The sequence below is a fragment of the Streptomyces sp. NPDC007905 genome, from assembly GCF_042959345.1.
Classification (GTDB): domain Bacteria; phylum Actinomycetota; class Actinomycetes; order Streptomycetales; family Streptomycetaceae; genus Streptomyces.
Genome location: NZ_JBIBKS010000007.1, coordinates 115,344 through 170,804 on the forward strand (window position 1 = coordinate 115,344; position 55,461 = coordinate 170,804).

Genomic DNA, 55,461 nt, shown 5'->3' on the forward strand with positions numbered 1-55,461 from the left:
ACACGCTAACAGCAGACGATTAATCTCATCCGCACCTAATCAATTAATTGACTATGCGAGGTGATCGGATGCGCGCGTTCCGCGAGGCGGTCGAGGCGGGCGACCTGGACGCCGTCGAGGCGCTGCTGGCCGAGGACGTCGTCTTCACCAGCCCGGTCGTCTTCAAGCCCTACCGCGGCAAGGCGATCACCGCGGCGATCCTGCGTGCGGTCTCCCAGGTGTTCCAGGACTTCCGCTACGTCCGTGAGATCGGCGACCCGGACGGACCCGGACACGCACTGGTCTTCACGGCCCGGGTGGGCGACCGGGAGCTGACCGGCTGCGACTTCCTGCGGGTGAACGAGGACGGTCTGATCGACGACTTCATGGTCATGGTCCGTCCGCTGTCGGGCGCCCACGCCCTCGCCGAGGCCATGGGCGCGCGGTTCGAACAGATCTCCAAGGAGGCGGAGGCGCGGTCCGCGTGAGGGCGTGCAGGCGATCACGAACGCGCCGGACAGGGGCTGACCGTCAGCCCTTGAGCTGCTCCAGCGTGGCCCTGGTGTCCGTCTTCAGCCAGTCGGACACGTCGGTGAGACCGGGCGGGTTCTTGTCCTGGTCGTACGAGCTGAGGTAGGCGCTGTAGCTCATCGTGTACGTCACCCAGCCGTCGCGCACGGCGAGCGTGGCGTAGCGGGAGCCGCTGGAGGAGCCGCTCGTGGTGTCCTGGCTGACGAGGTAGGCCTCGTCGCCGATGCCCTTGACCGGGTTCACGTCGTAACCCGTGTGGCTGTCGTCGTAGTTCTTCCAGGTGGCCGTGAACTCCGGGGCCGGGTCGGTCTTCCGGTGCAGGTCCACCTGGATGGACAGATAGGCGTCCGCGTACGAGGAGCCGGTCTTCTTCAGGTTCAGGCTGCAGTAACTCTCGTCGAGCGCCCTGTCCTTGAGGGAGCTGTGCGTCGGCGAGGAGTCGCTCTCGGGGTACTCGTCCTTGAAGGACGAGTAGTCCGCGTCCGAGCACATGTTGGAGGGCGCCGAGTAGCCGCGCAGGTCCGCGCTGTCCCCCATGCCCCCGATCAGGAACACTCCGGCCGCCCACGCGGCGGAGGCGACGACCGCGCCGACGGCGACCCACAGCACCGCCCGGCCGGCGCCACCGCCGCCACCGGACGGCGCAGCGGGGACCGGGCCGTACCGGGGCGGCTGCGCGTACGGGTTCCCCGGCACGCCCGCCTGCGGCTGGGCGGGCTGTCCGACCAGCGTCGGCTGCGCATAGAAGCTCCCCGGCGGGGGCGACTGCGGGTTCGGGTAGGGATAGGCCGTCGGCTGCGGCGGGATCGCCGACTGCGGCGCGGGCTGCCCGGGCTGCGGAGCCGGCTGGTCGGCCGGCTGCGAGGGCTGCGGTGGCGTGGACATGTCGTGACGATAGTGCACGGTTGCCGGTCAAGTGCCCTCACGTCCGGGATCGTTATGGTGTGGGGACACTTGGTGCGGGGCGGTGACATACGGGTCCGGACCAGGCTCCCGCGTCGCAGCGGGCGGAGTTCGGCCCGGGGCCGGCTCAGCCACCCAGGTGCACGGGAAGCGCGCGCACACTGTTGCCGACGAAGCCGGCGTGCCGGGACAGTTCGCGCTCGGGCACGGCGAGGTCCAGGTCCGGGAAGCGGGTGAACAGCCGCTCCAGGGCGACGGTGGCCTCCAGCCGGGCCAGCGGGGCGCCCAGGCAGTAGTGGGGGCCGTGGCCCAGGGAGAGGTGGCGTACGGCGTCGGCGCGGGCGGCCCTGGTGACGTCGAAGCGGTCGGCGTCCGGGCCATGGGCGGCCGGGTCGCGTCCGGCGGCGGAGTACCCGGCGAGGACCGGCGTGCCGGCGGGTATGAGCGTGCCGTCCACGGTCAGGTCCCGCACGGGATAGCGGAACGGGAAGTAGCTCACCGGCGCGTCCCAGCGCAGGGTCTCCTCGACCACGTCGGCCCAGCTCGCCCGCCCCGCGCGCACCAGGTCCAGTTGGCCACGGTGGCCGCACAGGGCGCGTACGGCGTTGGTGATCAGGTTGAGCGTGGTCTCGTGGCCGGCGATGATCATCAGGACCAGGGTGCCGATCAGCTCCTGCGGGCCGAGCCGGTCGCCGTCCTCGTCGCGGGCGGCGATCAGGTCGCTGGTGAGGTCGTCGCCGGGGCGTTCGGCCTTCGCGGCGGCTGTCTCGGCCAGAACGGCGACGAGTTCGCGGTTGGCGGTGACCGCCTCGCCCGGTTCGATGTCGGTGGCGACGACCCGGCTGGACAGGTGGTGCAGCCGGTCGCGGAACTCGGGACCGACGCCGAGGAGTTCACTGATGACACTCATGGGCAGGGGCAACGCGAAATGCTTCCGCAGATCGGCGACTCCGCCGCCCGCCGCGGCGACCCGCGCCAGGTCGTCGAGCAGCGAGGCCGTCAACTCCTCGACCCGGGGCCGCAGTTCCTCGACCTGCCGGGGCGTGAACGCCCGGCTGACCAGCGCTCGCAGCCGACGGTGGTCGTCCCCGTCGGCGGTGGTCATGCCCCGCACGGTGGCGAAGGTCAGCAAAGGCCAGCCCGCGCCGATCCGGCCCTCCCGCAGCGCCGTGAAGTGCCGTGCGTCCTTGGCCACGTCGGGGTGCTGCAGGAATTCCCTGAGCGTCTCGTGCCCGAGTACGGCGGCACCCTCGATCCCACCCGGCAGCACGACCGGGGCCACGGCACCGCGGGCCAGCAGCCGGGCATTGTCGGCGTGCGGGCACCCACCCGAAGGATCCATGCGGTGCGGTGCACTGGCGGGATTGGTCTCCACCGGGCTCTCCTCACATCGATTGGGGGGAATGAGCCCGATCGTAGGCGCCGCCGGGCGTTTTCCGGAGGGGCGTGGCACGCCGGCTCAGGCCCGGGACGGGCGCGCATCGGCCTGCCCGCCTCTCCTCCCGGCTCGGGAATAGCTCACGCGAGAGACGTGTTGACACCGCTACAGCCGTACCGTGCCGTCGAGTGGTACGGTGCTGACAGCACTCGTGCACGCCCCCTTGTGGGCGCCGGTGCCGGTTTCCCCTCTCCGCGCTGATCCGTCCGTCGTTTCCACTCGGCGCGTCAGTTTCTCAGGACCGCCTCGCTCCGAGGCGCCGTTTCCGCCGCCCGGAGGCACGTACGCCCTCCCGTCTCGCGGCTCCCCTCCCCCTTCCCCCCTTCCTCCTGCTCTTTCGTCCGTGAAAGGACCACCATGACCACCACACTCGAACCCCCTCACGTCCAGCAGGCCCCGGCCGCCCTGCTCGTCACCGGTGTCCTTGACATCGACGCGCACGGGAAGGGGCATCTGCGGGCCGTGAACTGCCTGTCCTCCCCCGCCGACCCGCAGGTACCGCCCGCGCTGATCCGCCGTCACGGCCTGCGCAGGGGCGACCTCGTCGAGGGGGTGCGCGGGGCACAGCGCGCCCTGACCGAGGTCGCGCACGTCAACGGGCACGCTCCGGGCGACCTCCGGGGCCGCCGCCACTTCCGGGACCTGACCCCCCTCCACCCGTACGAACGGCTCCGTCTGGAACACCCGGCGTCCGGCCTGGCCGGACGGGTCACCGACCTGTTCGCGCCGGTCGGCAAGGGCCAGCGGGGACTGATCGTGGCCCCGCCGAAGAGCGGCAAGACCGTGCTGCTCCAGCAGCTGGCCGCCGCCGTGGCCGGCAACCATCCCGAAAGCCGTCTGATGGTCGTCCTGCTGGACGAGCGCCCCGAAGAGGTCACCGAGATGCGCCGCTCGGTGCGCGGCGAGGTGTACGCCTCCACCTTCGACCGGGCGCCCAAGGAGCACATCGCCCTCGCGGAACTGGTCGTCGAACGGGCCAAGCGGCTCGTCGAGGCCGGCGAGGACGTCGTCATCCTGCTGGACTCCCTGACCCGGCTGTGCCGGGCCCACAACAACGCCTCCGCCGCCGGCGGACGCACCCTGAGCGGTGGTGTCGACGCGGGCGCGCTGGTCGGCCCCAAGCGGTTCTTCGGCGCCGCCCGAAAGGCCGAGGAGGGCGGCTCGCTCACCATCCTCGCCACCGTCCTGGTGGACACCGGCTCCCGTGCCGACGGCTACTTCTTCGAGGAGCTGAAGAGCACGGGGAACATGGAGCTGCGCCTGGACCGGGAGCTCGCCGCCCGCCGGGTCTTCCCCGCCGTGGACATCGACCCAACGGGCACCCGCCGCGAGGAGTTCCTCCTCACCGCGGCCGAGTTGACGGCCACCCGGGGCCTGCGCCGGGCCCTGCGCTCCCGGGAGGGCGGACCGGCCGCCCTGGAGACCCTGCTGGAGCGGATGCGGGACACCCCTGACAACGCCACCTTCCTGCGCCGCATCCAGCCGACCCTGCCCGCGGGCTGAACGTCGCCGGGGCGTGCCGGCGTGCGGCATCCGGGTTGCTCCGCTGGGCCGTCCGGCCCGGCCAGCGCGCCACTCCACCCCATCCTTCTTAGGTTGATCGTATGATCACCGGATTCTCTCGTCGGGCGGCCGTGACAGCCTGTTCCCTGTGCGTGGCGGGCGTGCTGGCACTCTCGCCGGCCGCTGCCGCCAGCGCACACCGTGCGGGGGATCCCGCACCGCCGGGGCCGCGGGCCGCGGTTCCGCAACCCTCCCTGCTCTATCGCTCCGGCACGCAGGTCCGGCCACGCCGCGGCGCGCCCGAGGTGCCGGACGTCTCCGCGCTCTCCTGGCTGGTGGCCGACGCCGGCAGCGGCGAGGTGCTGGCCGCGAGCGAGGCGCACCGCAGGCTGCCGCCCGCCAGCACCCTGAAGACCCTGTTCGCCCTCACCGTGCTGCCGACCCTGCCCGCAGAGCGGCACCACACCGTCCGGTACGAGGAGTTGGAGGACGTGGGCGAGGGCAGCAGCCTGGTCGGCGTCGAGGAGGGCCACACCTACAAGGTGGCCGACCTGTGGCGCGGCGTCTTCCTCAGCTCCGGCAACGACGCCGTGCACGTGCTCGCGTCCCTGGGCGGCGGCTGGCACGAAACAGCCGTCCGTATGCAGGCCAAGGCCCACGCGCTGGGCGCCCTGGACACCCACGTGGTCTCCCCCGACGGTTACGACACCCCCGGCCAGGTCTCCTCGGCGTACGACCTGGCGGTCTTCGGCCGTGAGGGGCTGCGCAACCCCGAGTTCGCCCGGTACTGCTCCACCGCCGAGGCCCAGTTCCCCGGCGACGGCTGGCCGTACGCGATCGAGAACACCAACCGCCTGCTGACCGGCGAGGACGGTGTGGCGCCCTACCCGGGACTGATCGGCATCAAGAACGGCTACACCAGCAACGCGGGCAACACCCTCGTCGCCGCGGCGCGCCGGGGCGGGCGCACCCTCGTCGTCACCGTGATGAACCCTCAGGCGGGCGGCGGGTTCACCGTGTACGAGGAGGCACGCGAGCTGCTCGACTGGGGCTTCGCGGCAGCCGGGCGGGTGGATCCGGTCGGCTCCCTGGACGGGCTGCGCACCGCTTCCCGCACCCCCGCGTCACCCGCGTCCGCCGCGCCCGTGGCGGCCGCCTCCTCCGGGGCACCGGACGACGACTCGGACTGGTCGCAGACCGCGGCCGTCGCGGGTCTCGCCGGGCTCGGCGCGTGGGCCGTGACGCGGGTGCTGCGGGCCAAGGGCGGCGGGGCCGCCGGCGGCTGACCGGCCGGCAGGCCCAGCAGCAGGCCGAGCGTGATCCACGTGTAGGTGTTGCCGCCGACGAAGCCGTCGACACCCGAGGAGTCCTCGAACCACAGCCACACCACGCTGGTGCACAGCACCGCGTACAGGGCGCCCGCCGGCCGCGGGTGCCCGGCGCGTGCCAGCACCACGAAGGACGGCAGCAGCCACACCAGGTGGTGCACCCAGGTGATCGGGCTGACCAGGCAGGCCGCCGCGCCGGTGAGGGCGAAGGCCGCCGTCCAGTCGCCGGCCGTCACCGCCCGGCCGGCCCGCCACGCCCACACGCACAGCACCAGCAGGACCGCCGCTGCCCACGGTGCGCGGCCCGGTTCGCCGAGCCGGGCCAGGACGCCCTGCAGCGACTGGTTCGACACGTAGTCGAGGCGGCCGACGCGGCCGGTGTCCCACAGTGCCTCGGTCCAGTAGAAGCGCGAAGCGCCCGGGTCCGCCCAGGCGGCGAGCCCGGTCGCCGCGAGGGCCACGCCTGTCGCCACTGCGGCCGCCCGCCACCGCCGGGCGAGCAGCAGCAGGCCGATGAACAGGGCGGGCGTGAGCTTGACGGCGGCGGCCAGTCCGATCCCGGCGCCCGCCCAGCGACCCCGCCCGGTCGCCAGCAGCCAGGAGTCGCCGAGCACCAGGGCGAGCAGTACCAGGTTCACCTGGCCGAAGCTGAACGTGTCGCGCAGCGGCTCGAACAGGGCCAGGCCGCACAGGGCCAGCGACCAGCGGTACCAGCCGTGCCGCCGCCAGCCGGCTCCGGCCAGGATCCGCAGCACCACCGCCAGCGCGGCCAGGTTCACCAGCAGGGAGGCCACGATCGCGCCGGGCCGGCTCATCGGGGCCAGGGGCAGCATGGCGAGCGCGGCGAACGGCGGATACGTGAAGCCGTACGACGTCCCCGGCACCCGGTAGTCGTAGATCCGGCCGCCGTGGTGCAGCCAGGTGTGCACGGTCCCGTAGTAGACGCGCAGGTCGAAGAAGTCCCGCAGCAGCGGCACGGTCGCCGTGAACACGGTCACCGCGGCGGCCAGGCCGAGCACGAGCAGCGCGCGGCCCCGGTCCGTGCGCGGCGGCATCGGCCCCGTCATGCCGTATGTCCCGTCGCCGGGGCCTGCGCCGCCTGGTGGGCCTGCCACAGGACGACCACACCGAGCAGCCCGCCGGAAACCGCGAGGACCAGTTGGCCGAGGTCGGCCGGGCCGCCACTGGGCAGCACGGCGAGGGCCAGGACGCCTGCCAGGGCGGCCACCCGGTGCCGTACCGGGGTGCTGGGTGCGGCGGCCGCGATGAGGAACAGGCCCCACAGCAGGTACCAGGGGCGGATCGCCGGGCCGAAGACGGCGACCGCGAGCAGGCTCAGGCCGAGGGCGTACACCGGTCGCGGGCGCAGCCGGAGCCATATCAGCACTATGGCTCCGGCGGTGGCCGCGAGGCCCAGCAGATGCCAGGCCGGTACAGCCAGCGGGGCCAGGTCGCTGCCGAGGCGGTCGAGCAGGGCGCCGGTGGCGCGGCCCAGCAGGCTGGTGAGCGCCCAGTTGTGCGGGGAAACGGGCGTGTCCAGGGCGCGTATCCAGCCGTATCCCGTTCCGGCCACGGCGGTCGCGGCGACCGTGGTCGCCGCTGCGGCGGCCGCCGTCGTCACGGTGGCCCACAGCGGGGTGCGGCGGGTGCGGATCTGCAGGGCCACCACCGCGAGCAGGCCCAGCGCGGCGGGCGCCTTGACCAGGGCGGCCAGAGTGACGAGCACCGCCCCGAGGACGGGCCACCGGCCGCGCGCGGCGACCAGGCCGAGACCCAGCAGGCCGAGCATGATCGCGTCGTTGTGGGCGCCCGCGACCAGGTGCAGCAGGACCAGCGGGTTCAGGGCGCCGAGCCAGAGCGCGGCGGCCGGGTCGGCGCCGCTGTGCCGGGCCAGGCGGGGCAGCGCCACCGCCATCAGGGCCACGCCCAGCAGGGCGACCAGGCGCATGCCGAGCAGGCCTGCGTGCAGTTCGCCCCGGGTCAGGCCCGACAGCGCGGAGGCCAGCCACAGGAAGGCGGGGCCGTACGGGGCGGCCGTGTGCTGCCACACCGGGGCGACCTCGTCGGCCAGCGGGCCGCCGAGCTGCGCGGGGCCCTGGGCGTACACGTCCATGTGGGCGTCGACCATGGCGCCCTGGGCGAGGTAGCTGTAGACGTCCCGGCTGAACAGCGGGGGCGCGAGCAGCAGCGGCGCCGCCCAGAGGGCCAGGACCAGCAACAGGGACCGCTGGGTGGGCGGTTGCGGTCCGCGCACCAGACGGCCGAGGAGCACCCAGGCGGCCGTCAGCAGCACGACACCGAAGTAGACGCCGACCAGCCCGAGCGCGGCCTGCGCGGAGGCGGGGGCGAGGAGGTCCGGTACGGGCAGGGCACCGGCGCTCTCACCGCCCAGCGCGAGGAAGGCGGTACCGGCCAGGCCCAGCACCTGGCACCGGCGGAGATCGACGGGGAAAGCCATGGCCAACACTGGATCAGCGTGTCAACGCGGGATGGCCGGAAGAAGACGCTCCACTCACCGGCGGACGGCCTGCGTGTGACCAGCGTGTGAGCGGTGCGGCGCGACGTGGCCGGCCGGACGCTCAGAACACGGACAGCCCGGTGAGCGTGGTGAACCTGTCCAGGGCCGCCACCCCCGCCACGGAGTTCCCGCGTTCGTCCAGCCCCGGGCTCCACACGCACAGCGTGCAGCGGCCCGGGACGACCGCGATGATGCCGCCGCCGACACCGCTCTTGCCGGGCAGGCCGACGCGGTAGGCGAAGTCGCCGGCCGCATCGTAGGTACCGCAGGTCAGCATCACCGCGTTGACCTGCTTGGCCTGGCTGCGGGTGAGCAGCCGGGTGCCGTCGGCGCGGATGCCGTGCCGGGCGAGGAACGTGGTGGCGAGGGCGAGGTCGGCGCAGGAGGCGGCGATGGAGCACTGCCGGAAGTACTGGTCGAGCAGGATCGGCACGTCGTTGTCGATGTTGCGGTAGGAGGCCATGAAGTGGGCGAGGGCCGCGTTGCGGTCGCCGTGCGCGGTCTCGGAGGCGGCGACCTCCTTGTCGAAGTCCAGCGAGGTGTTGCCGCTCTCCGTGCGGAGGAAGGCCAGCAGTTCCCCGGCCGCGTCCCCGGTACGGGTCTGGAGGCGGTCGGTCACGACGAGCGCGCCCGCGTTGATGAAAGGATTCCTCGGAATGCCGTTCTCGTACTCCAGTTGCACCAGGGAGTTGAACGGGTTGCCGGAGGGCTCGCGGCCCACGTGCTCCCAGAGCTGGTCGCCCTCGCGGGCCAGGTCGAGGGCGAGGGTGAAGACCTTGGTGATGGACTGCGTGGAGAAGGGCTGCCGCCAGTCCCCCACCCCGTACACCGTGCCGTCCAGCTCGGCGACGGCCATGCCGAAGCTGCGCGGATCGCGGGCCGCGAGGGCCGGGATGTAGTCGGCGGGACACCCGCGGCCGGGTGTGCGCCCTATCTCCTCGGCGATGCGCTCCAGGACCGGAAGGAAGGTGAGGGACGACGTCGTTGTCATGATCACCATTGTGCCTCCCGGCCGGTCCAGGCGCGCCATCACAGGGGCGTAAGCGCAGGTCAGGTGGCGGGTGCCCCGCTGCCGGCGACGATCTCGGGGCGCAGCAGGTCGGCCAGCCTCTCGGCGGGCAACAGGCCCTTCTCCAGGACGAGTTCCGCCACGCCCCGGCCGGTGGCGAGGGCCTCCTTGGCGATGTCGGTGGCGGCCGTGTACCCGATGTGCGGGTTGAGCGCGGTGACCAGGCCGATGGAATTCTCGACGGTCGCGCGCAGCACCTCGGTGTTGGCGGTGATGCCGTTCACGCAGCGCTCGGCGAGGGTGAGGCAGGCGTTTCGCAGATGGGTGACCGACTCGGACAGCGAGTGCAGGATGATCGGCTCGAAGGCGTTGAGCTGGAGCTGTCCCGCCTCCGCCGCCATGGTGATGGCGACGTCGTTGCCGATCACCTCGAAGGCGACCTGGTTGACGACCTCGGGGATCACCGGGTTGACCTTGCCCGGCATGATCGAGGAACCGGCCTGTACCGGCGGCAGGTTGATCTCGCCCAGGCCCGCGCGCGGGCCCGAGGACAGCAGGCGCAGGTCGTTGCAGCTCTTGGAGAGCTTGACCGCGATCCGCTTGAGAACGCCGGACATCTGGACGAAGGCGCCGCAGTCCTGAGTGGCCTCGACCAGGTTGGCCGCGGTGACCAGGGGCAGCCCGGTGATGGCGGCGAGCTGCCGGCGGGCTGCCTCGGCGTATCCGGCCGGGGCGTTCAGGCCCGTGCCGATGGCCGTGGCACCCAGGTTGATCTCGTGGATCAGCTCGGCGGCCTCGGCGAGCCGGCTGCGGTCCTCCTCCAGCATCACGGCGAACGCCGAGAACTCCTGGCCGAGGGTCATCGGCACCGCGTCCTGCAGCTGGGTACGGCCCATCTTGAGCACGTCGCGGAACTCGACGGCCTTGCGGCCGAAGGCGTCCTGCAGGACGGCCATCGCCTTGAGCAGGCCGCGCACCGCGAACACCGTCGCGATCTTGACGGCGGTCGGGTAGACGTCGTTGGTCGACTGGCCGAGGTTGACGTCCTCGTTGGGGTGCAGGTGCGCGTACTGCCCCTTCGCGTGCCCGAGCAGTTCCAGCGCACGGTTCGCCACGACTTCGTTGGCGTTCATGTTGGTGGAGGTGCCGGCACCGCCCTGGATGACGTCCACGACGAACTGGTCGTGCAGCCGGCCGTCCCGGATCTCCCGGCAGGCGGCGACGATCGCGGCCGCCTTCCGGGGCTCCAGCAGGCCGAGTTCCTCGTTGGCGAGGGCGGCGGCCTCCTTGACGGCGGCCAGGGCGTCGATCAGGTGCGGGTAGGCGGAGATCGGGGTGCCGGTGATGGGGAAGTTCTCCGTCGCGCGCAGGGTGTGGACACCCCAGTACACGTCGGCGGGGACGTCGCGGTCGCCGAGCAGATCGTGTTCGCTTCGGGTGGCGGCGGTCATGAGGGCTGGAGTCGCCTTTCTGAGGTACGGAGGTGACAGCGCCCCGAAAGGGGCCCGGGGAACCGCGCGATCGACCACGAACGGCCCGCAGACCGGCGACGGCCGGCAGTCCCCCAACGGCATCGGGCGAAGCGCTACGCGCAAGCGGTGAGCGGCACCGGATCCAGCGCACGTACCGGCCGCACGCAGCCCACCGGCTCCCCGCCACCCAGCAGCGCCTCTCCGGCGAACTCGGTCAGCAGTTCGGGGTCCACGCCCGCGCGAGCGAGCGCGGCCGCCGCCACCGGGACACGCGCCCGGTTCGCCCCGTCGGCGATCTTGACGGCGATCGCACGGCCGTCGGGCAGCGCGGCCACCTGGACGCCCTCGAAGCCGTCCTTGGCAAGCAGGCCGGGGACGGCCGCCATCAGCGCGGACACGTCACGCCCCGCGCCGGAGGCCATCTCGGCGTGCTCGCGCATCGCGTCGGCCACCCGGGTCTCCGGCGTGCCCGGCGCGGCCGAGGCGATGCGGGAGAGGGCACGGGCGAGGCCATGCAGGGAGATGGAGAACAGCGGCGCGCCGCAGCCGTCCACGGTGACCCGGGCGACGTGCTGGCCGGTCAGGTCCTCGACGATCTCGGCGATGGCCTGCTGGAGCGGGTGCGCGGGGTCCAGGTAGTCCTCCAGGGACCAGCCGTTGAGCTTGGCGGTCCACAGCATCGCCGCGTGCTTTCCGGAGCAGTTCTGCGCGAGGCGGGAGGGCAGCCGGCCCTCGCGGACCCAGGCGTCCCGCACGGCCGGGCCGAACGGCATGTCGGGCACGTTGCGCAGGTCCTCCTCGGTGAGCCCGGCGAGTGCGAGGATCCGCCGGGTGCCGGCGAGGTGGCGTTCCTCGCCGGAGTGGCTCGCGGCGGCGAGCGAGAGCAGCTCGCCGTCGAGCGGCAGCCCGGCGCGCAGCATGGCGACGGCCTGGACGGGCTTGAGGGCCGAGCGCGGGTAGAACGCGGCCTCGATGTCGCCGAGCTGGAAGTGGACCTGGCCGTCGGCGTCGAGAACGACGACGGAGCCGTAGTGGATGCCCTCGACGACCCCGCCCCGGACGAGGTGGGCGACGGGGGCGTGGAGGGGTTCGCGGATCAGGGGTGCGTCCGCGGGCGAACTGCTGTACCCGCTCATGCCTCGGGTCCGCCTTCCGTGGGGTCGTCCGTGTGCCCGGGGCGCACGATGTCGGTGAGGGTCTTCTCGACGCGGTCGAGGTGGTGGCTCATCGCCTCGACGGCGTCGTGCTCGGAACCGTCGATCAATGCCTCGACGATCGCCCGGTGCTCGCGGTTGGACTGCTCGCGGCGCCCGCCCAGTTCGTTGAGGAAGGCCGACTGACGCGCCAGTGCGTCGCGGATCTCCTCGATGACCCGGCGGAAGACCGGGTTCTGGGCGGCTTCGGCCACGGCGAGGTGGAAGAGGCTGTCCATGGCGACCCACGCGGTGGTGTCCGTCTCCTGCTCCATGCGGTCCAGGAGGTGGGCCATGTGGTCCAGGTTCTCCGGGGTGCGGCGCACAGCGGCGTATCCGGCGACCGGGATCTCGATGTGCCGGCGCACCTCGAGCAGGTCGCTGGCCGCGTAGTCGCCGAAGGTGGGGTCCTCGACGGCGCTCGCGACGACGAAGGTGCCCTTGCCGGTCCGGGAGACCGTCAGGCCCATCGTCTGCAGCGCGCGCAGTGCCTCGCGCAGGACGGGCCGGGACACCTCGAGGGTGCGGCACAGCTCGGCCTCGGAGGGGAGCTTGTCGCCGATCGCGTAGTCGCCGCGTTCGATGGCGCTGCGGAGGTGGCCGAGGACCGCTTCCATGGCGCTGACGCGCCGCGGGGCCGAGCCACCTGTCTGGCTGTCTGACAGGTTCACGGGAGCGATCCTGCGGCTTGCGGCGGCGGACTGTCAAGGCGTCCCGCAAGGAAACATTCACGGGGTGCGGCGCCTGAATGCAGGCATCCGTACCCCGTGGGTGATCAGCGGGCTTCGCTCAGCTGTTGAGCGTGCCGGAGGCGAGCAGTCCGAGGAGCACCCCGCCGATGACGATCCGGTAGATCACGAAGGCGTTGAAGGAGTGCTTGGCGACGAACTTCAGCAGCCAGGCGATGGAGGCGTAGGCGACCACGAAGGAGACGATCGTGCCGACGGCCAGCGGAGCGGCGCCGACGCCCGCGCCGAGGGCGTCCTTCAGCTCGTAGATGCCCGCGCCGGTCAGCGCCGGGATGCCGAGGAAGAACGACAGGCGGGTGGCCGCGACGCGGTCCAGGTCCAGGATGAGCGCGGTGGACATGGTGGCGCCGGAGCGGGAGAAGCCGGGGAAGAGCAGGGCGAGGATCTGGGAGCAGCCGACCAGCATCGCGTCCTTGAAGGAGGTGTCGTCCTCACCGCGCTTGTGCCGGCCCATCTGGTCCGCGGCCCACATCACACCGGATCCGACGATCAGCGAGCCGGCGACCACCCAGAGCGAGGCGAGCGTACCTTCGATCAGCGGCTTGGCGGCCAGGCCCACCACGACGATCGGGATGGTCGCGGCGATCACCCACCAGGCGAACTTGTAGTCGTGGTGGTAGCGCTCCTCGCGGTTGGTCAGACCGCGGAACCAGGCGGAGACGATCCGCTTGATGTCCTTGAAGAAGTACACGAGCACGGCGGCGATGGCACCGACCTGGATGACGGCGGAGAACCCGACGACGGACTTGTCGTCGACAGGAATGTCCATGAGCCCCTCGGCGATCTTGAGGTGGCCGGTGGAGGACACCGGGAGGAACTCGGTCACCCCCTCGACTACTCCGAGGACGACGGCCTGACCGACGGAGATGGCGCTCATGGGATCCAGTTCTGAGGAGAGTTGGTCGACAGTGCTGTAGACAGTACTTACTATGCCCGGCCGTACGCCAAGCGCCTAGGGCCGGTCCGGCGGACAGACCCTCAGGCCCACAGGGCATCGGCGAGGGCCACCCCCGCGAAGGCGGCCGCCAGCCCCGCCGCCACGCTCGCGACGGCGTTGACCGCAGCGTAGAGGCCCGCACCGGCCTCGGTCAGCCGCAGGGTCTCGTAGGAGAAGGTCGAGTACGTCGTCAGGGCTCCGCACAGCCCGGTGCCGAGCAGCAGCTGCAGGTGCGGACCTGCGGCTCCGGCGGAAGCGGCACCGGTGAGCAGGCCGAGGATCAGGCATCCGGTGACGTTCACCACGAAGGTGCCCCAGGGGAAGAGCGAGTCGTGGCGGCCCTGGACGGCCCGGTCGGTGAGATAGCGCAGCGGCGCGCCGACCATGGCTCCCAGGACGACCAGCAGCCAGTTCACAACGACTTCTTACCCTTCGGATGCGCCGCGTCCGGGCCCGCCGTCCGGCCCACGTACCGGATGACCTCGCACTCCTCCAGCGTCACGAGGCCTTCGCCGACCAGCTCGTCCAGCTGCGGCAGGAACGCCCGGACCCGCTCCTCGGTGTCCACCACGACGATCGCCACCGGCAGGTCCTCGCTCAGGGACAGCAGCCGGGAGGTGTGGATGCGGGAGGAGGCGCCGAACCCCTCGATGCCGCGGAAGACGCTGGCCCCGGCGAGTCCGGCGGCGTGCGCGCGGTGCACGATCTCGGAGTAGAGGGGCTTGTGGTGCCAGGTGTCGTCCTCGCCGATGTAGACGGTCAGCCTGACGGCCCGGCCGCTGAGTGACGTCATCGCTGCCTCCGGGTGAGCACCAGACGGGCGGCGGCCGAGGCCAGCCACACCGCCGCGAGGGCCGCGAACAGGGTCGCGGCGAGGTAGGCCAGCCCGGTGCGGGGATGGCCGGCGTCCACCAGCTTGCGGATGTCGACGGCGTAGGTGGAAAAGGTGGTGAAGCCGCCGAGCACGCCGGTGCCGAAGAAGGGGCGTACGAGACGGTGGGCGGCCCAGACGTCGCTGATCAGCACCATGAACACGCCGATGACGGCACAGCCGATGACATTGATGCCGAACGTCGCCCAGGGGAAGCCGCCGGGTGGCGTGGGCCAGGCCAGGCCGAGCCCGTAGCGGGTCGTGGCACCGAGGGCACCGCCCACGGCGACCACCGCGACGACGGGGGCCTGGGTGCGCCACTCGGGCCGCCGCGGGGGTGCCGGGCGGGCACGGAGGCTCTCGGCTTCCGGGGCTGTCATGCTCGTACGTCTCCTGTCAGGCCTGCCCCGACGGGTGATCACGGCCGGGCACCAGGGTACCGCCGTGTCAGGGGGCGGCGGGCAGCACGCAGACCGCGATGCCGGGCTCCCAGAGACTGCCGAGGACCAGGTGCCTGCCGGCCCGGCACACGCTGGTGACCATGCGGAAGGCGGAGCGGCGGCGGGTGAGGTGGTGGACGGTCCCGCCCTGGTCGTCGAGGGCCATCACACCGATCGTGCCGCCCGGGCGGAACGGCGCGTGCACGGCGACCCGGGCGGCGGTGCGGCGCACGGCGGGCCGGGCACGGTGCAGGAGGTCGAGGGGCGGGACGCGCGGTCCCGCGAGGGCTACCCAGATCGGCCCGTCGGGGCCCTCCCGCCACAGATTGTCGGGCATGCCGGGGAGATCCGCGAAGGGCTCGGCCTGTCCGGCGCGCGGGCCGGTGAGGTGGTAACGGGTGAGACGGCAGGCGCCGGTCTCGGCGATCACCAGGAAGGAGCCGTCGGCGCTCGGAGCGAGGCCGTTGGCGAACTGCAGCCCCTCCAGGAGGACTTCGGGAGTGCCGCTCCCGGGCGCGAGGCGGAGCAGGCGTCCGGTGCCGGTGTGCTCCACGATGTCGCCGATCCACTGGTGCAGGGGATGGCGGCGGCTGGAGACGGTGAAGTACACGGTGCCGTCGTCCAGGGAGACGACGTTGCTGCAGAACCGCAGCCGCTCCCCCGCCACCGCGTCGGCGAGGACCGTGACGCCGCCGCCCGGCTCCACGCGCAGCAGGCCGCGTTCCGCGTCGCACACCAGCAGACCGCCGTCCGGGAGGAGCTCCAGGCCGAGGGGACGGCCGCCGGTCTCGGCGAGCGTCTCGACGCGGACCGTGTCCGGGTCCGCGAGGTGGCGGATGCGCAGGATGCGGCCGTCCTCCGTCCCGGTGAGGACCCGGCCCTCGGGGTCGGCCACCACGTCTTCGGGGCCGCGCCCGCCGAGGGCGACACAGTGGAGGGGGACGAGTGCGGTCGTCATGGGTATCTGCCCTTCGCCGTCCGAGCGGTCCATCCTCGCAGGCGGCCGGATCCTCACGAGGCTGTTTCGAGGCAGGCGGTGGATTCCTTCACCAGCCCTTCTCGAACATCCTGGCCACCTCGGCGATGCGGATCTCGTCGCGCCGGTAGTAGGTGCGGCAGCGGATCCGGCGGGTGCGCAGCAGGCCGAGACCGGCGAGGAGGTCCAGGTGGGCGAGTGCGGCCCGGCGTGACACACCGAGCTTGGCGGCCACGGCCCGCGCGGTGACACCGATGTCGGCCGGGTCGCCGGGACCGGCTCCCGGGAAGTGGGCCGCCGGGTCCTTCAACCAGTCCAGAATGTCCTGCCGCATGTGTCCCGAGGGAATCCTCAGCATCGCTCACGCCTCCGTCCCGGCCTCCTCACCTGTGGTGTGCCCACTGTGTCGCGGACGAGACCGTCCCGTCCGGGACTCGGCGCCCCTTGTCCGGTACCGAACGGGAGTACGGCCGGGAGGGGTTGGCCCGTCCGGCCCGGAAAAGGGGGGAGGGCCCGGCCGTCCCCCTACGGCCGGGCCCCGTGACGGTGGGGTTGCCGCACAGCGAGTGACCCACCGCGCCGGGAGTCCGCGACCGGTCAGGATCGAAGAAGCCAGGGTGGGCTCCCCGGTCCTAACGTGAGAGCACCGACGGGGAACCCGTCGGACCACGCGCACCAAGGAGTGAGTTCCATGACCGCCGGCCTGCAGACGATCATCTACCCCGTCAAGGACCTGGAGAAGGCCAAGCCGCTGTTCACCGCGCTGCTGGGCGTGGAGCCCTACGCCGACGAGCCCTACTACGTCGGTTTCAAGGCCGAAGGGCAGGACGTCGGCCTCGACCCGAACGGGCACGCGCAGGGGCTGACCGGACCGGTGCCGTTCTGGCACGTCACCGATCTCCGGGAGCGGCTGGCCGCCCTCCTGGAGGCGGGCGCGGAACTGCTCCAGGACGTGCGGGACGTGGGCAACGGCAGGCTGATCGCCTCGGTGAAGGACCCCGACGGCAACTTGATCGGGCTGCTCCAGGACCCGTCTGCCTGAGGCCCGGACGCCCGCTCACACCCGCACTAGTTGCACACTCAACGATTGGCCGAATCGGTGCTACGGTGCGGGTATGGCAGTCAAGACGGCCGATGCCGGGCTCGAGGAGCGCTGGCGGGACATCCTCTCGGTGCACGCGCGCACGATGTGCGAGATCGACCGCGCCCTGCACCCGCACGGGCTCGGCGCCAGCGACTTCGAGGTGCTGGACATCCTGGCGTCCGAGGCGCCCGAGCAGGGCGAGCAGTGCCGGGTGCAGAACCTGGTCGGACGGGTCCATCTCAGCCAGAGCGCCCTGTCCCGGCTGATCGGCCGCCTGGAGAAGGAGGGCCTGGTCGAGCGCTCGGTGTGTGCGGAGGACCGGCGCGGGGTGTGGGTCGCGCTCACCCGCAAGGGCCGCGACCTGTACGCCGAGGTATTGCCGCTGCAGCGGGCCGTGCTGGAGCGGATGCTGGCCGAGCGAGCCGGCTAGGGTCCGGCCGGCGGATCATGCCGGGATCGCGGGGCATGGCACGGCCACCCTCGGCGGTGTCCTCGGTTGCCGACTCCCACGCTCGGCTGCGCGCGCATGGGTCACCCCATCGCGTCGGCGCCCTCCTGCGCCGTGCAGTCCGGACGCTCAATGCCCCGCCGACCTGTACTGACAAGTCACCGTTGCCCGGAGCCGGCCCGATCCGCCGGACGGACCCTAGAGCGTCAGCTCCGCGCCGTCCGGCAGGACTTCCACCCCCTGCTCGGCCACACGCGCGCGTGCCGGTGAGCCGGGGTCGAGCAGCGGATTCGTGTTGTTGAGGTGGGTGTAGATCCGGCGCGGGCCAGGGTGGCGGGCCAGGGCCTCCAGGGAGCCCTGGGGCCCGGTGACCGGCAGATGCCCCATGGCCACCTGCCCGGCACCGGTGCGCACCGCCGTGCCCATCTCGTCGGCGGCGAAGAAGGTGCCGTCCAGCAGCACGCAGTCGGCCGACGCGCACAGGTCGTCCAGCACGGGACTCCAGGCGCCGACGCACGGCGCGTACAGCAGCACGCGCCCGCCGGCCAGGTCCTCGACGCGGTACGCCGTCACCCACGGGCCGCCGGGCTCGGGCGCAGACGGAACATACTTGGGGATCTTGGTGCCTACCTGATGGGCCGTGACGACCAGCCCGCCGGCCAGCACGAACCCGCCGTCGGCCAGGCTGTCGGCCCACTCCCAGGAGGCGTAGCGGTCCAGGGCCGCGCGTGCGGGGGTGAGGACGCCGCGGACCGGCGGGGCCGCGTAGACCTTCAGGCCCGCCGCCCCGCGCAGCTCGGTCAGACCCGTGACGTGGTCGGCCTCCGCGTCGGTGAGCAGCACACCGCGCAGCGGGGTGTCCCGGGGCCCGGGGCCGGGCCACAGGGCGGGGGTGGCGGTGAGCTGGGTGCGCAGATCGGGCGAGGCGTTCAGCAGCCACCAGTCGCGGCCGTTGCCGCTGACGGCGGCGCACTCCTGGGTGCGGGAGGGCAGCTCGCCCTTCCGGGCCGCCGCGCACAGCGCGCAGGCGCAGTTCCACTGCGGGAAGCCGCCTCCGGCGGCGGTGCCCAGCAGGACGATCCTCACGGCCATCGGCTCCTTCACGCATACCGGACCTTCCGCTCAGATCTTCCCCGCGGAGGGCCGGGTGACTACTCGGAGACGGGGGGCGGTTCCGGCCGTCCTGTACGGGGCTGCCGGTCCGCCGGCCGCTGTGGCGGAATGGGGCCGCCGGCGAAGTCGCGGGGGCCGGTCCACAGCGCGGGTACGGCGTCGCTGCGGCGGCACAGCTCGTACGCGACCGCCTCATAGTTGACCCGCCAGCCCCGGAAGTGCGGCCAGGCCTCCTTCGGGCTGCGTTCCGCCCGGAAGCCTGCCTTACAGATCATGGCCACCGCCTCGTCGAACTCGGCGAACGTCAGCCGGATCGGGTCGCCGGGAGACGGGTCGGGCTCGAAGGGGAGGTGGACCGCGCGGGCGATGTCACGCAGGGCGCTGAACCCGGCGCGCAGCAACAGACGGGCCTCCGGCGGGGCCTGGCGCGGGTCCAGCGCGAGCTGCAGGGCGGCCGCGTCCATGACGGCGACCAGACCGACCAGCCAGCTGCGGTGCGGGCGCGGGGAGCGGAAGGTCAGCAGGATCGGGTACGTGGAGTGGCTCTCACCCATGTCCGAGGCGAGGCGCTCCCACGCGCGGTACAGCTCGGGCAGCGCGGTCTCGGTGTCGACCAGCCACTGCCGGGCGAGGATCTCCGGTCCCCAGGCGGGCTCGCCCGCCCGCGCCTGGAGCAGGGTGACCTCCAGCTCGCGGCGGTTGTAGGCGCTGTAGAGGGTCGGCAGGTAGGCGATCTGCAGGGCGATCAGGACGGGTCCGGTGGCCGCGGCGAGGAAGTCAAGCACGGACAGTTTCAGCCGGGCGCCGCTGGCGAAGCCGAGCGTGAACAGGCTGGAGCCGGCCTCGCGGAAGGCGGGCGCCCACGACAGCGCGGCCACCGTGTGCAGAAGGAGGCCGAAACCGAGCAGGGCCCCGCCGAGCCAGGTGGCGAGCATGCCGATCAGCATCAGCGGGGCGAGCCAGGTCTGTGCGCGGTCGATGGCGTCGTAGCCGCCGCGCAGGGCGGTGAGCCTGAGGAGCCTGCGCAACAGCCACCACAGCCGGAACACCAGCACGGAGTAGAGGCCCCTCGGCACCACCAGGGTGCGGAGGATGCTGCTGAAGACCAGTCCGAGGACCAGTCCGCCGGCTACGCCGGAGATCCATTCCATGCGGGCATTTTGTCGCCTGGCGGGTGGGCCGTCGGGTCCGGGCGCGGCTGCGGGTGCGCTGTGGCAGGGTGCGCCCCTCGGGAAGGCCCCGGCTCACCGTGCCAACAAGGTGCGCACCCCCTGTGAGGTCAGGGTCAAGCCGTGGGCCGAGCTGCCGTCTATCGCCAGGGAGAGGTCGTCGTCGGGCCACTGGGAGGCGAGGGCGCCGAGTGGGATCAGGCGGTAGCGGGAGATGAACGGCAGGAGCTCGGCCATCGTCCCTTCGGAAGTGAACACGGGGACGACCGGCTCGCCCCCGGCCTGTTCGAGGATGGGCAGGGCGACGGTCGAGGCCTCGGCGCCCTCGCCGTCCAGCGCGTCGTCCGGTACCGGGACGAGCACGTCGCTGTGGGCGAGGGTGTCCAGGGCGGCCTGGTCCTCGGCGTTCACGGCCAGCGCGTCGAGCGCCTGCTGGGCCGGCGTCGGAAGGTCGTCGTGTGCGGGTGTCTCCATGGCAGGTCCCCAGGTAGCGGCGGTCGTACGGCCACGCGCAGGCAGACGCCCGGGCGTGCTTCCGCCTCGCGTACCCGGTGGGGCCGCAGGCATGCGTGAGGATTCCGGGGAGGGCCGGCCAGGTCGGACACTCGGGGCGGTCCAGACGGTGGTCGGCGGCGGGGGCGGCATCAGGGTGGGCCGGCGAGGGCTTCGTCGCGCGCACATCCGTACGGGCCGCGGCGGCACGGTCGTACCGGGTCATACCAGGTCAGGGGCACGGTCGTATCGGGTCATGGGGGCGGTCGTACCGGGTCGTGGGCGCCTTCCGGGCGGGTCCGCCTCGTGGGCGTCGATCCGCCGCTCGGAGACCCGCTGCTCGCCATGGTCGGGCCACAGGCCGGCCCGCAGCAGCACCTCGGTGAGCGAGTTCTTGCCCAGTCCTCGTGCGGGCAGCTCCCGAAGCCCGGGCACGGGCGGCAGGAAGTCGCGTTCGTACGACACCCCGGTGCCGTCCGCGACCAGCTCGCGGATCCGCTCCACGCACACGAACGCGTCCTTCTCCAGGCCGCGTTCGCCCGCGAGCCCGTTGTCGTGCGTCCAGCGCACGGCAAGGGTGCGCACCCGGGCCTCGTCCCCCCTGCGGGGCCAGGGCGCGCGCCGGCCGAACCGGTCCTCCAGCGGCGGCCGTCGAAGAGGACGCAGGAGCCCTTTCCGGTCCGCGTGGTGATCAGGCCCTCCTCCGACAGCTCGGCCAGGGCCGCTCGGACGGTCGTCCGGCCGACGCCGAACCGCTGGGCGAATGCGTGTCCGGCCTGGCAGCTGTTGTCCGGCCGGGCGGTGGCCGATGCGGATCTCCCGGGCGAGGATCCGGCTGATCCGCTGGTGCGTGAGCGGGACGCCGGTCATCGCCGGGCCTGTGCGAGCACGTCGTCGATGGTGGTGACCCGGATCAGCGGCCGGTAGAGGTCCAGCGTCCGCAGGGCCCTGAGGTGGGAGTCGTCGTTCACGCCCGCGCAGGCGTCCGCCACCACCAGCACCTCGGTGCCGGCGTCGGCGGCGGCCAGGGCCGTGGACAGCACGCAGCAGTCGGTGCTGACGCCGGCCAGGACCAGACGGCGGTCCGGGCCGACGTGGCCCTCGAGTTCGGGGGTCCATTTACCGAAGGTGGTGGCGTTCACGACATGAGTGGCCCGGTCGGCGAAGTCGTCGGTCAGCTTCCACAGCTCGGCGTCCGGGGGCTGGAGGGCGAAGGGCCACTGGGCGTAGTAGGCGCGCCAGGCACCGGTGGGTTTCCCGGGGGCCAGGAAGCGGGTGAAGACGACACGCTCACCGAAGGGCGGCAGCAGTCGCCGTACGCCCGCGGCCGCGTCGGCGTACCGCGGGGTGGCCCAGGGGCTGCCGGGGTCGGCGAACACGCGCTGCATGTCGATCACGGCCAGCAGACCGGGCGCGGTGGCCCTGGGGGTCATACGCTGTACACCCCCTCGCTCGGCGAGGGGCTCGGCGCCTGCGCCTCCTGCGCGCGCACCCGGCCCCGGCCCAGCAGCAACGTGCCGAGGAAGGTGAGCGCGAGGGCGACGAGGACGCCGAGGTTGGCGTAAGCCCAGGCGCCGGACCTGCCGCCCAGACCGAACGGCTCGAGGAGGTAGCCCTGCCATGTGAGCCAGCTCGCGGCGGTGTTGGTGACCAGGCCCCAGCCGACGGCGGTGGCGCCGAGGGTGAGCAGCAGCGGCAGCGGAGGTACGTCGCCGTAGCGGCCGTGGGGGTGGTACAGGTCGCCCTCGTCGTAGTCGCGGCGGCGCAGCGCGAGGTCGGCGAGCATGACGCCGCACCAGGCGGCGATGGGCACGCCGAGCGTGGTGAGGAAGCCCATGAACTGGCCGAGGAAGGTGCCGGCGAAGAACACGATGTAGACGGCGCCGGCGATCATCAGGACGCCGTCGAGGAGCGCGGCCAGATAGCGGGGCACGCGCAGACCGGCGGAGAGCAGGGCCAGTCCGGAGGAGTAGATGTCGAGGACGGCGCCGCCCACCAGGCCGAGGACGGCGACGACCGCGAAGGGCACCAGGAACCAGGTGGGCAGAATCGTGGTCAGCGCGCCGATCGGATCGGCCGCGATCGTCTTGCTCAGCTTCTCGGAGGAGCCGGCCAGCAGGAGGCCGAAGACGAGCAGGAGCAGCGGGGCCGCGGAGGCCCCGAAGGTGGTCCAGCCGATCACGCCCCGGCTGGAGGAACCGCGGGGCAGATAGCGGGAGTAGTCGGCGGCGGCGTTGACCCAGCCGAGCCCGAAGCCGGTCATCATGAACACGAGCGCCCCGATGAACTCCTGGGCGGAGCCCGCCGGAATCGCGCTGACCGTGCTCCAGTGGATGTGGTCGGCGACCAGGCCGACGTAGACGACGGTGAGCACGCCCGTGATCACGGTGATCCAGGTCTGCAGGTGCATGATCAGGTCGAAGCCCATGACCCCGCCGACCACGGTCAGCGCGGCGACCACCATCAGGGCGACCACCTTGGTCTCCGTGCCGCCGCCCCAGCCCAGCCGGCCGAAGACGGTCGCGGTGGCCATGGTGGCGAGTGCGGTGAGGACGGTCTCCCAGCCGACGGTGAGCACCCAGGAGATCACGGACGGCAGCCGGTTGCCCCGTACGCCGTACGCGGCGCGGCTGAGGACCATCGTGGGCGCCGAGCCGCGCTTGCCGGCGACCGCGATGAAGCCGCACAGCAGGAAGGAGACGACGATGCCGATCACGCCGGCGGCGAGGGCCTGCCAGAAGGAGATGCCGAAACCGAAGGCGAAGGCGCCGTAACTGAGGCCGAGAACAGAGACGTTCGCCCCGAACCAGGGCCAGAACAGCGTGCGCGGGGTGCCCTTGCGCTCCGCGTCCCCGATCACGTCGAGTCCGTGCGTCTCCAACTGGAGCTGACGGCCGTCGGATCTGCGGTCGAGGGGGTCCTGCGGATGCGTCATCGCCCGGCCTGCCTGTCTAGACGTGTCCAGTCGAGGCGAGGCTAAGCCGGTGCCCAGGAGGCGTCAACGGCGCGGAGGCGCCCATGGCAGACGCTGTCCGGCACCGGCCGGCCGGGACCGCTCAGCGGATGAACTCAGTTCTCCCCGGTACGGTCATGACGGCTCCCTCACCCCGTCGTCCCCGTCATCCCCGTCGTCCCCGTCGTTCTCCTCGTCGGTGTCCTCACCCTCGGCCTGGGACGGAGTCGTGCGCGGCGGCTCGGCCGGTTCCGCGTCGTCCCGCTCCGTCCCGCCCTCGGCCTGGGACGGGGTCTGCTCGCTCATGAGGGCCTCCACAGCGGTCGCGTGCCTGTGCCGAAGCCACCGAGTACCCGTCCGGGACGAGTCGCATCATTACGGGAAAAGGGCGAATCCCCCCGGGTCCGGGTACCTGAGCGGTCCGGCGCAGCATGTGGCGCGGCACCCATAGGACCCCTCTCACCGCCCTGGAGGAACCATGGCCGGTGTCAGCCCCACCGATCTGCAGAAGGCCCTGTCGGGCGCGGAGTACCCGGCCGACTCTGACCAGCTCCGCAAGGTCGCCGAGGACAACCACGCGCCCAAGGAGGCCACCAGCGTCCGACTTTTCCAGGGTGGCCGGCCGCCGCGGCCCGGGCCGTGTCAGGCCGGGGTCCGCAGCGTCGCTCCGAGCCGTTCGAAGGCGGTGGGGCGCGGCCGGTCCGTCAGGAAGTCGCTGATGCGCAGGGCGCATTCCTCCGGAGACAGGAGGCCGGTGTCCACGTCGAGGTCGTGCGGCCCGTGGGAGTGCACGTGGTCATACTGCAGGGCGGCCAGTCCCCGTTGCCGGTCACCCCGCTCGCGTTCACGGCGTTCCAGCCCGGGCAGCGGACACCGCGATCAGGACCGTGTCCTCGGGTACGAGCAGATCGAGGAGGTCCAGCAACCGCCGGCGGCGGCTGAGCGGATGGTCCACGACGACGTTGTTGCCGCCGGCCGCCATCCCGGCGACCGCGCCGCGTCTGCCGTGCCCGGGAGGCCGCCCTGCGTGCCGGTCCTGCGGAAGGCACGTCCGCACCAGCGCGTACGCTGCTTGCCGTGTCAGTGTCCCGTCTGCGTCGCGTCGCCGTTCTTGTGCTCGAGGGTGCGAAGCCGCTCGATGTCGGGATTCCCGCGCAGGTGTTCACGACCCGCGCGAGCATGCCGTACGAGGTGCGGGTCTGCGGCGCCACGCCCGGTCTCGTGACCGGCGGCGACGGGCTGTCGTACCACGCCGCCCACGGCCTGGAGGCGCTCGCGTGGGCCGACGTCGTCTTCATCCCCGGCTACCGGTTCCCGGACCGCGACGATCCGCCGCCGGCCGTCGTGGACGCGCTGATCGCCGCCCATGAACGCGGCGCCCGGCTCGCCGCCATCTCCACCGGCGCCTTCGCGCTCGCGGCCACGGGCCTGCTCGACGGCCGACGCGCCACGACGCACTGGCACTACGCGCGGGCGCTGGCGGCGAAGCATCCGCTCGTCCGGGTCGACGAGAACGTGCTGTTCGTGGACGAGGGCAGCGTGCTGACGTCGGCGGGCGCCGCGTCGGGCATCGACCTGTGCCTGCACATCCTGCGCGGCGATCTCGGCGTGGCCGCCTCGAATCACGCGGCCCGGCGCCTGGTCGCGGCCCCGTACCGCAGCGGCGGTCAGGCGCAGTACGTACCCCGTAGTGTGCCGGAGCCGCTCGGCGAGCGGTTCGCCGCCACGCGCGAGTGGGCGCTGCACCGGCTCGGCGAGCCGCTCGGCCTCGAGACGCTCGCCCGGCATGCGGGGGTGTCGGCGCGCACGTTCTCGCGGCGCTTCGCCGAGGACACCGGGTACACACCCATGCAGTGGGTCATGCGCGCCCGCATCGACATGGCCCGTGAGCTGCTGGAACGTTCGGAGCGGAGCGTCGAGCAGATCGCCGCGGACGTCGGCCTCGGCACCGGCGCGAATCTCCGGCTGCACTTCCAGCGCATCCTCGGCACCACGCCGAGCGAGTACCGGCGCACCTTCGCCCAGGGCGAGTAGCCCGCAGGCTGGCGCGATCCTTTCGAACCATGGCGATCGCGCCGCTGTCCCGCTCGGATGCCGCACGCCAACCTGGTGGCGAACCGAAGGGACACCATTCATGACGCGTATCGCCATCAACGGATTCGGCCGCATCGGACGCAATGTGCTGCGCGCCCTGCTCGAACGCGACAGCGACCTCGAGGTCGTCGCCGTGAACGACCTCACCGAACCCGCCACCCTCGCGCGGCTCCTCGCCTACGACACGACGGCCGGCCGGCTCGGCCGCCCGGTGACCGCCGACGGGGACGCCCTCGTCGTGGACGGCCGTCGCATCAGGGTGCTCGCCGAGCGCGAACCGGCGCAGCTGCCGTGGACCGAGCTCGGCGTGGACATCGTGCTCGAGGCGACCGGCCGCTTCACGTCGGCCAAGGCCGCCCGCGCCCACCTCGACGCGGGCGCGAAGAAGGTGCTCGTCAGTGCGCCGTCGGACGGCGCCGACGTCACGCTCGCGTTCGGGGTCAACACGGACGCGTACGACCCGGCCCTGCACACGATCGTCTCGAACGCCTCGTGCACCACCAACGCGCTCGCGCCGCTGGCCGCGGTGCTGGACGAACTCGCCGGCATCGAGCACGGGTTCATGACGACGGTGCATGCCTACACGCAGGAGCAGAACCTGCAGGACGGTCCGCACCGTGACGCCCGCCGTGCCCGCGCGGCCGCGGTCAACATCGTGCCGACGACGACGGGCGCCGCGAAGGCGATCGGCCTGGTGCTGCCGAACCTCGACGGCAAGCTGTCGGGCGACTCGATCCGTGTGCCGGTTCCGGTGGGCTCGATCGTCGAGCTCAACACGACCGTCGCCCGCGACGTGACGCGCGACGACGTGCTGGCGGCGTACCGTGCCGCGGCGGACGGCCCGCTGGCCGGGATCCTGGAGTACTCGGACGACCCGCTCGTGTCGGCCGACATCACGGGCAACCCGGCCTCGTCGATCTTCGACTCGGCCCTCACCCGCGTCGACGGCCGCCACATCAAGGTGGTCGCCTGGTACGACAACGAGTGGGGCTTCTCGAACCGAGTGATCGACACCCTGGAACTCCTCGCCACCCGCTGACCGCCTCCCCAGGGGGCGGCCCCGACGTCCGGCGGCCGCTCCTCGCCGGGCCTTGACGTGGAGCTGGACGGGCTCGGTCCGCACCCGCGTGCAGCACCTGAACGTGCGGGTCCCGTCCCTGGACGACGTGGCCCGGAGCCACCAGCGTGAGCCTGAACTCGGCCAAGGGCGGGCCGTATCCCCGACGACTGCTCCGTCCCTCGTGCCGCCGGTCCGGTCCACCCGCGATCTGACGGTGCCTCCGCTCGACTCGCGGCCGACCGGTGCCGGGCGCACGATGGAGACAGGGGGACTCCGCCCCGCGAGGTGAATCCGATGGGGGGGGAGAGTCCGTCTCGTGAGCCGGTGACCGGCCCGTGGGGCCGGGCCGAGGAGGTCAGCCATGGCCCACACCGAGGTCCAGCCGGGTGGCTTCGAATCGGAGCAGCATCCGTGGAGGATCCGCCTCGTCAAACATCCGAAACGGTTTGAATCAGCGCACTTCAAGGCTGCCAAGAGGACCGCGCAGGAGATCCTGCGCACCATGGACGACCCCGACCTGCCCTACGGGCCCAGGCCCGTCGATCCGGGGCCGGGGCCGAACGGCTCCGAGCACTGGGAGATGCACCACGGGGGCAGCCTGTGGGTCAAGGGACCCGACCGCTGGCTGATGTACCGCGCCCGGGTCGGCATCGAGTGGAGCATGCAGTTCTGCGCCGACCCCGCGAAGGTCGACCGGCTCCGGCAGGAGGCCGCCGCGCTGGTCGACGCCTTCCCGCTCACCCTGCCCGCCCTGGCGGAACTGGGCTACGAGCGCGCCGGGATGCTGCTGCGCACGCCGATCGAGGACGCGGACGGAGTCGAGGCCTGGACCGACTCCCTGTTCAACGCGTGTGTGCCGCTGAGCCGCGGGAACCACCAGGGAATCCTCCCCAAGGTGCCCGGCGAACACCACTACCCCTGGCCGGTGAAGGGCGCGGACTTCGTGCGGTACGACGACTTCCAGCTGTGGGTGACCCTGCCCGACGGGACCCACGGCGCCGTCACGCCGGTGGACCGCCGCGGCTCCGGCGACGGGCACGTCCGTCTGGCCTTCGTCCCCGAGGGCAGTGTCGCCGCCGCGACGATCGCGGAGGCACAGGACCGCGGACTGATGGCCGTGCTGCCGGCCAACAGCACGGTCGCCCTGCAGGCCTTCGCCCAGCAGGTCGGCCCCGGCCGGCGCACCGCCGCCGGTCCGCTGTCCGCCGGCGGGACCCGGCACGGCCGCCGCACGTCCGGCTAGAAGGGGGACGGGCATGGCTCGCGCGATCGTCGTCTGCCTCGACGGGTCGGGCAATCAGGTGGGCGCGAACCACCCCACCAACGTGGTCCGGTTGATGGAGATGCTCGACGCCGACGATCCGGCACACCAACTCGTCTACTACGACCCCGGCGTCGGGACCATGTCGTCGGCGACCACCCACGGACCGGTCGGCCGCCGGCTCTCCCGTCTGTGCGGCCTCGCCTTCGGCAGCGGGCTGCGGACCAATCTCGCCGAGGCGTACACGTACCTCATGCGGTACTGGCAACCGGGCGACCTGGTGCACGTGTTCGGCTTCAGCCGAGGCGCCTACACCGCCCGGGCGCTCGTCGGGATGCTCAACAAGCCCGGCCTCATGCGTCCGGGCTCGGAGAACCTGGTGCCGTACGCCGTGGCGAAGTACGCCTTCAACCAGGACATCGACCGGAGCGAGAAGGAAGTGGCGCGGTTCTCGCACGCGTTCTGCCGGCGGACGGACAACGAGCCGCTGTGGGCGCAGGTGAAGCAGAACGATCCGCGGCAGGTCTCGCACCACGCCCTGCCGGTGGCCTACCTCGGTGTCTGGGACACCGTGAAGGCGGCCGGCCTCCTGCGACTGGGCGATCTGCAGTGGCCGTACACCCACCAGCTGCCCAACGCGGCCCGCATCCGGCACGCCGTGTCGCTCGACGAGACCCGCCGGCCGTACCGCGCGTTCCCGGTGACGCGCCGCCCGGCGCCGCGTCAGGCAACCGCGGAGGAGGTCTGGTTCGCGGGAGTGCACTCCGATGTCGGCGGCACCTTCGCGCATGCCGAGGACCAGCCTCTGCTCTCCACGATCCCGCTGAAGTGGATCACCGACGCCGTCACGCAGAACCTGGTGTTCCGGCCCCGGGCCTACGGCACGGCCTGCGCGGTCACCGAGGACTTCGCCGGTGCTCCGGTCCACGACAACGGCCCGCTGTGGATCCTCGTCGGCCGCCGCTCCCGGACCCTGCCCGACGACGCCGTACTGCACGCCAGCGTCAGGCTGCGACGGGAGCGGGATCCCGGATACCGCCCGGATCTGCCCGATCCGCAGGAGCCGGCACGCTGGGCCGACCCCGACTGGACCAAACCGGTTCCCCCGCCCGGCGGTTGAGCGGACGCCCCGTCCCGGGACGTATCCGAAGAGGGTCTTGGGATCACGCCCGGGCCGGGCTTCGAGGTCCGGGCCCGCCGGAGGTCGCCAGGGGTTGCGCGCGGGCGATGAGAAGGGCGACGTCGTCGTGGCCGGCAGGGTCACGGAGCTGCTCCAGCAGTCGGTTGCAGGTCTCCTCCACGGAGCGGCACGGCGGTGACAGCAGAGCGAGGAGATCTGCCAGGCGTTCGTCGATGGGGTCGTTGCGGGTTTCGACCAGTCCGTCGGTGTACAGCACGAGGTCGTCGCCGGGCGCCAGGTCGAGGGTGGTGGTCTCGAAGGGCACACCCCCGACTCCCAACGGGGTGCCGGTGGGGAGGTCGAGGAGTTCGGGGGGCCTGCCGACCCGGACCAGTACCGGGGGCAGATGGCCGGCGGAGGCCACCTCGAGGCGGCAGCGGTACGGGTCGTAGACCGCGTAGAGGCAGGTCGCGATGTAGGGATCCAGACCGTGAGTGATCTTGTCCAGGTGGGTGAGGATACGGGCGGGGTCGAGGTCGAGGTCGGCGAGGGTGGAAGTGGCGGTGCGCAGGCGGCCCATGGTGGTCGCGGCCGGGATTCCGCTGCCCATGACGTCGCCCACCGCGAGGGCGGTTCGGTCACCGTCGAGCGGGATGACGTCGTACCAGTCGCCGCCGACCTCGCTGAAGGCCTGCGCGGGCCGGTACCGGGCGGCGACCTCGAGGCCGGGACGGTGGGGCGGGAGCTGCGGGAGCAGGCTGCGTTGGAGGGTCTCGGCGGCGCTGCGGATGTGCTGGTGCAGGACGGCGTTGTCGATGCTCAGAGCGGCGGACGAGGCGAGCTCACAGGCGAGGGTGAGGTCGTCCTGGTCGAACGGCACGGGGTTGCGGGCACGGGCCAGGCCCATGACGCCGATGATCTGTCCGCGGGCGATGAGCGGGACCGCCATGTCGGTGTGGACACCGGCCCGGGCGAGCAGGCGGGCGGCGTCGGAGTCGGCCGCGATGCGGGTGAGGTCGCTGCCGTCCAGGTGGGTGACCAGCTGGGGGCGGCGGGTGCGGATGCAATGGGCCGCGGGGTGGTCGGCGTGGTAGGTGGTGAGGCTGCCGGGCGGAACGATCGCCTGGGCGGCGTCGGTGGGGTAGGCGGTTTTCACCGCCAGGGCGCGGAAGAGTGCCGGGCCCTCGCCGAGGTCCGTGCGGCCCGTCCGCAGGACGGAGTCCAGGAGATCCACCGCGACCATGTCGGCCAGGTCGGGCACGAGGACGTCGGCCAGTTCCTGCGCGGTCCGCTCCACCTCCAGGGTGGTGCCGATTCTGGCCGAGCCGTTGGCCATCAGGCGCAACCGCTGCTGGGCCCGGTCGGCTTCTCTGGCCGCCTGGTACCGGTCGGTGACGTCGACCACCACGTTGGCGATGCCCAGTGCGTGCCCGTTGTGGTCCTCCAGTCGATAGATCGACACCGCCCAGGCGTGTTCACGCTCCGGATCGGCGGCAGTGCGGCCCACCACCTGCTGGTCCACCACGGGAAGGCCCGTTTCCAGGACCTGCCGCATCACGGCCTCCGCACTCACGAAGGGTGCACCGGGCAGGATCTCGCGGAAGCTCCGGCCCACGTGGTTGCCCTCGGGGACGCCGTGCATCCCTGCGAGGGCCGGATTGATGGCCAGATACCGCAGATCGGTGTCCAGGACGGCAAGCCCGATCGGCGCCTGGGTGACCAGCCGGGTGGACAAGGCCACGTTGCGCTCCACCTGCCGCAGGGTCGACCGGTCGGTGGCCAGCCCCAGGGCGTAGTGGTCGCCGAGGTTGTCCGTGAGGCGCATGTTGCGGAACTCGACCATCCGCGTGCTGCCGTCCTTGTGCCGGACGGGGAACGCCCCTGCCCAGCCCCGGCCGGTCTCCATCACCTCGGCGAAGAGCGTGACCGCCGCATCCTGGTGTTCGGGGTGGAGGAGCAGGGTCGCCGCGTACTGGCCGACCGCCTCGCTGCGGGCATAGCCGAACAGTTCCTCGGCCTGCGGGCTCCACATGTCGATCCGGCCGTCGGCCTCCAGCAGCACCGCGGCGACGCCCAGCAGGTCCATCAGCCCACTGGGGTCAGCCGCGCCGGCCGCGGGCTGATCCGCCTGCTCCGGGCGCTGCTCCGCTCGCCTCATCGCACTCGCTCCTTCCACCTGCCGAACCCGCCTCACCACGCAGATCAGGTGAAACGGTCTTCCCGCAGGTCAGCGGCGCCCATCCACGATGCGGCACGGGACCTTCGGCAGGTCATCACTTCACACCTACCCTCTTGGGCGACATGTGGGCGTGCCCGTCCTGGTCCCCCTCCGGTGGCCCGCGGGGAGAAGTGGTGCGGGCTTGTGGGGTCCGGCTCCGTCAGGTCGCCGGGGTGGCGGCCCGGCAGTCGGGGCACAGACCCCAGAAGGTCACGGCCGCCTCCTTGATGTCGTACTCCTGCGGAAGCTGTGGTTCCAGGCAGGGAGCCGCGCCCACCGTGCAGGTGACGTCGCGGACGGCGCCACAGCGGCGGCACACGAAGTGGTGGTGGTTGTCGTGGTGCTCGATCTCGTAGCGGGCGGGGTGACCGGGGATGAGGGTGCACCGGACCAGTCCGGCGTCCGTGAGCGCACGCAGCACGTTGTACGTGGCCTGCAGGGACAGACCGCCCGTGACCCGGCGAGCGCGCTCGCGCAGGGCATCGGCTTCGAGGTGGCCGGCCGACTCGGAGATCGTCATCAGCATGGCCATGCGCTGGGCGGTCACCCGCATGCCCGCAGCGCGCAGTCGTGCCGCGGCCAGCGCCATCGGTTCCTCGCCGGTCGTCGCGGTGGTCATGCGGCCTCGCCCTTCAGTGCGACCGGGCCGTTCACGACGCTGTCGTCCCCCCACAGTGCGTGCTCGTCCACGAGTCCCGTACCCTCCAGCCCTGGCGTGTCCGCCTCGACGGAGAGTTCGAACCACACGGTCTTGCCCATGGCCGGCCCTCGCTCACAGCCCCACCGTGCGGCCAGCATCTCCACGAGCGCCAGCCCGCGGCCGCCCTCGTCCTCGGGGCCGGCGTCGGTGGGTCGCGGAGGGCGCGAAGAACCGTCACCGACCGAACAGCGCAGGGCCGGGACCCGCTCGAGGGTGAGCCGCAGCGGGCCGGCGCCGTGCCGCAGCGCATTGCACACCAGCTCGCTCACCAGCAGTTCGGCAACCGGGACCAGTGCACCGAGTCCCCATCGGGGCAGTGCCTCGCGCACGGCGGCCCTCGCCAGTCCGCACGCGGTCGGCGACCACGGCAGAGACCGGGGGCCGGTCTCGAACGAGCCAGGGTCAGCCGTGTCAGGGATCCTTCCACCCGAGCGGGAATGTCGAGGGATGGTGCGAGTCATCGGGCAGCCCTTCGGGGGACGGTTGCCTTCTCTTTCTCGACGGTACGCGTTCTCTGGAGTCAGTCAAGTTTGTGGAGAGAGGCAATTTCCCTGATCGATGCCATCCGCTGAAGAAGGTCCGCGTCGGCTCCTCACGCGGTGGGGGCGGGCCCGAGCGGCCGCAGGCCCGCCCCCGGCCGCGTCTCAGACGCCTACGGGCTTGCCCGGGCCCGGGACATTGCGGAAGCGGAACGGCTCCGGCTCGCGGCCGGCCTGGATGAACCAGCACTCCCCCGTGCCGTCGCCGGTGACGATCCGCAGCACCGTGTCCGCGACGGCCTCAGCCGGTATGACCGGCAGCCCCTGCTCGGACAGCATGCCGCGCAGGTGGTCGATGATGCGCGACTCGGCGAACCCCGGGCAGACCGCGTTGAAGCGCACGTTCTCCGGGGCGAGAGCCGGCCCCAGGGAGCGTGCGAGTCCCACGACCGCGTGCTTGTTGGCCGCGTACAGCGGATCGAACGGCACCGCGGCCAGGCCCGCCAGGGACGCGGTCGCCACGATCGATCCACCGCCGCGGGCCCGCAGGGCGGGCAGCACCGCGTGGGTGCCGTAGACCACGCCGTCGAGGTTGGCGCCCATCGCCCGCCGGTAGCGCACCGGGTCGAAGTCCTCGCCGACGCCGCACCCGGTCGCCACGCCCGCGTTGAGCAGCGCGATGTCGACACCGCCGTACCGCTCCTGGGTGAACTCCACCAGAGCGCGGTTGGCGTCGAGGTCGGAGACGTCACAGGCGCGGAAGTCGCCGTCGACCAGGGCGGCCACCTCCCGCCCGCCCTCCGCGTCGAGGTCGGCGACGACCACGCGTGCCCCCGCCCCCGCCAGGGCCAGCGCCGAGGCGCGGCCCAGTCCGCTGGCAGCGCCGGTGACGATCGCCACCTTGCCCTGGAGCGCCGCCGCGCCGTCCGCCTGCTCCCGCGGGGTGGCGGCCCCGCTCTCGGCGGCGGTCATGCCAGCTCCAGCACGAGCTTGCCGACGTTCTCCCCGCGGAAGAGCATCTGCAACGTCTCGGGGAAGTCGTCCACGGTGCCCCTCACCACGTGTTCCTTGACCTTGATGCGGCCGTCGCCGATCAGGGCGGATATCTCCCGCGCGGCCTCCGCGTAGCGCTTGGCGTAGTCGAAGACGACGAAGCCCTCCATGCGGGCGCGGCGCACCAGCAGCGAGAGGTAGTTGGACGGGCCCTTGACCGGCGTGGCGTTGTTGTACTGGCTGATCGCACCGCAGACGACGACGCGCGCGTGCATCGCCAGCCGGGTCAGGGCGGTGTCGAGGATGTCCCCGCCGACGTTGTCGAAGTAGACGTCGATGCCGTCGGGGGCGTGCTCGCGCAGCGCCTTCTTGAGGTCGTCGGTCCGGTAGTCGATCGCCGCGTCGAAGCCCAGTTCGTCGGTGAGCATGGCGCACTTCTCCGGCCCGCCGGCGATGCCCACGACCCGGCAGCCCCTGGCCTTCGCGAGCTGACCCACGATGGTGCCGACCGCGCCGGCCGCGCCGGAGACCACGACGGTCTCGCCGTCCTGCAGTGCGCCGACGTCCAGCAGACCGAAGTAGGCGGTCATGCCGGGCATGCCCAGCGCGCCCAGATAGGTCGAGGGCGGCGCGAGGGAGGTGTCGATCTTCAGGGCGCCCCGGCCGTCGGAGACCACGTGCTCCTGGACGCCGAAGGTGCCGACGACATGGTCGCCGGGCTGGAAGTCGGGGTGGTTGGATGCGGTGACCTCGATGACCGACCCGGCGCGCATCACCTCGCCGATGCCGACCGGCGGCAGATAGGAGGGGCGGTCGTCCAGCCAGCCCCGCATGGCCGGGTCCAGGGAGATGGCGCGCGTCCGGCCCGCGAACCGGCCCGGGCCCGGTTCCTCGACGGGTTCGGAACGGTGCTCCCAGTCTTCGCGTTTCACATCGCCCACGGGGCGGGCGGCCAGACGGATCTGGCGGTTGGTCGTGGACATCACGCCTCCTGTCGTTCACACCTTCCCGCGACCATACCGACCAGTAGGTACGTCGTTGGGCGTGACATTCGCCACAGGCCGTCCGAGCGTGCGCATGCTAGGAGCGCGAGGGTCGTCGCCCTGCGGCCGATCACTGCCGACCCGATGCGGCATCGAACTCAAACCGTGACGCCCAGCAGGCTTTCCAGGCATTCCGACCAGTCGGTAACGTGCGCCGCCACGCTTCCCACCCCCCACGGATCAGAGCCGCACCGGAAGGCCATGCGATGACACACCCCGACGACCACCGGTATCCGCCGCCGGGATGGCCGCAGCCGCGGACCGATCCCTACGGCCACGCCCCTCGGCACGAGTCGTACGGGCGGGATCCCTGGCAGGAGGCGTACGGACATGACGCCCCGCGGGACAACTCGTACGGACACGACGTGCCGCGGAACAACCCGTACGGACAGGGCACCCCTCGGAACACCCCGTACGGACACGACGCACCGCGGAACAGCCCGTACGGACACGACGCGCCGCGGAACAACCCGTACGGACACGACACCCCTTGGGACGACTCGTACGGGCAGGCTTCCCCGCGCCCACCGCACACGCACGAGAGCCCTGCGCACGGGGCCGACCTCGCCGACCTCCGCTCGGCCTACCGGGCGCTCCGCCGGGTCTCCACGCTCACCGCGCTCGGTTCCTTCGTGGCGTACGTGGTGCTGTCCTGCTGTGCCCCGGACCTGATGGGCTCGAAAATCGCCGGGGAACTGAGCCTGGGCATGGCCCTGGGGGTCCTCCAGCTCGTCGTCACCTTCGCGGCCGTCGTCTGGTACGGACGCAGCGCGCAACAGTCCGTGGACCCGCTGGCGCGGGCCGTCAGGGAGCGAACGGTCCGGCGGGATGCCGGGGTGGCGGGATGAACGACTTCGGCTCAGGGACGCAGGCAGTCGTCCTGGTCCTGTTCAGCACGCTGGTGACCCTCACGCTGCTGATGTGTGTGATGGCGGGTCCGGACCGCGACGACCTGACGAACTTCTACACCGGTTACCTCTCGCTCACCCCCGTCAAGAACGGCCTGGCGATCGCGGGCGACTACATCTCCGCGGCGACGGTGCTGAGCACCACCGGCATCATCGCGCTCGCCGGATACGACGGTTACGTGCTGGCGGTGAGCACCGCCCTGTCGCTCGTGCTGCTGATGTTCCTGCTGGCCGAACCGCTGCGCAACGCCGGCAGTTTCACCATGGGCGACGTGCTGGCCCGCAACATGCCCGGGCGGGCCGTCCGCATCGCGTCCTGCGTGGTGACGCTCGCGGCGACCCTTCCCTTCCTGGTGGTCCAGCTGTCCGGGGCCGGGTCGCTGCTCACCTTCATCCTGGGCATCCCGCACCAGGCCGGCGCCAGGACGGCGTGCATCGTCCTCGTCGGCAGCCTGATGATCATCTACGCGGCGATCGGCGGCATGCGGGGCACCGCACTCATCCAGATGATCAAGATCGTGTTCCTGCTCGGCACCAGCGTCACCGTCGCCGCCCTGGTCCTGAACCGCTTCGACTGGAGCCTCGGCGAGGTGCTCCGGGCCGCCCAGCGCGGCAGCGGAACCGGCCCGGGCTTCCTCCAGCAGGGTCTCCAGCTGGGCACTTCGGCAGGCGAACGGCTGGACTTCGCCAGTCTTCAGATCACCGTGATCCTCGGCGCGGCCTGCCTGCCACACATCACGATGCGCCTGTACTCCGCACGGGACGTGCCCGCCGTGCGCCGCTCCATGTCATGGGCGGTCGGTACGGTCACGACGTTCTGCCTGCTCGTGATCATCATGGGTACGGGCGCGGCGGCCCTGGTGGGATCGCAGTACATCACCGCAGCCGACCCGCACGGCAGGACGACGGTGCTCATGCTGTCCCGGGCGCTCGGCGGCGCCGGCTCCGCGGGCACGACGCTTCTCTACGCGGCCGTGGCGGGCGCGGTGTTCATCACCCTGCTCTCCTCGGTCGCGGGGATGACCCTGGCCGCGGCTTCGTCGCTCGCCCACGACCTGTTCGCCCATGCGGTACGGCGGGGACGTGCGGCGCCGCGTGCGGAGATGACGGTGGCGGCGTGGACCAGCGTGGCGGTGGGAACCGTCGCCATCCTGCTCTCCACCCTGGTCCAGAACTGGGACGTCGGCGTGCTGACCACGCTGGCGATCTGCATCGGCGCATCGGCCGTGGCCCCCGCGTTGACCTACTCCCTGTTCTGGCGCGGATTCACCCGCACCGGCCTGCTCGCCAGCCTCTACGGCGGCACGGCCTGCGCGCTGGTGCTGATGGTCTTCTCCAAGGCCGTTTCGGGCACGCCGGCCGCGGTCTTCCCGAACGCGGACTTCCACTGGTTCCCGATGCAGTCCACCGGCCTGGTCTCCATACCGTTCGGCTACCTGGCCGGCTGGCTGGGGAGCCGTCTGGACCACCGGCGCCGCGCCGTCGAGAGCCGCGAAAACCGGCGGCTGTACGAGGAGAGCGAGGCACGGCTGCTGGCCGCGGCCGAATGAACCACGGCGAGACGCGGCTGCCGGCCCCGGCCGAATGAACCACGGCGGCAAACGGCCTGGAAGCCGGACGTGATCCAGAGGTGAGGGCGTCGGTGCGGCACACACCCGCACCGACGCCCTGTGAGCTCCCTCACCCACCACTGTCGGCTCGGGCGGACAAACTGCCTGGTCGGCGCCCCTCTGCCCCTGCCGACGGCCGCTTGTTGGCCGTATACGTCAGTAATCTGTCATTGCAGCCAGTGCGTCACCCGATACAGGGTGTGACCGTGTCAGAGCGACGTGTTGTGGTGGTGGTGTACGAGGGTGCGCTGGCCCTGGACATCACCGGACCGATTGAAGTGTTGGATACCGCCAACCGGCTTCTGGGGCCGTCGGGCACCCCTTACCGGACCGCCTTCGTCTCCGCCGACGCCCCCCTGGTGCGGATGAGTTCGGGAGTGGTGGTGGAGGCCGCCCCACTGGAGGCGGGGCAGGGCCCGATCGACACCCTTCTCGTGCCGGGGGGATGGAGTCTTCACAGCGCGCTTCACGACCGGGCGCTGGTCTCTTGGATCGGCCGGGCGGCGACCCGGTCGCGCAGAGTCGCCTCGGTGTGCGGTGGGTCGTTCCTGCTGGCCGAGGCGGGCCTGCTCGACGGCAGGCGCGCCACCACGCACTGGGCGTACAGCGAGGCGATGGCCGGCCGCTACCCGGACGTGACGGTGGACGCCGAGTCGATCTTCGTCTGGGACGGCCCCTTCGTGACCTCCGCGGGCGTGTCGACCGGGATCGACATGGCGCTGGCCCTGGTGGAGGCCGATCACGGAGCTGCGCTCGCGCTGGAGACGGCACGGTTTCTGGTGCTGTTCCTCAAGCGGCACGGAGGACAGTCCCAGTTCAGCGCCGTCCTCGACGCCCAGCTGGCCGACCATCCGCCGATCCGGGCCGCACAGGAGTGGATCCTGGACAACCTGCACAACCCGCTGCCCGTTGCGGAGATCGCCCGGCGGGCCAACATGAGCCTGCGCAACTTCGCCCGGGTCTTCCGGCGCGAGGTGGGCACGACCCCCGGCCAGTACGTCGAGCGGTCACGCATCGCCCGCGCCCGCGAACTGCTGGAAACCACGGAACTGACGATCGGCCAGATCGCGCACCGCTGCGGCTTCGCCGCCCCCGAGACCTTCTTCCGCTCCTTCGGACGAACTCTGGGACTCACGCCGAAGGAGTACCGGCACCGCTTTCAGCTCATCTCGCCCTCAGGCTTCATCGACCGGCACCACGAGACGGACAGGAACCCCGTATGACCACCACGACCTCGGACGCGCCCCCAGCAGGAGCGTTACGCCTGGTCGACCACCTGGCCGGAGAACTCGCCGGCGCGGGTGTCACCCATGTGTTCGGCGTCGGAGGCGCGAACATCGAGGACCTGTACGACGCCGTGCACCGCGGCGGCGCCGTCCGCGGTGTCGTCGCCAAGCACGAGTTCTCCGCCGTCACGATGGCCGACGGATACGCCCGCACCACCGGGCGCCTGGGCGTTGTCGCCGCCACCTCGGGCGGCGGGGCCATGAATCTCGTCCCGGGCCTGGCCGAGGCGTACGCCTCCCGGGTGCCCGTGCTGGCTCTGGTGGGACAGCCGCCGACCGGGCAGGAGGGGCTCGGGGCGTTCCAGGACTCCAGCGGCAAGGCGGGCTCCTTCGACGCCCGGGAGGTCTTCGCAACCGTCAGCCGGTTCTGCGCCCGGGTCGAGGACCCGGACTCACTCACGGAGTTGCTGCCCCGGGCCCTGGCGGCGGCACAGACCGATCCGCGAGGGCCGGCGGTGCTGCTGCTGCCCAAGGACGTGCAGCAGGCACCCGTGCGGTTGCCCGGCCGCCGCCCGGCCCCGGGCGCGCCGGTCCCGACGGCGTCGGCGGCGCCGCCGGACGCCGCTGCCCTCACCGCCGTGTCGGACACCCTTCGCGGGGCCGGCCGCGTCCTCGTCATCGCCGGAGAAGGCGTCGCCGCGGCCGATGCGCGCGCGGAGCTGGCCGAACTGGCCCGGCGCCTCGGGGCGTGGGTGGCGGTCACCCCCGACGCGAAGGACGTCTTCGACAACCGCGATCCCCGTTTCGCGGGAGTGGCGGGAGTGATGGGGCATGCCAACGTCGAAGACTGTCTGCGGCGGGCCGACGCATGCCTGCTGGTCGGTACCCGGCTGCCGCTCCTGGCGCGCGGGGGCCTCGAACAGGCCCTGGCCGCCACCGAAGTCGTCTGCCTCGACCCCGAACCGCCGTTCGTGGCGGGCACCGCCCTCGGCGGGCACCTGCGGGACATGCTGCGCGCGGTGAGCGGGCGGCTGCCGCCCCGGCCTCGTGCCTGCCCCCCGCACGCCGGTCCCCTCCGCACCCCCGTGCCGAGCCCGGTTTCTCCGGCGCCCGGGCGGACCGTCCCCTACGCCGAGGCGGTCGCCGCGGTCGAGGCGGCACTCCCCCAGGACGCGCACGTCTTCGTGGACGCCGGCAACGCGGGGGCCAGCGCGATCCATCACCTCCCGGCACCGCGCCACGGCCGCTTCGTGGTGGCCGTCGGCATGGGCGGCATGGGCTACACCTTCGGTGCCGGCATCGGTGCCGCGCTCGCCACCGGTCGGCGCACCTACGTCCTCGCCGGTGACGGCGCGTTCTTCATGCACGGGATGGAAGTGCACACCGCCGTGGAGTACGCCGCACCCGTGACCTTCGTGATCTTCAACAACAACGCCCACGCCATGTGCGCGGTGCGTGAGGAGTTCCTCCAGGGCGGCGTCCGCGACGACGACCTGTTCGCCCGGACCGACCTCGCCGCCGGGGTGGCCGCCGCCTTCCCGGCCCTGGAGGTGTCAGGGGTCGATGACGCGGCACGACTGCGCGAGGCGCTGCTGCGCAGCAATGCGGGCGAGGGCCCGGCGTTCGTCGCGCTGGACTGCGACCCGCGGGAGATCCCCCCGTTCCTTCCCTTCCAGTCCTTCACCGAAAAGGAGAACTCAGATGAACGAGGAGTCGTCCACGTTGGCTGACATTCCCGGTCTGATGCGAATCGAGAACACCGGCAAGGAGGAGCTGACCGCCCACTGCATGGAGCTCACCCACGCCGTCTACCCCCACCATCAGGTCTACGGGCGTTACTGCACCATCCACGAGTACGTCGACTGCCCCCCGGAGCAGGCCTACGACTACCTGCGCCAGGGCCACCACCTGGAGGAGTGGACCTGCAGCCTGCGGGACTTCGCGCCCTCCGGCACACCGGGGCTGTGGGTCGGCCACGACCGGCTCGAGGACGACACCAGGATCTACTGCAAGGTGGTCGCCAACCCCGAGGCCATGACCGTCGACTACCACTGCTCCTGGGACCAGGGCGACAAGCTGTGGATGATCTATCTGATGCGCGTCGTACCGGCCCCCTTGGTACTCGACAAGCCGGGGTCGGTGATCACCTGGACCAACTGCCGGCACCCCTACTACGACGGCAACCCGCACCCCGACATGGCTCCCCGTCCCGACCGGCCCTGGGTGGGCGACTACTGGGACCTCTTCTACGCGGGGCACACCGTGGAGATGAACAACCTGAAGGCGATCCTCGAATACCGCCACCGCAACGGTCTGCCGGTCGGCGTGGCTCCGGCGCGGGCGGTGGCACAGTGACCACGGTCAGCCTGACCGACGTCGCGAGCTACCTTCCCGGCGAGCCGGTCCCCGCGGAGTTCTACACCGACTACCCCGGAGCAGAGGACAAGCTCCGCAACCACCCCATGTTCAAGGTCCCGCAGTTACGGCACCACGTGGCCGCGGACGAGACCAACGCGGACATGGTCGAGCGCGCCGTCCAGCCCCTGATCGAACGGCACGGCAGGGACGAGATCCGGGATGTCGACGTGCTGTTGGTGCACAGCCAGCTGCCCGATCTGCCGTTCGTGGGCGCCGGCACCGAGGTGGCACGCCGGCTGGGCCTGAGGCCGGAGTGGCTGGTTGACGTGGCCAACGCCGGCTGCGCGTCGTTCGTGTACATGCTGAAACTGGCCCGGCAGATCCTCACCACCACCGATGCGAAGACCGCGCTGATCTGCAACGCGCAAAGCGCCGCGGGCCAGTGGTTCACCCAGTCCGAGGTGCGCAGGCTCGCCCAGGCAGCGATCCCGGGCGACGGCTGTGGCGTGGGGTACGTGACGACGTCCGCCGCCACCCCGGTCCTCGACGTGGAGACCCGGCACATCGGCGAGTACGCCGGGGACATGACCGTGGCGGTCGACGACGGCCGCAAGTACTGGGCGCCGGGAACGTCCCAGCTGCGGATCGGGTTCACCGACGCGAGCGTCGCCAAGGTCCTGGCACGCGGCAACCGCCTCGTCCCCGAGGTGGTCGCGGACCTGTGCCTGCGGCTCGGCGTGGCGAGCACCGACATCGACGCCCTCATCACCAACCAGCCCAACCGCACCTTCCTGCGGAACTGGCGGGAGGCGCTGCAACTGCCGCCCGAGCGGCACCTCGACACCTTCGATCAGCACGGGAACCTGTTCGGAGCGGCCATCCCGATCGTCCTGGACCACGCGGTCCGCTCACGTCGGGTCACGGACGGCGACCTGGTGGTGCTCGGCGGTTTCGCCCACGCGGGCGACTTCGCCGGTGCGGTCGCCGTCCGCTGGCACGGCGGGCGGGGCTGACCGATGAGCATCCCCGTGGTGCACCAACTGGCCCTCAACGAGAGCCCGTACCCCCCACTGCCCTCGGTGCGCAGGGCGATGCGGCGAGCGGTCGCACAGGCCCACCGCTACCCGCAGTTCTACCCCGATGACCTCACCGAACGGATCGCCGTGTGGTGCCGGGTGGCCCCCGACCACGTGGCGGTCGGCAGCGGATCGGTCGGGGTGGCGCTGCAGTTGCTCCAGGCGGTGATGGAGCCCGGTGACACGATGGTCTACGCCTGGCGCAGCTTCGACGCGTATCCCCTGCTGGCGGACATGGTCGGCGCCCGCCCCGTCCCCGTACCCCTGTCGCCCGACGGGCATCAGGATCTGGGCGCCCTGCTCGCGGCGTTCGACCACCGCACCCGTGTCGTGGTGCTGTGCAACCCGCACAACCCCACCGGAACCCTGGTCACCACGGACCGCCTGGCCGCGTTTCTGCGACAGGTCCCCCGAGACGTCACCGTGCTGCTCGACGAGGCGTACGTGGAGTTCGCCGGCGGCAGCGTGCCGGATCCACTCGCGCTCCTGGACGCGCACCCCAATCTGCTGGTCCTGCGCACCTTTTCCAAGGCCTACGGTCTCGCCGCCCTGCGGGTCGGCTACGGACTCGGCGCGCCCGGCCTCATAGGGCGGATCCGCAGACGCCAACTGCCCTTCGGGATCAACACGGTGGCAGCCGCGGCGGTGAAGGCCTCACTGCGGGCCGGCAGCGAGCTGCGCCGGCGTGTGGAGACCGTGATCGCCGAACGCGAACGGCTGCGACGGGAACTCGGCGCCCTGGGCTGGCACATAGGCCCGGGCCATGCCAATTCCGTCTGGCTCGCCGCCCCCGATCCGATCGACGACGGCGCCGTGGCGCTCACCGACGCCGGCGTCCTGGCGCGCCACTACCCCGGCGAGGGACTCCGGCTGACCGTGGGCAGCCGGGAGGCCAACGATGCCGTGCTCGCGGCGCTGGCGGGAGTGGGCGTGCGCTGTCCGTGAGTCCAGCGCGTCGGTGGCGGCGCCGCGTAGACAGGGTCACCTCCCCACGGCGGGCCGGCGAGCCCCGCCACGCCGGCGCCGGCACCGTCCACGTCGGGCCGAAGACGTGACCGCTCGGTGGTGGTGGCGGAGGGGTGCGGGGTGGGCGGGTTCGGGGGCTCCGTGAGGTGCTCGGTGCCGCCCGGGGAGGTGCAGGCGTGCACCCCGGAAGTGAGCAGAACACAGGCCTTCGCCGTTGAGGGACTGGGGGCGGCGACCATCGCGCTGAACGTGTCGGTGTCGTAGTGGACCTTGTTCCGGTACGTCCGGCCCCCCTCACCGACGACCTGGGCGATGTCGCCGGGGCGTCCCCAGCTGATACGGGACCAGGCAGGTACGGGTCCAGGCCCCGGCAGCCGGCCGACCGGCACGCGGCGGCCGCCCGGTCCGCCGCACTGTGCAACGGCCACGGCCAGGCCGGTGCTCCGGGGGGAGCGCCGGCCGGCGGGCGGCCGGCGTCCGTCCCGGTGCCCCATGGCCGGGCGAGCAGGACGGCCTTCAACCGCCCGCCGCGGGGCGGACGTCCGACCGGCACGGTGCCGATCGTCGTCCCCGCGCCGCCGGCGGCGTCCGGGGATCGGCTGCTCGGACGACGTCAACACCTTTGCGTTCTGAGTCAATGACGGTCCCGCCGACGGGCGGGACGATGTCGAGCAAGCCGCGATGGTCGACGGCTGCCGGCACTTCGGCGGTCATTGAGGTGTAGGCGTTGCCGCCCGCGCGCGCCGGCCCTCTCCGCCGGCAGCAACGTCGTCGGAGCCGGTGCCCATGAGCCAACCCGGTGGATGTGGCGGCACGCCAAGGAAGGACGGGGAGAACGGATCATGTTACGCAACATCAGGGCCGGCAGAGGGCCGGCGATGCGGATGGCGGGGGTCGTGGCCTTGAGTGCGGTGGTCGTGGGCGTGACGCCATCGACAGCGTCGGCCAGCGGTAACTGGTGCGGCAACTGGCTGAAGGACCCAGCGGTCGCGCACGGCGTCAAGGTGGTGTCCGGCACCCGGGCCTCCTATGGGGCCGGTCATTTTCAGGTGAATCAGGGCTACTACGGCCCTCACTGGTATGCGTGGGCGTACGAGTGGAACACCGGACTCGGCCCCGCCCTGAACTGGCGCTACAGGGGCAACAAGGCCGCCTACACGTGCTATCCCCGGACCGAGGGCGGGTTCTACACCCCAGGCGTTCCCGACTACCAGGCGTACAAGGTCCAGGCGGAGCTGGAGAGATACCCCAACAACGTCTATGGACCGGCCGTCTACTGGGGCGGATGATCGGCGCGCTCCCTGCGGTGCCGGACAACTGGTGCCGTAGGAGCTCGTGGCGGGTCGGCGCCGTGGGGCCGACCCGCGGTGCGGTGAGGAGCCGGAGGGGACGTTCATGACACGCGGTGTCGCGGCATGGCTTGTCGCGGTGTTGGCCACCGTAATGATGGCGACCGGTTGCTCTCACACAACCGGGGCAGCCGACGGCACTGCGGCCGGACACCCCGCGTCGCGCATCGTGTCCGACCCGGGTCCAAGCGCCGATCTGCTGTTGCGGCTGGACTCCTACGACCTGTCCATTCAGCAGCATGTGGAGATCCAGAGGGCCGAAAACCGTTTTCTCCGGCAGTGCATGGGGAACTTCGGCCTCGACCTGCGGACGCCGGGTACCCGCCCCTTGCCCTACCCACGGAACATGCCGCTTCTGGGGCAGCTCGATGCTCTCCATGTGTCTCGGTACGGGTACCAGGGACCCCCAGGGGTGGCGGCCGACCTGATCGCGGTGTCCAAGAACGGCTCCTGGGACATCACCGTGCAGCCCGCCCTGCTCCCGGTGTTCGAGGGCCGGATCGGCAGCTTCCACGGCAAGCCAGTGCCTGCTGGAGGGTGCTTCGGCGAACTGCAACGGCGGCTCGATGCGGGCGCGAAGACCGTCCGTTTCGACGCCGAAACGCCTCCGGTGATTCCGGAGCGTGGCATCAGGTTGTTCAAGTCCCAGGTGTATGACCAGGCCACCCACGACAGCCGGTTCCGAAGGATCGTCGCCGAATGGAGCCGGTGCATGGGCCGGAAAGGGTTCCGTTACGACAGCCCGGAGCAGGCACAGGGGGATCCGCGGTGGAGTAACGCCGGTGCGCACGCGCGCCCCGGTGCCGCGCAGATCCGGACGGCCGTGGCAGACGACCACTGCCGGCGGACGGTGCACTACACAGGGACGCTCTACGGTCTGATGCTGGCCTACGAGCAGCCCGTGATCAGGGCTCAGCGCCACGTACTGCAAGAGATCAACGCACTGCTCGAAGCAAGGCTTCGGAACTCCGCTGCCCTGGCGGCCGGGCCGTAGGCATCCCGTCATGCCTTGGGGCCGGTTTCCTGGATGGTCGGTGGGTTTGCCGGTTACTGGCGCACTCCTGGCGATCCGGGCCCTGCACGACGTCGCCCTCGGGATCGACCGAGGTCGCGCGCAAGGCGGACAACGGCGTCGGTGCCGGTCAGGCAGTGCCCGGGGGCTCCTGGGACCGGGGCACCTCCGGGTGCTCCCGGGTGTCTATGGGATCCGTCTCCCGCGGGCGTGGATATCCCTGCAGTTGGGGCGGCCCGTCGGTCTTTCCGGGGCGGGTGGCGGAGTTCTGGCCGTTCAGGTTCTGCCGGACCGAGTCCAGGATCGTCAGCCCCTGGCCGACCAGTCCGGCCGCCATCTCGCCGAGGCCGGCCGCGCCGTTCAGGACGTTGACGTTGGCGCCGGAGAGACCGCCCGCGGCCTCCTTCACGATCTGCGGGAGCTGGTCGATCAGCATCCGGTCGAGCGCGACGCGGTCGTGCGAGGCCGCCGCCTCGGCCTGGATCTTCATGCGTTCCGCTTCGGCGGCGGCCAGCACCCTGATCCGCTCGGCCTCGGCCTCGGCGGGCTTGACGATCTCGGCGACCAGCTGCTGCTGACGCAACTGGGCCTGGCGCTGGGCGAGTTCGGTCTGGGCAGTGAGCACCTCCTGCTGGGCGTGGGCCTGCGCCAGCGGTCCGGCCTGCGCCGACCGCGCCTGCGCGCGGTCCACCTCGGCGGAGTACTCCGCCTTCACGACCGCGGTCTGCCGGGCGTACTCGGCCTGCATGCGTGCCGCCGCCTGCTCCGCTTCGACCGCGGCCTGCGTGGCCTGGGCCTGGGCGATCTTGGCCTGCCGCTGAATGGCGGCCCTGTGCGGCGCGGACATCGCGTCGATGTAGCCGGTGTTCCCGTCGTCGATGGACTGGATCTGCAGCGAGTCCACGATCAGGCCGATCTTCGCCATCTCGGTCTTCGAGGTGTCCAGCACCTCCGCGGCCAGTTTCTGCCGTTCGGTGACGATCTCCTCGACGGTCATCGAACCGATGATCGCCCGCAGGTGGCCGGCGAAGATCCGGCCGGTCAGCACCGACATCTGCCCCTGGTCGGAGAGGAACCGCTGCCCGGCGTTGATGATGCTCTCGGTGTCGTTGCCGACCTTGAACGCGATCACGGCGCGTACGTGCAGCGAGATGCCCTGCCTGGTGACACAGGTCTCGGTGACCTCGGCCTCGCACATGGACAGCGTGAGGAAGCGGGTCTTGCGGAAGACCGGGAGCACGAACTTGCCGTGCCCCGTCACCACGCGGAACGGCGCGCCCCCCAGTCCGCGCCGCCCACCGGAGATCAGCATCGCCTCGTCGGGGGCGGGTACGCGATATCCGAACATGTCCACTCCTCAGCCGGCGTCGGCGGCGTCGCCGCAGAGCGCGTCCAGCGGATCTCGCCACTCGATGACGTCGACCTCGCGGCGTCCACGGGACTCGACCACGAGCACGGTGGCTCCCCTCGGCAGCGGCTCCGACGACCAGGCGAGGAAGGTCTCGGAACCGCCCCTGACCCGCACGAGGATCTCGCCGGGCCCGGCGGATCCGCGGGTGGGCAAAAGCAGCTCCCCCGTACAGCCGATCACGGCCTCGTCCTGCGGCATCGCCGGCGGCCTCCCATCACTCGGGCCCTACGATTCCGAGGTTAGCCCCACCCACGCCGAGGTCCCACGTTCAGAACACATCCCGAGGGGATCCCTGAACCGGTCCTCCAGGATCTCGCCGCCGGGGCGAGCGGATCGCGCTGCGCCGGCCCCTGAGCGCGGCTCGGGCCGGCCCCCTCGCCGTACCCCCTCATCAGCGCTCCCCTACCCCCGCCGGCACCCCGGCACGGTCCGCGGCGCTCACATGGGCGTGCCGGTCAGTGGTTGTTCCGTCCACACGGTCTTGCCCTCGCGGGTGTAGCGGGTGCCCCAGCGTTCGGTCATCTGGGCCACCAGGAACAGGCCGCGCCCGCCCTCGTCGGTGGTAAGGGCGCGGCGCAGGTGGGGTGAGGTGTGGCTGGTGTCGCTGACCTCGCACACCAGGGACCGTTCACGGATCAGCCGCAGGGTCGCGGGGCCGCTGGCGTACCGGTAGACGTTGGTGACCAGTTCGCTGGCGATCAACTCGGTGGTGAAGGCCAAGTGCTCCAGGCCCCATTCGGTGAGCTTGGCCGACGTCAGGTCCCTGGCCCGAGCGGCGCTGGCAGGCTCCAGCGGCAGGCGCCAGGAGGCGACATCGTCCGGTGGCAGCATGCGGGTGCGGGCGATCAGCAGAGCGACGTCGTCGCCGGGGCGCGAGGGCACGAGCGAGTCGACCACCGCTTGGCATGTCCGTTCCAGTGCGTCCGCAGGGTGGGTGAGGGCTGCGCACAGCCTGCTCAGGCCGGCGTCGGCATCGATGTGGCGTTCACCGATGAGTCCGTTGGTGTACAGGCACAGCAGGCTTCCCTCGGCCAGTTCGATCTCCCGGGCCTCGAACGGCAGCCCGCCCAGGCCGAGCGGCGGGCCGGCGGGCAGGTCGAGCGGAGCCGCCTGTCCGTCCGGAGCGGTCACCACCGGCGGCGGATGGCCGGCGCGGGCCAGGGAGCAGCGCCCGGAGACCGGGTCGTACACGGCGTACAGGCAGGTGGCGCCGACGACCTGCTCCCCGACAGGCCGTTCGCCGACCGCTTCCTGTTCGGCCGCCAGCAGGTTGACCAGGTCGTCCAGGTGGGCGAGGACCTCGTCCGGTTCCAGGTCGAGGCTGGCGAGCGTATGGACGGCGGTGCGCAGTCGGCCCATGGTGGCGGCCGCATGGATGCCGCGTCCCACCACGTCGCCGACCACGAGGGCGACCCGGGCCCCGGACAGGGGAATGACGTCGAACCAGTCACCGCCCAGGCCCGGGGCAGCGCTGGCCGGCAGGTACCGCAGGGCCACCTCGACGGCCGACTGGTCCGGAACGGCCCGGGGCAGAAGGCTGCTCTGCAAGGTGAACGCGGTCTCCTGCTGCTGGGTGAAACGCCGGGCGTTGTCGATGGCGACTGCGGCGCGCGAGGCGAGTTCCTGGGCGAGGGTGAGATCGGCCGCCTCGAAGGGATCGGGGCGGCGTGAACGCCACAGGGTCATCACGCCGAGCACCAGGCCACGCGCGGCAAGAGGGACGACGATCAGCGAGTGGACACCGAGATCCGGAGCGTGCGCCCCCTGGCGGCCCTCCGTCGAGAACCAGTCGGCGGGGAGAACCGGTTCCAGGACGGCCCGCCCTTCGGCCAGGCATCTGGCCTGGGGTGTGTCCGACCCGAACGCCACCGGCTCGCCCTCCGGGTGGGGCGGGCTCGAGTGCTGGGCGCCGACGCTGCAGGCCCCCACTCGTACGACGGACCCCGCCAGGACCCGCGCCAGTTCCTCACCGCGCGTCACCGGCTGCAGCAGGTCCACCGACGCATGGTCGGCGAGGTGAGGCACCATCACCTCGGCGAGTTCCCGGGCGGTCTCCGCCACGTCGAGGGTGGTCCCGATACGGCTGCCGGCCTGGTCGAGGAGGGCGAGCCTGCTCTGGGCCCGATGGCGTTCGGTGATGTCCTCGATCAACTCGGCCACACCCAGGACGCGGCCGGAGGGGTCCTCCATCCGGAAGGACGAGACCATCGCGACCCGCTCTCGGGTCGGATCCCGCTCCAGGCGAACGAACTGCTCCGAGTAGATCAACGGTCTTCCGGTCTCGATCACCTGGCGCACACGGTCCACGGCCTTGCCTGCGTCATCGGGGACGAGGAAACAGCCGGTGGGCAGTCCCCGGAAGTCTGCTGCCGGGACGCCGGTGACGCGTTCGATGGCCCGGTTGACCCGGAGAATGCTGAGGTCGGGGCCGTGGACGACCAGGCCGACCGGGCTCCGGCGGTACAACCCGTCGAGCACCGCCCGGTCTCTTTGCCACTCCAGGACGTCAGCCGCGAGGGCCCCGGCAAGAATCCACTCACGGACCCGGTCACCGCGTGAGAGCGCATGGGCCCTGAGCCCCATCCGCACCAGGTGCCCGTCGTGGTGCCGTACCTCCAGGATCCCGAACCAGCCGCCGGTCCTCCTGCACTTCGCCGCGGCCTCCCTGACAGCCGGCAGATCGCGGGGATCGACCAGGACCTCGAAGGCCGGACGACCGATCACGGCTGTGTCCGGATGGCCGAGCAGTTCCTGGGCCCGCCGGTTCCATCCGACCACGACTCCCCGGTCGTCGAGCACCGCCACGGCGGCGAGGTGCAGGGCGAACGGATCGTCGTGGCTTTCGCTGAGCTCCTGCATCCGCTTCTCCACCGCTGGACACCACCTTGTACTCGGCCGATGTCCTGCCGCGGGTCGTGACCGCGGCCGGGTGACCGGCGTGACGGCGTCCGGGGCGGCGGTTCGGCGTTTCCGAATGCACGCTGACCTGCTGTTGTTGTGCAAGCCTAGTGAAACCCGGTGGGGAGGCGAGGTCTCGCCCGCCGCGTGGCGCGGCGTGGCGGACACGGGGCGGTGCGGCAGGCACGGTGGCCGGCTCCTGACGAGTTGCTACGAGGACCCGCCGTAGAGCTCGCGTGCCGCCAGGGCCCAGCTGAGCTCCACGACGGTGTCCGGTGCGTCGAGGCTGGTGCCGGTCAGCTCCTCGAAACGGCGCAGCCGGTAGCGGACGGTGTTGACATGGACGTGTGCGGCGCGGGCGACTTCGCGGATGTGCCGTCCCCTCTCCAGGTATCCCCGGACCGACTCCTCGATGAGCGCACCGAACTCACCCTCCGCCTCCAGTGGGCGCAGATAGCGGTCGAGCAGCAGCTCGGCGAGTTCCGGCTCGGCGACGACCGCCACCCGCCAGGACAGGTCGCCCAGGTCGTACACGCCGCGCAGACCGTACGCGCGGGCGGCTTCCAGCAGCCTGCCCGCGGCACGGAAGGAGCGGTGCGCCGCGGTCAGGTCCGTCGGCGGGCCGAGTCCCGCCGTCACCTCCAGGTCACCGGTCTCCGGCTTCGCCTCGACGACTCCGGCGACAGCCTCGTCCAGTACGGTGAGCAGCGCGCCCCGGCCGTTTCGGCGGGCGTGGGACTCCAGGGGGCGTTCCAGCGCGTCCGGACCGCAGTCGCCGTTCGGAACAGCTCTGATGGCGCGATACGGCCGCGACAGGTCCAGTCCGTAGATCGCCGCACCGCTGTGGATCTCCGCCGCGCTCAGCGTCCCGTAGAGCAGTCCGCGCAGGAAGTCGGCGCGGCGGCGGGCGTCGAACAGGGCGGAGGTGACCTCCGCCTGCCGGTGGACGGCCGCGATCTGCAGGCTCGCGACGTCCGCGAGCTCCCACAGGCACCTGGTGCGGTCGACGACGAGGCCGGCGTCCAGTCCGCGTTCGGTGGCCTCGGCGATGAACAGGTCCCGTATCGCGCTCAGCGCCCCGCGGAAGGCGCGGAGCCCGTCGCCGAGCGGCACGCCACGGGCGACCCGGTCCCGGGCCACATCGGCTTCGTCGAAGTCCTCGGGCGCGGGCACCGTCCCCTCGCGCACCACCGCGAGAGCCCGCTGGAAGTGCCGATGCCAGATCTGGTCCAGGAGTTCCCGCGGTACGGCCCGGTAGGACGGGATGTGGTCCGCCAGCTCCGCGTGCAACCGCCCGCCCACGTGCCGCTGCTTCGCGGCCATCGCGGCGATGACCCGTTCGAGGGGCATCGCCTGGCCCGACTGTGCGGGCATGGATCTCACCTCCGCCCCTCCGGCACCGGCCGTTGTGCAACTGAACAATATGCGGCCCTCCGGCCTTGGCCGGGCAGCCGTCGACAACCCCCCGTCCCCGAAAGCACAGTGGCACGGCGGCGGGAGGAGCGCATCGGCGCACACAGCGGGGCACCGACCTCGCGCAGCCCGCCCCCGTAGCACCGGCCCACCCCGACGAACAGTGCGGAGACCACCATGACCGACGAGCACCATCAGCGACCCGGCCGTGCCGCCGCCGAGACCCGACCGCGTCTCGCGCCACTGCCCGAGGACGGCTGGGACCCGTCCACCCGCGAGCTGCTCGCCCCGATTCCCCGGGACGCCGACGGCCACCTCCCCAACGTCTTCACCACCTTGGTGCGGCACCCCGGCCTCTTCCGGCACTTCCTGCCCTTCGGCAGCCATCTGCTGCGCGACGGCCGTCTGCCGGACCGGACCCGGGAACTGCTGATCCTGCGCACCGCCTGCAACACCCGGGCCGGTTACGAATGGGGGCGGCACGTGCCGCTGGCCAGGGCGGCCGGGGTCACCGACGAGGAGATCCGGCGGGTCGGCGCGGGCCCGGACGCCCCGGGGTGGACGCCGGCCGACGCCCTTCTGCTGCGTGCCGCCGACGAACTGCACCGGGACGCACGCCTGTCCTCGGCCACCTGGTCCGCACTCGCCGCCGGCCACGACGAGGCCCAGCTGATCGAAATCACCATGCTCGTCGGTCAGTACCACATGGTCGCGTTCTTCCTGAACTCCGCCGGTACCCGGCTCGAGCCCGGCTACGAGGCGGAGGCCCTGCCCGCGCCCCCGGTGGCCGGCGCGGACGCGGCGGAAGGGGTGCACGGCGATGCCTGAGCCCCGGCACACCACGAACCGCCCGGACAGTCTCCTGACCGGCCGGAACGTACTGGTCGTCGGCGCGGGCACCCGTCCCGGCGACGATCCGAAGGCCCCGGTGGGCAACGGGCGGGCCGTGGCCGTGCTCGCCGGGCGTGAGGGAGCCTCCGTGGCCTGCGCCGACGTCTCCCCCTCCGCCGCGGCGGCCACCGCCGCCCTGGTCGGTGAGGAGGGCGCGCGTGGCGTCCCCGTGGTCGGTGACGCCACGGATCCGGGCCAGTCCTCGGCCATGGTCGCCGAGGCCCTGCGCGCACTGGGCGCGCTCGACGCGATGGTGGTCAACGTCGGTGTCGGCCTCGGCGCGGGCCTGGCGGACACCTCACCGCAGCAGTGGGAACAGGTGCTCTCGCTCAACCTGGGCGCCCCCTTCCTCGCCGCCAAGTACGGGTTGCCCGCGCTCACCGACGGGGGCTCGATCGTCTTCGTCGGTTCCGTGGCCGGGCTGCGCGCGGCCACCGGCTCTCCCGCCTACGACAGTTCCAAGGCGGGTCTGTTCGGTCTCACCCGCCATGTCGCCAAGGAGGGGGCGCCGCGCGGGATCCGCGCCAACCTGGTCGTCCCGGGCCTGATCGACACTCCGATGGGCCGCGAGGCCTCGGCCCGGCGGGCGTCGCGTTCCACCTCGTTCACCCGCATCCCGCTCGGCCGCCAGGGCACCGCCTGGGAGGTGGCCGATGCCGTCACCTTCCTGCTCTCCGACCGCGCCTCCTACATCACCGGGCAGAGCCTGGTGGTGGACGGAGGGCTGAGCGCCGTCTGAGCACTCCGGGCCCGGGTGACGGGGCGGGGGCGGTCCCCAGGGTCAGGGCATCGACCGGGACCGCCCCCGCCTGCTCACTTCGCCGGCGTGCCGAACTCCTTGCGGGTGTCCACCGGCTTGCCGAACAGCTGCCACCGCTCGCCCTTGAACCGCATCAGCTGCATCGACTCGAGCGGGAAGGCGTCGCCGTGGCCCGTGGACATGGTGACTCCGGGCAGCAGCAGACCGACCTTCACGTTCTTCAGGTTGCGCACCGCGTCCCGCAGTCCTTCCCTGGTCGGGCACTTCATCGCGTCCAGGGCCTTGTGCAGGCTGGAGGCGACGGCCCAGCCGTACGCGTTGAACTGGTTGGCCGGGTCGGCGTCGGGGGCGTACTTGTGCATGGCCCTCGTGTAGGTCTTCACCTCGGGATCATTCGCCCACTGCGGGTCGACGGGGTCCTTGAAGTAGGTCGCCGAGACCACGCCCTGCACGTTCTTGAACCCGACGGGCTGGAGCACGGCCGCGGACGAGGCCACGTTGTTCACGATGTGCAGCGGGTTCCACTTGGTGTTCTTGGCGTCGGCGGCGAGGGCCTGGCTGCCGAACTTGGGAGTGGTGACGTCCAGCAGCACGTCGGCCTTGGAGCGGGAGAGGCTCGCCATCTGCGCCGACACGGACGGGTCGGTGACCTCGTAGCTCTCCTGGGCCACCACCTTGATGCCGCTGCCGGCGACGGCCTTCTCGAACCCGCCGAGCAGGTCCTTGCCGAAGTCGTCGTTCTGGTAGAGCACCGCGACCTTGGCCTTGGGCCTGGCGTCCTTGAGGTACTTGGCGTACACCCGGGCCTCGGCCACGTAGTTGGGCTGCCAGCCGATGGTCCAGGGATGCTTGTCGTCCGTGCCCCAGAGGGAGGCACCCGTGGCGACGAAGGGCTGCGGCACCTTCTGCTTGTTGAGGTAGTCCCACACGGCTGCCGTGGACGGGGTGCCCAGGGTCTGGAAGACGGCGAAGACCTTCTCCTGCTCGACCAGTCTGCGGGCCTCTTCGACCGCCTTGGGCGGCTGGTAGCCGTCGTCGCGGACCACGAACTCGACCTTGCGGCCGTCTATGCCGCCCTGTGCGTTGACGTACTTGAAGTAGGCGGCCACGCCCTTGCTGATCGTGCCGTACGCGGAGGCCGGTCCCGACAGCGGGTAGATACCGCCCAGCTTGATGGTCTTGTCGGTGATGCCGGTGGTCTGCTGGCCCTTGCACGCGCCACCGGCGGCGGTGTCCTGGGCATCCTGCCCTCGCTGGCTGCTACAGGCGGTCGCGGTGAGCAGGGCGGCGGCCGCGACCGCGGCCGCCCGCAAAGCGGTGGTCTTGCGCATGTGATTCATTCCTTTTCCGTGCGGGGCGAGGCGCCCACGGGTTCGGCGTCGGCAACTGCGGGGTCCGCAGAAGTGAGGGTCGCCGGGGGTATGGATTCGGCCTGGGACTCCGGCACCTCATCGGGTGCGGGCTCGGCCTCGGGCGTCTGGTCGACGGCAGCGGTGGTGCGGATCGGGCGACGGGCGACAGCGCTCCGGATACGGCCGGGCAGACCGGCCAGTCCTGTCGGGGCCACGAACATCACCACGATGATCAGCAGGCCGAACACCACTCCCGGTGCCGCGTCGCTGAGGTCCTGGGACACGCTCGGCACGTACATCACGAACGCCGCGCCCAGCAGGGGTCCGTACAGCGAGGCGAGCCCCCCGACCACCAGGCCGGCCAGCAGGGTGATGGACAGAACGAAGCTGAAGGAGTCGGGTGAGACGAAGCCGATCACCCAGGTGTACAGACACCCGGCAACACCCGCGAACATCGCGCTCCACGCGAAGGCGAGGGTCTTGTGCAGCGACAGCCGCACGCCCATGACCTCGGCGGCGCTCTCGTTGTCCCGCACGGCGAGCAGTGCCCGGCCGACCCGGGACCGCAGCAGGTTGCGGGCGAGCAGCAGGACCACCGCGGTGACGGCGAGGACGACGAAGTACAGCCACTGGTCCTCGGCCAGCCCGCTCCACGCCGGCGGCTGCAGCTTGTCCACGGTCAGGCCCATGGAGCCGCCCGTCACCGGTTCGAGCCGCTTGAGCAACGGCGGCAGGAACACCGCGAACGAGAGGGTGACCAGCGCCAGGTACAGCCCACTCAGCCGCAGCGCGGGTACTCCGAACCCGAGGCCCAGCAGGAAGCATCCGGCGGCCGCGACCGGCAGCGTGGCCAGGTGGCCGGTGTCGTACCGGTCGAGCATGACCGCCGCCGTGTAGGCCCCGGCCGCGAAGAACGCGCCGTGCCCGAGCGAGATCTGCCCGCCGTAGCCGACCAGCAAGTTCAGGCCGGACAGCGCGACGGCGTACAGGAGCACCATGGTCAGCTGGAAGACCTGGAAGGGGGCGAAGTAGAACGGTGCGCCGGCGGCGGCCAGCGCCGCGAGCAGCAGGGTGAGCGCGGCCCGCAGCCGCCGGGCCCGGTCGGTGCCGAGTGCCGTTGTGATCGTGCTCATGCGCGCTCCACCGCCGCCCGTCCGAAGAGGCCCTGGGGCCGCACCAGCAGCACGGCCAGGATGATCACCAGCGGTACGCCCACCTTCAGGTCCTCACCGATGACGTCCACGTACGCCCCGGTCAGCGTCTCGGCGACGCCGACGAACAGGCCGCCGACGACCGCACCGACCGGGCTGTCGAAGCCCCCGAGGGTGGCCGCGGCGAACGCGTAGATCAGCACTCCGCCCATCATGTTGGGCTCCAGGAACAGCACCGGGGCGACGAGCACGCCCGACACCGCGCCCACCGTCGCGGCCAGCCCCCAGCCGAGCATCAGAACCCGGCCCACCCGGATGCCCGACAGCCGGGCGGAGGCCGGGTTGCAGGCGACCGCCCGCATCACCAGGCCGGCAGAGGTGTGCTGGAACAGCAGGTACAGCAGCCCCATCACGACGGCCACCACGCCGATGATGCCGAGCGTCGACCAGTCCACACGCACCCCCGACAGGTCGATCCCGCCGTCGGGGAACGGCTGCGGGAAGTCCTTCACGGTGAACGACCAGATCAGGCCCGCCAACGCGTTGACGAAGATGAACAGGCCGACCGTGACGATGACCACCGTCAGCTCGGGCGCGCCCTGCACGGGACGGATGACGATCCGCTCGACCAGCATGCCGCCGGCGAAGGACACCGCGAGGGTGACCGGCAGCGCCAGCCAGAACGGCATCCCGGACGCCACCAGTTGCCAGGCGACGTACGTGGAGAGCATGGCCAGCTCACCCTGCGCGAAGTTGACGATCCCCGTGAACCGGTGGATCAGCACCAGGGCCAGCGCCAGGCTGGCGTACACCGCGCCGGAGCCCAGTCCTTCCACCACTTGCTGGAGAAGATCGGTCACGGCGCTCACCCGGCCTTGCGGGAGTGGACGGAGACACCGAGGTACACCTCGGCGACCTGCCCGTCCTCGCGGATCTGTGCGGCCGGTCCGGACAGCACCAGGCGGCCGGCCTCCAATACGTGCGCCCGGTGCGCGATGTCCAGCGC

General features: G+C 71.8%; 52 protein-coding genes and 3 pseudogenes (1 of these 55 cut by a window edge). 20 read left to right on the plus strand and 35 right to left on the minus strand.

Annotated features, from left to right (window positions below):
• The first annotated feature begins 68 nt into the window (after positions 1-68).
• A complete protein-coding gene (locus ACFZDC_RS14520) occupies positions 69-467 on the plus strand; it encodes a nuclear transport factor 2 family protein (protein WP_391323657.1) in 399 nt (132 codons plus the stop codon).
• 43 nt (positions 468-510) lie between these two features.
• On the opposite strand, the gene ACFZDC_RS14525 is transcribed toward ACFZDC_RS14520, so the two are convergent.
• Positions 511-1,395, minus strand: coding sequence for a hypothetical protein (locus tag ACFZDC_RS14525; RefSeq protein WP_391323658.1), 885 nt, complete (start codon positions 1,393-1,395; stop codon positions 511-513).
• Positions 1,396-1,540: 145 nt separating this feature from the next.
• On the minus strand, positions 1,541-2,755 hold the full coding sequence (locus ACFZDC_RS14530; RefSeq protein ID WP_391324044.1) for a cytochrome P450: 1,215 nt from the start codon (positions 2,753-2,755) through the stop codon (positions 1,541-1,543).
• Positions 2,756-3,208: 453 nt separating this feature from the next.
• On the opposite strand from ACFZDC_RS14530, the gene rho reads away from it, so the two are divergent.
• Together rho and ACFZDC_RS14540 are read left to right on the plus strand one after the other, a co-directional pair.
• On the plus strand, positions 3,209-4,354 hold the full coding sequence (gene rho / locus ACFZDC_RS14535) for a transcription termination factor Rho (protein ID WP_391323660.1): 1,146 nt from the start codon (positions 3,209-3,211) through the stop codon (positions 4,352-4,354).
• A gap of 101 nt (positions 4,355-4,455) precedes the next feature.
• Positions 4,456-5,289: pseudogene (locus ACFZDC_RS14540) on the plus strand (D-alanyl-D-alanine carboxypeptidase family protein); the annotation flags it as partial.
• Between the two features lie 59 nt (positions 5,290-5,348).
• On the opposite strand, the gene ACFZDC_RS14545 reads toward ACFZDC_RS14540, so the two are convergent.
• The 12 genes from ACFZDC_RS14545 to ACFZDC_RS14600 all read right to left on the minus strand — a co-directional run bounded on the left by ACFZDC_RS14545 (position 5,349) and on the right by ACFZDC_RS14600 (position 16,205).
• Positions 5,349-6,749 (minus strand): glycosyltransferase 87 family protein, encoded by a 1,401-nt coding sequence (locus tag ACFZDC_RS14545; protein WP_391323662.1) that lies wholly within the window; start codon positions 6,747-6,749, stop codon positions 5,349-5,351.
• Positions 6,746-8,140 carry a polyprenol phosphomannose-dependent alpha 1,6 mannosyltransferase MptB gene (gene mptB, locus ACFZDC_RS14550; protein ID WP_391323663.1) on the minus strand — a complete coding sequence of 465 codons (1,395 nt, stop codon included), beginning with the start codon at positions 8,138-8,140 and terminating at the stop codon, positions 6,746-6,748. Before mptB ends, ACFZDC_RS14545 begins: the two co-directional genes overlap by 4 nt.
• 121 nt (positions 8,141-8,261) lie before the next feature.
• Positions 8,262-9,200: a glutaminase gene (locus ACFZDC_RS14555; RefSeq protein ID WP_391323665.1), complete on the minus strand. Its 939-nt coding sequence runs from the start codon at positions 9,198-9,200 to the stop codon at positions 8,262-8,264.
• A gap of 50 nt (positions 9,201-9,250) precedes the next feature.
• Positions 9,251-10,660 carry an aspartate ammonia-lyase gene (aspA, locus tag ACFZDC_RS14560; protein ID WP_391323667.1) on the minus strand — a complete coding sequence of 470 codons (1,410 nt, stop codon included), beginning with the start codon at positions 10,658-10,660 and terminating at the stop codon, positions 9,251-9,253.
• 134 nt (positions 10,661-10,794) lie between these two features.
• The gene (locus ACFZDC_RS14565) at positions 10,795-11,817 is read right to left on the minus strand and encodes an asparaginase (protein WP_391323669.1); all 1,023 of its coding nucleotides are present in this window, start codon (positions 11,815-11,817) and stop codon (positions 10,795-10,797) included.
• Positions 11,814-12,491: an FCD domain-containing protein gene (locus ACFZDC_RS14570; protein WP_391324046.1), complete on the minus strand. Its 678-nt coding sequence runs from the start codon at positions 12,489-12,491 to the stop codon at positions 11,814-11,816. Before ACFZDC_RS14570 ends, ACFZDC_RS14565 begins: the two co-directional genes overlap by 4 nt.
• Positions 12,492-12,663: 172 nt before the next feature.
• Positions 12,664-13,500 (minus strand): undecaprenyl-diphosphate phosphatase, encoded by an 837-nt coding sequence (locus ACFZDC_RS14575; protein WP_391323671.1) that lies wholly within the window; start codon positions 13,498-13,500, stop codon positions 12,664-12,666.
• Positions 13,501-13,601: 101 nt separating this feature from the next.
• Complete coding sequence (gene crcB / locus ACFZDC_RS14580) at positions 13,602-13,976, minus strand: fluoride efflux transporter CrcB (protein WP_391323673.1); 375 nt, start codon at positions 13,974-13,976, stop codon at positions 13,602-13,604.
• Entirely contained in the window at positions 13,973-14,353 is a 381-nt protein-coding gene (locus ACFZDC_RS14585) for a DUF190 domain-containing protein (protein ID WP_391323674.1), read from the minus strand. The genes crcB (ACFZDC_RS14580) and ACFZDC_RS14585 overlap by 4 nt, the downstream gene beginning before the upstream one ends.
• Positions 14,350-14,811: a fluoride efflux transporter CrcB gene (gene crcB / locus ACFZDC_RS14590; protein WP_391323676.1), complete on the minus strand. Its 462-nt coding sequence runs from the start codon at positions 14,809-14,811 to the stop codon at positions 14,350-14,352. The genes ACFZDC_RS14585 and crcB (ACFZDC_RS14590) overlap by 4 nt, the downstream gene beginning before the upstream one ends.
• 67 nt (positions 14,812-14,878) lie before the next feature.
• A complete protein-coding gene (locus ACFZDC_RS14595) occupies positions 14,879-15,829 on the minus strand; it encodes an SMP-30/gluconolactonase/LRE family protein (protein ID WP_391323677.1) in 951 nt (316 codons plus the stop codon).
• Positions 15,830-15,917: 88 nt separating this feature from the next.
• On the minus strand, positions 15,918-16,205 hold the full coding sequence (locus ACFZDC_RS14600) for an ArsR family transcriptional regulator (protein ID WP_391323679.1): 288 nt from the start codon (positions 16,203-16,205) through the stop codon (positions 15,918-15,920).
• A gap of 333 nt (positions 16,206-16,538) precedes the next feature.
• Here ACFZDC_RS14600 and ACFZDC_RS14605 point away from each other — a divergent pair, with 333 nt between their 5' ends.
• Complete coding sequence (locus tag ACFZDC_RS14605) at positions 16,539-16,889, plus strand: VOC family protein (protein ID WP_391323681.1); 351 nt, start codon at positions 16,539-16,541, stop codon at positions 16,887-16,889.
• Positions 16,890-16,962: 73 nt separating this feature from the next.
• A complete protein-coding gene (locus tag ACFZDC_RS14610) occupies positions 16,963-17,361 on the plus strand; it encodes a MarR family transcriptional regulator (RefSeq protein WP_391323683.1) in 399 nt (132 codons plus the stop codon).
• 216 nt (positions 17,362-17,577) lie between these two features.
• On the opposite strand, the gene pqqB is transcribed toward ACFZDC_RS14610, so the two are convergent.
• The 8 genes and pseudogenes from pqqB to ACFZDC_RS14650 form a co-directional block, all read right to left on the minus strand.
• Positions 17,578-18,471, minus strand: a complete 894-nt coding sequence (pqqB, locus tag ACFZDC_RS14615) for a pyrroloquinoline quinone biosynthesis protein PqqB (RefSeq protein ID WP_391323685.1) — start codon at positions 18,469-18,471, stop codon at positions 17,578-17,580.
• A gap of 59 nt (positions 18,472-18,530) precedes the next feature.
• A complete protein-coding gene (locus tag ACFZDC_RS14620) occupies positions 18,531-19,643 on the minus strand; it encodes a hypothetical protein (RefSeq protein ID WP_391323687.1) in 1,113 nt (370 codons plus the stop codon).
• Positions 19,644-19,736: 93 nt separating this feature from the next.
• Positions 19,737-20,135 carry an SseB family protein gene (locus tag ACFZDC_RS14625; protein WP_391323689.1) on the minus strand — a complete coding sequence of 133 codons (399 nt, stop codon included), beginning with the start codon at positions 20,133-20,135 and terminating at the stop codon, positions 19,737-19,739.
• Between the two features lie 240 nt (positions 20,136-20,375).
• Positions 20,376-20,738 carry a hypothetical protein gene (locus tag ACFZDC_RS14630; RefSeq protein WP_391323691.1) on the minus strand — a complete coding sequence of 121 codons (363 nt, stop codon included), beginning with the start codon at positions 20,736-20,738 and terminating at the stop codon, positions 20,376-20,378.
• Between the two features lie 281 nt (positions 20,739-21,019).
• A complete protein-coding gene (locus ACFZDC_RS14635; RefSeq protein ID WP_391323692.1) occupies positions 21,020-21,586 on the minus strand; it encodes an isochorismatase family protein in 567 nt (188 codons plus the stop codon).
• Positions 21,583-23,088, minus strand: coding sequence for a cytosine permease (locus ACFZDC_RS14640; protein WP_391323694.1), 1,506 nt, complete (start codon positions 23,086-23,088; stop codon positions 21,583-21,585). The genes ACFZDC_RS14635 and ACFZDC_RS14640 overlap by 4 nt, the downstream gene beginning before the upstream one ends.
• Before the next feature lie 153 nt (positions 23,089-23,241).
• Positions 23,242-23,412, minus strand: a complete 171-nt coding sequence (locus tag ACFZDC_RS14645; protein WP_391323696.1) for a hypothetical protein — start codon at positions 23,410-23,412, stop codon at positions 23,242-23,244.
• A 336-nt stretch (positions 23,413-23,748) separates the two neighbouring features.
• A pseudogene (locus tag ACFZDC_RS14650) lies at positions 23,749-24,088 on the minus strand (hypothetical protein).
• A 95-nt stretch (positions 24,089-24,183) separates the two neighbouring features.
• Between ACFZDC_RS14650 and ACFZDC_RS14655 the strand changes: the two are divergent.
• The 4 genes and pseudogenes from ACFZDC_RS14655 (at position 24,184) to ACFZDC_RS14670 (ending at position 28,641) form a co-directional block, all read left to right on the plus strand.
• Positions 24,184-25,140 (plus strand): helix-turn-helix domain-containing protein, encoded by a 957-nt coding sequence (locus tag ACFZDC_RS14655; protein ID WP_391323698.1) that lies wholly within the window; start codon positions 24,184-24,186, stop codon positions 25,138-25,140.
• 100 nt (positions 25,141-25,240) lie between these two features.
• On the plus strand, positions 25,241-26,239 hold the full coding sequence (gene gap / locus ACFZDC_RS14660) for a type I glyceraldehyde-3-phosphate dehydrogenase (protein WP_391323701.1): 999 nt from the start codon (positions 25,241-25,243) through the stop codon (positions 26,237-26,239).
• 364 nt (positions 26,240-26,603) lie between these two features.
• Positions 26,604-27,503, plus strand: a pseudogene (locus tag ACFZDC_RS14665) (DUF6424 family protein); the annotation flags it as partial.
• 13 nt (positions 27,504-27,516) lie between these two features.
• On the plus strand, positions 27,517-28,641 hold the full coding sequence (locus ACFZDC_RS14670; RefSeq protein ID WP_391323703.1) for a phospholipase effector Tle1 domain-containing protein: 1,125 nt from the start codon (positions 27,517-27,519) through the stop codon (positions 28,639-28,641).
• A gap of 43 nt (positions 28,642-28,684) precedes the next feature.
• On the opposite strand, the gene ACFZDC_RS14675 is transcribed toward ACFZDC_RS14670, so the two are convergent.
• The 5 genes from ACFZDC_RS14675 to ACFZDC_RS14695 all read right to left on the minus strand — a co-directional run bounded on the left by ACFZDC_RS14675 (position 28,685) and on the right by ACFZDC_RS14695 (position 34,014).
• Positions 28,685-30,799, minus strand: a complete 2,115-nt coding sequence (locus ACFZDC_RS14675; protein ID WP_391323705.1) for a SpoIIE family protein phosphatase — start codon at positions 30,797-30,799, stop codon at positions 28,685-28,687.
• Between the two features lie 220 nt (positions 30,800-31,019).
• Positions 31,020-31,478, minus strand: coding sequence for a transcriptional repressor (locus ACFZDC_RS14680; protein WP_391323707.1), 459 nt, complete (start codon positions 31,476-31,478; stop codon positions 31,020-31,022).
• Positions 31,475-32,020, minus strand: coding sequence for an ATP-binding protein (locus tag ACFZDC_RS14685; protein ID WP_391323710.1), 546 nt, complete (start codon positions 32,018-32,020; stop codon positions 31,475-31,477). Before ACFZDC_RS14685 ends, ACFZDC_RS14680 begins: the two co-directional genes overlap by 4 nt.
• A gap of 183 nt (positions 32,021-32,203) precedes the next feature.
• Positions 32,204-33,010 (minus strand): SDR family NAD(P)-dependent oxidoreductase, encoded by an 807-nt coding sequence (locus ACFZDC_RS14690; RefSeq protein ID WP_391323712.1) that lies wholly within the window; start codon positions 33,008-33,010, stop codon positions 32,204-32,206.
• Positions 33,007-34,014: a zinc-binding dehydrogenase gene (locus ACFZDC_RS14695; protein WP_391323714.1), complete on the minus strand. Its 1,008-nt coding sequence runs from the start codon at positions 34,012-34,014 to the stop codon at positions 33,007-33,009. Before ACFZDC_RS14695 ends, ACFZDC_RS14690 begins: the two co-directional genes overlap by 4 nt.
• A 266-nt stretch (positions 34,015-34,280) precedes the next feature.
• Between ACFZDC_RS14695 and ACFZDC_RS14700 the strand changes: the two genes are divergently transcribed.
• The 9 genes from ACFZDC_RS14700 to ACFZDC_RS14740 all read left to right on the plus strand — a co-directional run bounded on the left by ACFZDC_RS14700 (position 34,281) and on the right by ACFZDC_RS14740 (position 44,561).
• On the plus strand, positions 34,281-34,922 hold the full coding sequence (locus ACFZDC_RS14700; RefSeq protein WP_391323716.1) for a DUF485 domain-containing protein: 642 nt from the start codon (positions 34,281-34,283) through the stop codon (positions 34,920-34,922).
• On the plus strand, positions 34,919-36,532 hold the full coding sequence (locus ACFZDC_RS14705) for a cation acetate symporter (protein WP_391323718.1): 1,614 nt from the start codon (positions 34,919-34,921) through the stop codon (positions 36,530-36,532). The genes ACFZDC_RS14700 and ACFZDC_RS14705 overlap by 4 nt, the downstream gene beginning before the upstream one ends.
• Before the next feature lie 266 nt (positions 36,533-36,798).
• Positions 36,799-37,815 (plus strand): DJ-1/PfpI family protein, encoded by a 1,017-nt coding sequence (locus ACFZDC_RS14710; RefSeq protein ID WP_391323720.1) that lies wholly within the window; start codon positions 36,799-36,801, stop codon positions 37,813-37,815.
• Positions 37,812-39,548 (plus strand): thiamine pyrophosphate-binding protein, encoded by a 1,737-nt coding sequence (locus ACFZDC_RS14715; protein WP_391323722.1) that lies wholly within the window; start codon positions 37,812-37,814, stop codon positions 39,546-39,548. Before ACFZDC_RS14710 ends, ACFZDC_RS14715 begins: the two co-directional genes overlap by 4 nt.
• Positions 39,520-40,173 carry an SRPBCC family protein gene (locus ACFZDC_RS14720; protein WP_391323723.1) on the plus strand — a complete coding sequence of 218 codons (654 nt, stop codon included), beginning with the start codon at positions 39,520-39,522 and terminating at the stop codon, positions 40,171-40,173. The genes ACFZDC_RS14715 and ACFZDC_RS14720 overlap by 29 nt, the downstream gene beginning before the upstream one ends.
• Complete coding sequence (locus tag ACFZDC_RS14725; RefSeq protein WP_391323724.1) at positions 40,170-41,189, plus strand: 3-oxoacyl-[acyl-carrier-protein] synthase III C-terminal domain-containing protein; 1,020 nt, start codon at positions 40,170-40,172, stop codon at positions 41,187-41,189. Before ACFZDC_RS14720 ends, ACFZDC_RS14725 begins: the two co-directional genes overlap by 4 nt.
• Positions 41,190-41,192: 3 nt before the next feature.
• The gene (locus ACFZDC_RS14730) at positions 41,193-42,197 is read left to right on the plus strand and encodes a histidinol-phosphate transaminase (RefSeq protein WP_391323725.1); all 1,005 of its coding nucleotides are present in this window, start codon (positions 41,193-41,195) and stop codon (positions 42,195-42,197) included.
• An 863-nt stretch (positions 42,198-43,060) separates the two neighbouring features.
• A complete protein-coding gene (locus tag ACFZDC_RS14735) occupies positions 43,061-43,507 on the plus strand; it encodes a hypothetical protein (protein ID WP_391323726.1) in 447 nt (148 codons plus the stop codon).
• A gap of 106 nt (positions 43,508-43,613) precedes the next feature.
• Positions 43,614-44,561: a hypothetical protein gene (locus ACFZDC_RS14740; protein WP_391323728.1), complete on the plus strand. Its 948-nt coding sequence runs from the start codon at positions 43,614-43,616 to the stop codon at positions 44,559-44,561.
• A gap of 148 nt (positions 44,562-44,709) precedes the next feature.
• On the opposite strand, the gene ACFZDC_RS14745 is transcribed toward ACFZDC_RS14740, so the two are convergent.
• From ACFZDC_RS14745 to ACFZDC_RS14760, 4 genes are all read right to left on the minus strand, one after another.
• Complete coding sequence (locus ACFZDC_RS14745) at positions 44,710-45,927, minus strand: SPFH domain-containing protein (RefSeq protein WP_391323730.1); 1,218 nt, start codon at positions 45,925-45,927, stop codon at positions 44,710-44,712.
• Positions 45,928-45,936: 9 nt separating this feature from the next.
• The gene (locus ACFZDC_RS14750; protein WP_391323732.1) at positions 45,937-46,188 is read right to left on the minus strand and encodes a hypothetical protein; all 252 of its coding nucleotides are present in this window, start codon (positions 46,186-46,188) and stop codon (positions 45,937-45,939) included.
• Positions 46,189-46,428: 240 nt separating this feature from the next.
• A complete protein-coding gene (locus ACFZDC_RS14755; RefSeq protein WP_391323734.1) occupies positions 46,429-48,849 on the minus strand; it encodes a SpoIIE family protein phosphatase in 2,421 nt (806 codons plus the stop codon).
• Positions 48,850-49,098: 249 nt separating this feature from the next.
• Complete coding sequence (locus tag ACFZDC_RS14760; RefSeq protein WP_391323736.1) at positions 49,099-50,262, minus strand: helix-turn-helix domain-containing protein; 1,164 nt, start codon at positions 50,260-50,262, stop codon at positions 49,099-49,101.
• A gap of 216 nt (positions 50,263-50,478) precedes the next feature.
• Here ACFZDC_RS14760 and ACFZDC_RS14765 point away from each other — a divergent pair, with 216 nt between their 5' ends.
• Both ACFZDC_RS14765 and ACFZDC_RS14770 read left to right on the plus strand, forming a co-directional pair.
• Positions 50,479-51,129 (plus strand): carboxymuconolactone decarboxylase family protein, encoded by a 651-nt coding sequence (locus ACFZDC_RS14765; protein WP_391323737.1) that lies wholly within the window; start codon positions 50,479-50,481, stop codon positions 51,127-51,129.
• A complete protein-coding gene (locus ACFZDC_RS14770; RefSeq protein WP_391323739.1) occupies positions 51,122-51,931 on the plus strand; it encodes an SDR family oxidoreductase in 810 nt (269 codons plus the stop codon). The genes ACFZDC_RS14765 and ACFZDC_RS14770 overlap by 8 nt, the downstream gene beginning before the upstream one ends.
• A gap of 74 nt (positions 51,932-52,005) precedes the next feature.
• Here the strand turns inward: ACFZDC_RS14770 and ACFZDC_RS14775 are convergent, their stop codons facing one another.
• The 4 genes in view from ACFZDC_RS14775 to ACFZDC_RS14790 are tightly spaced (at most 5 nt apart) and all read right to left on the minus strand, a layout consistent with a single transcriptional unit that may run on beyond the window.
• Positions 52,006-53,283, minus strand: coding sequence for an ABC transporter substrate-binding protein (locus ACFZDC_RS14775; RefSeq protein WP_391323741.1), 1,278 nt, complete (start codon positions 53,281-53,283; stop codon positions 52,006-52,008).
• A 5-nt stretch (positions 53,284-53,288) separates the two neighbouring features.
• Entirely contained in the window at positions 53,289-54,437 is a 1,149-nt protein-coding gene (locus ACFZDC_RS14780; protein ID WP_391323743.1) for a branched-chain amino acid ABC transporter permease, read from the minus strand.
• The gene (locus tag ACFZDC_RS14785; RefSeq protein ID WP_391323745.1) at positions 54,434-55,315 is read right to left on the minus strand and encodes a branched-chain amino acid ABC transporter permease; all 882 of its coding nucleotides are present in this window, start codon (positions 55,313-55,315) and stop codon (positions 54,434-54,436) included. Before ACFZDC_RS14785 ends, ACFZDC_RS14780 begins: the two co-directional genes overlap by 4 nt.
• A 5-nt stretch (positions 55,316-55,320) precedes the next feature.
• Positions 55,321-55,461 carry the 3' end of an ATP-binding cassette domain-containing protein gene (locus tag ACFZDC_RS14790; RefSeq protein WP_391323747.1) on the minus strand. It continues 666 nt past the right edge of the window, so only the last 141 of its 807 coding nucleotides appear in the window; its start codon lies beyond the right edge, outside the window; the stop codon is at positions 55,321-55,323.

Coding starts and splice junctions, on each gene's coding strand:
- gap (WP_391323701.1), top strand. CDS start 25,241: ATGACGCGTATCGCCATCAACGGATTCGGCCGCATCGGACGCAATGTG.
- ACFZDC_RS14760 (WP_391323736.1), bottom strand. CDS start 50,262: ATGCCCGCACAGTCGGGCCAGGCGATGCCCCTCGAACGGGTCATCGCC.
- ACFZDC_RS14620 (WP_391323687.1), bottom strand. CDS start 19,643: ATGGAATGGATCTCCGGCGTAGCCGGCGGACTGGTCCTCGGACTGGTC.
- ACFZDC_RS14715 (WP_391323722.1), top strand. CDS start 37,812: ATGACCACCACGACCTCGGACGCGCCCCCAGCAGGAGCGTTACGCCTG.
- ACFZDC_RS14675 (WP_391323705.1), bottom strand. CDS start 30,799: ATGAGGCGAGCGGAGCAGCGCCCGGAGCAGGCGGATCAGCCCGCGGCC.
- rho (WP_391323660.1), top strand. CDS start 3,209: ATGACCACCACACTCGAACCCCCTCACGTCCAGCAGGCCCCGGCCGCC.
- ACFZDC_RS14600 (WP_391323679.1), bottom strand. CDS start 16,205: ATGCTGAGGATTCCCTCGGGACACATGCGGCAGGACATTCTGGACTGG.
- ACFZDC_RS14695 (WP_391323714.1), bottom strand. CDS start 34,014: ATGTCCACGACCAACCGCCAGATCCGTCTGGCCGCCCGCCCCGTGGGC.
- ACFZDC_RS14625 (WP_391323689.1), bottom strand. CDS start 20,135: ATGGAGACACCCGCACACGACGACCTTCCGACGCCGGCCCAGCAGGCG.
- ACFZDC_RS14735 (WP_391323726.1), top strand. CDS start 43,061: ATGTTACGCAACATCAGGGCCGGCAGAGGGCCGGCGATGCGGATGGCG.
- ACFZDC_RS14530 (WP_391324044.1), bottom strand. CDS start 2,755: ATGGATCCTTCGGGTGGGTGCCCGCACGCCGACAATGCCCGGCTGCTG.
- ACFZDC_RS14595 (WP_391323677.1), bottom strand. CDS start 15,829: ATGACGACCGCACTCGTCCCCCTCCACTGTGTCGCCCTCGGCGGGCGC.
- ACFZDC_RS14575 (WP_391323671.1), bottom strand. CDS start 13,500: ATGAGCGCCATCTCCGTCGGTCAGGCCGTCGTCCTCGGAGTAGTCGAG.
- ACFZDC_RS14640 (WP_391323694.1), bottom strand. CDS start 23,088: ATGACGCATCCGCAGGACCCCCTCGACCGCAGATCCGACGGCCGTCAG.
- ACFZDC_RS14610 (WP_391323683.1), top strand. CDS start 16,963: ATGGCAGTCAAGACGGCCGATGCCGGGCTCGAGGAGCGCTGGCGGGAC.
- ACFZDC_RS14525 (WP_391323658.1), bottom strand. CDS start 1,395: ATGTCCACGCCACCGCAGCCCTCGCAGCCGGCCGACCAGCCGGCTCCG.
- ACFZDC_RS14680 (WP_391323707.1), bottom strand. CDS start 31,478: ATGACCACCGCGACGACCGGCGAGGAACCGATGGCGCTGGCCGCGGCA.
- ACFZDC_RS14730 (WP_391323725.1), top strand. CDS start 41,193: ATGAGCATCCCCGTGGTGCACCAACTGGCCCTCAACGAGAGCCCGTAC.
- aspA (WP_391323667.1), bottom strand. CDS start 10,660: ATGACCGCCGCCACCCGAAGCGAACACGATCTGCTCGGCGACCGCGAC.
- ACFZDC_RS14685 (WP_391323710.1), bottom strand. CDS start 32,020: ATGACTCGCACCATCCCTCGACATTCCCGCTCGGGTGGAAGGATCCCT.
- ACFZDC_RS14585 (WP_391323674.1), bottom strand. CDS start 14,353: ATGACGTCACTCAGCGGCCGGGCCGTCAGGCTGACCGTCTACATCGGC.
- ACFZDC_RS14520 (WP_391323657.1), top strand. CDS start 69: ATGCGCGCGTTCCGCGAGGCGGTCGAGGCGGGCGACCTGGACGCCGTC.
- ACFZDC_RS14635 (WP_391323692.1), bottom strand. CDS start 21,586: ATGACCCCCAGGGCCACCGCGCCCGGTCTGCTGGCCGTGATCGACATG.
- ACFZDC_RS14700 (WP_391323716.1), top strand. CDS start 34,281: ATGACACACCCCGACGACCACCGGTATCCGCCGCCGGGATGGCCGCAG.
- ACFZDC_RS14565 (WP_391323669.1), bottom strand. CDS start 11,817: ATGAGCGGGTACAGCAGTTCGCCCGCGGACGCACCCCTGATCCGCGAA.
- ACFZDC_RS14645 (WP_391323696.1), bottom strand. CDS start 23,412: ATGAGCGAGCAGACCCCGTCCCAGGCCGAGGGCGGGACGGAGCGGGAC.
- ACFZDC_RS14770 (WP_391323739.1), top strand. CDS start 51,122: ATGCCTGAGCCCCGGCACACCACGAACCGCCCGGACAGTCTCCTGACC.
- crcB (WP_391323676.1), bottom strand. CDS start 14,811: ATGACAGCCCCGGAAGCCGAGAGCCTCCGTGCCCGCCCGGCACCCCCG.
- ACFZDC_RS14745 (WP_391323730.1), bottom strand. CDS start 45,927: ATGTTCGGATATCGCGTACCCGCCCCCGACGAGGCGATGCTGATCTCC.
- ACFZDC_RS14780 (WP_391323743.1), bottom strand. CDS start 54,437: ATGAGCACGATCACAACGGCACTCGGCACCGACCGGGCCCGGCGGCTG.
- ACFZDC_RS14705 (WP_391323718.1), top strand. CDS start 34,919: ATGAACGACTTCGGCTCAGGGACGCAGGCAGTCGTCCTGGTCCTGTTC.
- ACFZDC_RS14775 (WP_391323741.1), bottom strand. CDS start 53,283: ATGCGCAAGACCACCGCTTTGCGGGCGGCCGCGGTCGCGGCCGCCGCC.
- ACFZDC_RS14740 (WP_391323728.1), top strand. CDS start 43,614: ATGACACGCGGTGTCGCGGCATGGCTTGTCGCGGTGTTGGCCACCGTA.
- ACFZDC_RS14670 (WP_391323703.1), top strand. CDS start 27,517: ATGGCTCGCGCGATCGTCGTCTGCCTCGACGGGTCGGGCAATCAGGTG.
- ACFZDC_RS14750 (WP_391323732.1), bottom strand. CDS start 46,188: ATGCCGCAGGACGAGGCCGTGATCGGCTGTACGGGGGAGCTGCTTTTG.
- ACFZDC_RS14690 (WP_391323712.1), bottom strand. CDS start 33,010: ATGACCGCCGCCGAGAGCGGGGCCGCCACCCCGCGGGAGCAGGCGGAC.
- ACFZDC_RS14555 (WP_391323665.1), bottom strand. CDS start 9,200: ATGGTGATCATGACAACGACGTCGTCCCTCACCTTCCTTCCGGTCCTG.
- ACFZDC_RS14720 (WP_391323723.1), top strand. CDS start 39,520: ATGAACGAGGAGTCGTCCACGTTGGCTGACATTCCCGGTCTGATGCGA.
- mptB (WP_391323663.1), bottom strand. CDS start 8,140: ATGGCTTTCCCCGTCGATCTCCGCCGGTGCCAGGTGCTGGGCCTGGCC.
- pqqB (WP_391323685.1), bottom strand. CDS start 18,471: ATGGCCGTGAGGATCGTCCTGCTGGGCACCGCCGCCGGAGGCGGCTTC.
- ACFZDC_RS14570 (WP_391324046.1), bottom strand. CDS start 12,491: ATGGAAGCGGTCCTCGGCCACCTCCGCAGCGCCATCGAACGCGGCGAC.
- ACFZDC_RS14755 (WP_391323734.1), bottom strand. CDS start 48,849: ATGCAGGAGCTCAGCGAAAGCCACGACGATCCGTTCGCCCTGCACCTC.
- ACFZDC_RS14545 (WP_391323662.1), bottom strand. CDS start 6,749: ATGACGGGGCCGATGCCGCCGCGCACGGACCGGGGCCGCGCGCTGCTC.
- ACFZDC_RS14765 (WP_391323737.1), top strand. CDS start 50,479: ATGACCGACGAGCACCATCAGCGACCCGGCCGTGCCGCCGCCGAGACC.
- ACFZDC_RS14605 (WP_391323681.1), top strand. CDS start 16,539: ATGACCGCCGGCCTGCAGACGATCATCTACCCCGTCAAGGACCTGGAG.